Here is a 56,521-nt window from a genome sequence, read left to right as displayed (position 1 = left end):
CACGGCGGGCGCCTGGTATCCGGGGTCCATGGCCGGCGGGACGCTCAGCCGTACCAGCAGGGCGCCGAGCACGAAGATCACCCCGGTCACGATCATCCCAGGACGCCCCAGGTAGGGGCGGTCGCGGAGAGCGGGGAAGATCAGGTCGACCAGCAGGATCGGGATGGCGGCGCTGAACACCGCGTGGTAGGGGATCATGAGCTCGGCGTAGGCGCTGTTCAAGCCGAGGATCCGCGGCGCCCAGCCGGCCGCGCCGTACAGCGTGGGACTGCTGAGCGCCTGCAGTGCCAGGCCCTCCTCGACGACGCCGTAGGCGGCGCCGAGCAGCAGGACGCCGCGCCAGCCGGTCCCCGCCCGCCGTACCAGCTCGCGGATGAGGACGGTGCCCGCGCCGTAGAGAGGGATCCAGAGCGGCAGCAGCCAGATCTGGCGGATCGACGGGTTGCCGAGCGTGAACTCGGCCACGAGCGGGGTGATGACCGCGAGGATCAGCGCGGCCCAACGGGGATTCATGGTCCAACGGTGGCCGCCGGAGGCAGGCGCGCGCTGCTGACCGAAGTCCGGACCGTGGCAACCCAGGTGACAATCGGGAGATGCTTCCAGATGTACGGCCGGGCCCCCCGCGCACCCGCAGGGACCGAGCGGTGGCGGTGGGCGGCTTCGTCTGCGCGGTGGCCGGTGCCGCCGCGGTCGTGTGGGGTGACCGCGGCGCCTATCTGCTCGCGGACGTGGTGGGCGGCGCCCTGGCGTGCGTGCTGCTGTGGTGGTCGCGCAGGTGGCCTGCCTCGGTGGCGCTGGCCGTGGTGGCGCTGTCGGTGCCCGCGGCGGCGGCCTCGGTGGCGGCGGGCATCGCGACGCTGGTCGCCGCGCTCTACCGCAGGCCCGCCGTGGCGATGGCGGTCGGCGCGGCGGGGGTGGCGGCGACGCTGGCCAGGTTCTGGCTGCGCCCGCCCGGGGTGGCGCCCTATGCGGTGTGGGCGCTGGTCGCGGTGCTGTTCGGGTGCGCGCTGACCGGATGGGGAATGCTCGCGCGGGCCCGCCGCGAGCTGATGCTGTCGCTGCTCGAGCGAGCCCGCAGGGCGGAGGCGGAGCAGGAACTGGCCCGCCAGACGGAGCGGCTGGCGATCGCCCGCGAGATGCACGACGTGCTGGCGCACCGGCTGTCGCTGCTGGCGCTGCACGCGGGCGCGCTGGAGTTCAACGCGCAGGCCGACCCCGGCGAGGTGAACGAGGCCGCCAGGGTCGTCCGCTCGAACGCGCACCAGGCACTGCAGGAGCTGCGCGCCGTCGTCTCGGTGCTGCGCGAGACCCCGGACGACCTCGATGCCCTGATCGAGGAGTCGCGCGGGGCCGGCATGCGGATCGACTTCGACGGCGGCGGGCTCCGCCTGCCCGCCGCCACGGCCCGGGCCGCCTACCGCATCGTCCAGGAGGGCCTCACCAACGCCCGCAAGCACGCGCCCGGCCGTCCCGTAACGGTCCGGCTCGACGGTACGGCGGGCCAGGGCGTGACCGTCGAGGTACGCAATCCGCTGGACGGCACACGCGCCGACGGCGCCGGGTCCGGGCTGGCCGGGCTGAGGGAGCGAGCCGCGCTGGCGGGCGGCAAGGTGGAGCGGGCAGGGGCGTCCGACGGCGAGTTCCGGCTGATCGTCTGGCTACCATGGCCGCTGTGAGCCCCATTCGCGTGCTGATCGTGGACGACGACCCGCTGGTCAGATCCGGGCTGTCGCTGATGCTCAGGGGCGCGGACGACCTGCTGGTGGTCGGCGGCGTGGGCGACGGCGCGGACGTGCCGGCCGCGGTCGAGGCCCACGCGCCGGACGTGGTGCTCATGGACCTCCGGATGCCAGGACTGAACGGCATCGACGCCACCCGGCTGCTGCGCGGGCGCGCCGAGCCGCCGCACGTGCTCGTCCTGACCACCTTCGACGCCGACGAGCTGGTGTTCGGCGCGTTGCAGGCGGGCGCGAGCGGGTTCCTGCTGAAGGACACCCCGCCGGAGGGCATCGTGGAGGCCGTCCGGCGGGTCGTCTCGGGCGAGCCGGTCCTGTCGCCCTCGGTCACCCGTCGACTGATCGCCCACCTCGTGCCCGAGGAGCAGGCCCGGCGGCGGGCCGACGCCGAGCGGATGCTGGCCAGGCTCAGTGTCCGCGAGCGCGAGGTCGCCGTGGCGGTCGGCCAGGGCAAGGCGAACGCGGACATCGCCGCGGAGCTGCACATGAGCGTCGGCACCGTGAAGGGCTACATCTCCCGGATCCTCACCAAGACCGGCCTGGCGAACCGGGTCCAGCTGGCCCTGGTCGTGCACGGGATCAGCATGCGGGCGGGGTGACTCACCCGCTGTTGTCCGGGGTGCGGTCGCCCGCCGGGGGCCAGACGAACAGCTCGCCGAGGGCGTGCAGGAGGCGGGCGTCGCCGGTGGCGCGGGCGGTGCCGTCGGCGAGGGCCTCGGCGAGGGTGGTACGGCGGGCGGCGATGCCGACCAGGACGTCCTGGCCGGCTTCCACGACGACGTCCGGGCGCTGGGCCGGGCCGTGCACGGTGTCGATGCGGCCGTCGTCGACGTCGACGTGGAACAGCTCGTCGTCCACGCGGAACTCGTAGACGGCGCGCAGCCCGGCCGCCGCCTCGGGGACGAAGCAGGAGCGCATCCCCAGGACCGCCCAGCCCGGGTGGAACGACTCCTCCTCGTGCCGCTCCCCCATCGCCCACTTCGTGCCCCACCGGGCCAGGGCCATCACGGCGGGCTCCAGCTCGCGGCCCGCCTCGGTGAGCTCGTAGGCGGGGGTGCGCGCCGGGGGCGGGAGCGTGACGCGGCGGGCCAGGCCCTCGCGTTCGAGGTGCTTCAGCCGGGCTGACAGCAGGCCCGTGCCCAGGCCGCGCAGGCTCTTCTGCAGGTCGCCGAAGCGTTTGGGGCCGGTCAGCAGCTCGCGGACCAGCAGCAGCGTCCACCGCTCGCCGATGATGTCCAGGGTGCGGGCGGTGGCGCAGAACTGGTTGTACGATCGCTGGTCCACTTCACTACTGTAATGCGCGCACTTCCTGATCCCGAACCTTGAGCAGGACATCCGCGAGCAGCGCCGGATCGGTGATCATGACGTCGTGTGGGCCGACGATGGGCACCGGCCGGTAGCCGAGCGCTTGGACGAAGTCGGCGAACGGTATGCGCGATTCGATCCCGTAGACGCCCGTGCCAGGGATCCGGTCGACCGCGCCGGTCAGGCGGGTGGCGTCGGTGAAGGTCCGCAGCGGGTGCGGGCGCATCCGTTCCTCCACCCACCGCGCGTCGTCCGGGTCGGTGATGCCCACCTGTACGGCGGGCCAGGGCGGCAGTTCCCCGTCCACCGCGCTCGCCTGGAGGGCGTCGCGGAACCACGCGGGCGCCAGGGAGAACAGGCTCGCGCCGTCGGGCCCCGCCCACCCCTCCACGAGCACGAGGTGCGCGACCTGGCCGGGGCGGGTGTCGGCGGCCTGCCGTACCACCAGACCGCCGTAGCTGTGGCCGACGAGGACCACCGGCTCGTCCGCCGCGTCCAGCGCGGCCACCACCTCAGCCACGTGGTCGGCCAGCCCGACCTGGCTTCCGGACGACAGCTCGGGGACGAGCGTCCTGCCGAGCAGGGGGACGACGCGGTCCCAGGCCCAGGCTCCGTGCCAGGCGCCGTGGACGAGCATGAAGGCGGTCATCGGGTCTCCTCCTCGCGCAGCAGCGGCAGGACCCGTTCGGCGAACTCGACCAGCGCCTTGTCGTGGTCCTCGACGGCCAGGCGGACCACGAGGTGCCGGGCGCCGGCGGCGATGTAGCGGCCGAGCCAGAACGCCGCGCCTGCCGGGGTGCCCGCGTACATGGCCTGGATGGCGCCGACCGTCTCCAGCGAGGCGTCGTAGTAGCGCTCGATGCTGGTCCGCATCCGCTGCCGGGCGCGGTCGGGGCTGTCATCCAGGCACACGGTCGCGTACAGCGCGGGCGTGGCGGCCGCGCCGCCCGCGGTCCTGATCACCGCCAGCTCGTCGGCGTAGGTCTGCCAGGCGGGCGGGTACGGCAGCCAGCCGTCGGCGAGCCTGGCCACCCGCCGCAGCGCCGCCTCGCCGCCGCCGGCCAGCCAGACGGGCGGCCCCTCAGGCCGCACCGGCCGCGGCGCCACCTGCACGTCGTGGAAGGTGAAGTGCCGCCCTTCGAAGGACACCTCCTCCCCCGACCACAGCAGGCGCATCGCGGCGATCGTCTCCTCCAGCCGGCTCACCCGGGTCCTGTAGTCGACCCCGATCGCGTCGAACTGCGCCTGCGTGCGCGGGTTGGGGAACCCGGCGCCCAGGCCCGCGACCAGCCGGCCGCCGGAGAGCCTGTCCACCGTGGCGAGCTGGTGCGCGAGCGGGATCGGGTGGCGCAGCCCCGCGAGCAGCACGGCGGTCCCCAGCGTGATCCGTCCGGTCCTGGCCGCGATGGCGGCCAGGAGTGTCAGCACGTCGGCGCGCTGCCTGGTCACCGGGCTGTCGCCCGCCCACACGGAGTCGAAGCCGAGCTCCTCGGCCAGGCACGCGAGCTCCACCAGCGATCCGACGTCGTGGTCGCCGAGCGCGATCCGGTCGCGCGTGGGCAGCAGAAAACCGATCTCAGTCATGGCCCCAGACTAGGGCAGTACTTCCTGTTTTTGAAGTGTCACCTTCTAAATCAAGAAATTCGCTCTAGGGCGCCTGCTGGCGGTGGAGTTCGGAGTGCTTGTAGCTGTAGGTGAAGTAGATGACCAGGCCGATGAGGAACCAGATGATGAAGCGCAGCCACGTCACCGGGCTCAGGAAGGTGATCAGCCACAGCGAGAAGACGACGCCGATGGCCGGGGTGAACGGCATGCCTGGTGTGCGGAACGAGCGCGGCAGGTCGGGACGCCGGTAGCGCAGGACGATGACGGCGATGCAGACCACGACGAAGGCCAGCAGGATGCCGATGTTGGTCAGCTCCGCCGCTTCTCTGATCGGCAGGAACCCGGCGATGAGCGCGGAGACGGCGCCGACGATCCAGGTGATGCGGGTCGGCACCCGGCGCACCGGGTGGAGCTTGGCGAACCAGTGCGGCAGCAGCCCGTCACGGCTCATCGCGAACCACACGCGGGTGACGCCGAGCATGAAGGTGAACATGACGGTGAGGATGCCGACGATCGCGCCGACCGCGATGACGCCGGCCAGCTTGTCCAGCCCGACCGAGGCGAAGGCCGAGGAGAAGCCGCTCTCGGGATCGATGTCCTTGTAGTTCTGCATGCCGGTGAGCACCAGGCAGGCCAGCACGTACAGCACCATCGAGATGGCCAGCGAGTAGATGATCGCCTTGGGCATGTGGCGGCGGGAGTCCTTGGACTCCTCGGCGGCGGTGCTCATCGCGTCGTAGCCGAACACGGCGAAGAACACCGTGGCCGCGCCGGTGATGGCGCCGCTCACGCCGAACGGGAAGAACGGGACGTAGTTGGCCGGGTTGATGAAGAAGAACCCGACGATGATCACCACGAGCACCACCGCCACCTTCAGCGCGACGACGGTGGTCTCGAACCGCGCGGCGGTCTTGATGCCCTGGTTGAGCAGGAACGCGATGAGCAGGCACAGCAGCACCGCGAACAGGTCCACCTTGTGGCCCGGCCCGGTGCCCGGCGCGCCCAGCATCCAGGCGGGCAGGTGGATGCCCAGCTCGCCGACCAGGAAGCCGAAGTAGCCGGAGATGCCGATCGCCACGACCGCGACGATCGCCGTGTACTCCAGCAGCAGGTCCCAGCCGATGAACCAGCCGACGACCTCCCCCAGTACGGCATAGCCGTAGGTGTAGGCGGATCCGGCCTTCGGGATGAGCCCGGCGAACTCCGCGTAGGAGAACGCCGCGGCGGCGCTGGCCACGCCGGCGATGAGGAAGGAGATGACCACGGCGGGCCCGGCCGTCTCGTGGGCGACCGCGCCGGCCAGCGCGAAGATGCCGGCGCCGATGATGCCGCCGATGCCGATCGCGGTGAGCTGCCACAGGCCCAGCACCCGGGTCAGCTCTCCTTCATGTTCAGCGGCGATCTGTTCCACCGGCTTGCGCCGGAACACGCCCGAGCCGCCTCCGAACGAATGCTCCTCGCTGGCCATCCGTCTCGCCTCCCTGGTCACGACGCTGTGAGGGGATTGATTGCGAAGGTACCCATTTGGCAGCCATCCAGGCTTCGCGCACAGGCGGGCGGGGCTGGTGGGGTTGATGAGACGGAGGAACACTTTTGGGATGTGCGTGGCCTCCCGGGCGGTGGTGACCTGCGACACCGCCACGCCCACCGTCACGGGGACCGCCAACAGCGACTTCCTGCTGGGCACCGAGGGCGACGACGTGATCTTCGGCCTGGGCGGCAGTGACTACATCGACGGCCGGGGCGGCAACGATCTGCTGTGCGGCGGCACCGGCAATGACCACATCACCGGCGGCTTGGGCGACGACAGGCTCGAGGGAGGCACAGGCAGCGACTTCCTCGACGGTGGCGGCGGCACCAACACCAACGACGGCGGCGCGGGATGGGACTTCTGCATCAACCCGGTCGACGGCGTGAGCTGTCCCTGACGCTCATGAAAGGTCCCTCACGGCTCGTGGGGGACCTTCGCGTAGGGGCGGCGCGTCAGGGTGTCGTGGACCATGACGGTCAGGGTCACGATGTCGAAGACCGGCAGCCCGATCGCGGCCTGGATGGCGTGGGCGAACGGCACCAGGTCGGTGCACTCGATGAGCAGCGCCCCCATGTCCGGGTTGTCCTTGGCGAGCCGTTCCACCTGCCCGAGCACCTCGCGTTCCAGGCGGGGCGCGTCGAGGGTGTCGCGCCGTCCCTCGAGCATGACCTCGCGGAACTCCGGGCAGCCGGACATCCCGGTCACACAGACGGGCACGTGGTCGCCGCCGATCGCGGCCAGGTGCCGCGGGGTCAGCGCGGGCTCCTTGGCCACCAGCAGGCCGACCTTCTGGCAGGGCCGGAGCATCCGGTGGATCATCGGCAGCTGGATCAGGCTGGAGGCGAACACGGGGACGTTCACCGCGTCGGCCAGCCGCTCCTGGAAGAGCACGAGAAAGCCGCAGCCGCTGGTGATCGCGGCGGCGCCGCGGGCCTCCAGGTCCCTGGCCGCGGCGATGAACGGGTCGAGCAGCCGCGGATCGGCCTGGGTGACCACCCGCTCGGGCGTCGCCCCCTCGACCACCTGGTAGATCACCGGAAAGCCGAAGGTCGCTGGATTGCGGATGTGCCCGGGGATCTTGGTGAAGGTCGTCTCCAGGCACAGCACGCCGATCGGCTTCATCAGGGTCTCCTGCCGTACGAGAAGGGCGCCGGGTCGAGCTCCGGGGTGGCCCCGGTCAGCAACTGGGCGAGCAGCCTGCCCCCCACGGGCGCCAGGCCGAGCCCGATGTGCCCGTGCCCGCAGGCCAGCGCCACATTCCCGGAGGCTCTGCCGATGTACGGCAGGCTGTCGGGAGTGCAGGGACGCAGGCCGCTCCACGTCTGCACGGCAGGCGCGGGCGACAGGGCGGGCAGGTGGGCGCGCACGGTGCGCAGGATGCCCGCCACCCGGCGGGGCGAGATCGCGGTGGACATGCCGGACAGCTCCAGCGTCCCGCCGAGCCGCAGCCGGTCGCCGAGCGGCGTGACGGCGACCTTGCCCTCGCTCAGCAGCACCGGTCGCCGGGGCGCGTTGTCCGGGTTCTTCAGCGTGACGCTGTACCCCTTGGCCGGCTGGAGCATCAGCCGCAGCCCGAGCCGCCGGGCGATGGCGGCGGACCAGGCGCCCGCGGCGATGACGATCTCCTCCGCCCGCAGGTCGCCGCGGCTGGTCCGCACCCGCCTGACGTGCCGCCCGGCCGTTTCGAAGCCCAGGACCTCGGTGGACTCGAGCAGCTCGACCCCCATCCCGGCGAGCCTGTCGGCCAGTTCCCCGAGGAACTCGGGAACGCGCAGATAGGCGCCCTCCTCGTTGTAAAGCGCGCCGCTGATGTCGAACTCGACGCCGGGCTCGAGCTCGCTCAGCTCGCCGGGCGACAGCTCGCGCAGCGGCACGCCGTACTGGTTGAGCCGGGCCACCGTACTGCGGGCCTTGTCGAAGCCCTGTGGCGTCTTGAAGGCGATCACCATGCCGTCGGCGATGAGGGTGCCGGGGCCGCACAGGTCGCGCAGGATGGCCAGGCTGCGCTGCTTCATGTCGAGCAGGACGCGGGACGTCTCGGCGGCCGCCGAGGCGGTGCACAGGCGGCGGAAGCGCCACAGCCACGCGATCAGGGCGGGGTCGGGGCGCGGCTTGACGAAGAACGGGCTCTCGGGGTTCAGCAGCCAGCGCAGCCCCATGGCGGGCACGCCGGGCTCGGCCAGCGGGGCCGAACCCTGGGTGCCCACGAAACCGGTGTTGCCGTGCGAGCAGGACTGCGGGCCGCCGATCGGCCCCCGCTCGACCACGGTGACGGTGGCGCCGGCCGTACGCAGGAAGTAGGCGCAGAACAGGCCGGCGACACCGCCGCCGATGACCAGCACGTCGGGCATCTACAGGCTCACGACGAAGAAGTTGGTCGGCAGGTTGATCACGATCCGTTCGTAGATCTCCGCCATGAGCGTGATGCCGGGCTCGGCGAACGTGCCGGACGGGGGTTCGGCGAAGCGGATCACCGAGCGGCCGGCGTCGAACAGCAGCGCCCCGTGGCCGAAGTCGCCGACGATGGCCGTGCCCGGCTCGACCAGGCGGGTGCGGACGATGAAGACGCCGTTCCGCTCGACGTCGTCCATCAGGCGGCCCTCGCCCATGAAGGTGTAGTAGTCGACGGGGTTGATGATGAGGCCGTCGGCCGTGCCTCCCATCTGCTCCACCTCGTTGCACGCGGCCAGGATCGTCGAGACGAACGGACCCTTCGCGGTCATCCTGGCGATCCCCGGCAGGTTCAGCAGGCCGCCGGGGCCGCGGATGATCGTGTTGTTCTCGGCGGTGGCCAGGCGGACGATCAGCCGGTAGTTGATGAACTGCTCGAAGGTGTCGGTGTCCTGCCACAGGTCGGGCGGCACCTGCACCCAGGCGGTGGTAGGCAGCAGCTCGGGGATCGACGACTTGTGGAAGCGGCTGGCCGCCTCGCGGCGCACGTCGGCCTCGAACACCTCGGGGTCGCCGGGGTTCGGCGGGCTCTCGTGCCAGTAGAACGGCTGCGGGTCCCTGGACAGGTCCACGACCTTGAGCATGTTGCGCGCGGGGTAGCGCGGCTTGCGCCGGGAGCTGGTCAGCGAGTCGGTGATGGTCACATCGAACTCGAGCTCGGCCTCCAGGCCCTTGTCGGCGCAGGCCTCGGCGAACCTGCGCCCGGGCGACATCTCCTGCTTGCGCTGGGCCACGACCTCGGCCATGGTGCGCTTGATCTCCGGCTTCATGCCGTCCTCCGTTGGGGCTTGCGGGCGACGAAGACTCCCCAGCCGAACTCGCCCTGGTCGATGGCGACCTGGATCTCGCCGCACGACTCGGCGAAGGCGAGGATCCAGTCCTTGGCGGCCGGGTCCTGCGTGGTCTCCGCGCGCTCGCGGGCCATGGCGCCCAGCACGCGGTAGGTCTGCCTGATGTGGCTCTCCAGGTTGCGCGCCAGCAGGATCTCGAACCCGGCCCGCTCGAGCGCCGTCTGGTAGCCGACGAGCGAGTAGCCGCTGCTCCACTTCACGCGGTCGTAGACGTGCCGGCGCGCCCGCTCGCCTATCTCCTCGGCTGGCTGCAGGAAGTCGGAGAAGGCGAAGATCCCGCCCGGCCTGAGCACGCGCAGGACCTCGGCGTGGCTGCGCGGCTTGTCCGGCACCAGGAACAGCGCGTCCTGGCTGACCACATGGCTGAAGGTCCCCTCCGGGTACGGCATGGCCGTGGCCGAGCCGTGGCTGAACTCGATCCCGAGCCGCGGATCGGCCAGCGTCCTGGCGAACTTGATCCGCTCCAGGCTCAGGTCCAGCCCCTCCCCCTTGCACCCGTGCCGGGTGACCAGGTGGATCAGGAAGTTGCCGCAGCCGCATCCCACGTCAAGGACGTGCGAGGAGGCGTCGATGCCCGCCTCGGCCGCCATGATCTGCGAGGTGCGTTCGGCCGCCGCCCGGTAGTCCTGGTCGTCCTCGCCGGCGAAGTAGCCGGTGTGCAGGACGCCCTCGCTGTCCCAGAAACTCAGGTAGGTCTGGGTGGTCTGGTCGAAGAAGTCGCCGACGTCCTTTTCCGTGTACGTGCTCGACATCGCTCGCTCCCTTAGGTGTAGGTGTCCTTGCGCGCGCCGGTCAGGTGAGGCAGGTCGGGCCCGGCGATCGAGGCCCCGCCGTCGATCGCGTGCACCGCGCCCGTCACGAACGAGGCCCGCTCGCTCGCCAGGAAGGCGGCCACCGCGGCGATCTCCTCGGGTGTGGCCAGCCGGCCGATCGCGCTGTGGTGGCCCATCCGCGCGAGCTGCTCCTCGAGGTCGCCGCCGAGCCTGGCCGCGGCCCGCTCCATGGGCGGGGTGCGGGTGTGGCCGGGGGCGAGCACGTTGACGGTGATCCCGTCGTGGCCGACGTCCACGGCCAGCGCCTGCGCGAAGCGCACCAGCGCCGCCCTGGTCACGCCCGACAGCGCCAGCGGCGGGATCGGGACACTGGCCGTCTCGGAGGCGACGTAGAGCAGCCGCCCCCAGCCCGCGGCCCGCAGGTGCGGCAGTGCCGCCAGCGTCAGGTTGACCGCGGGCATCAGCACGGTGTCCACGGCCGCCTGGTAGTCCTCGACCTCGAACCCGGAGGCGGGCCCGATGGGCGGGCTGCCGCCGCTGACCAGCACGATGTGGAGCGCGCCGAGCTCGGCGGCGACCTCGTCGACCCAGCGGCGGGCGGCCTGCCGGTCGGTGACGTCCACACCGGTGGCGTGGACGCGGCCGCGTGCCACCCGCTCCAGCTCGTCCCTGGCCGCCTCCAGCCGTTCCTTGTCGCGCGCGCCGATCGCCACGTGCGCGCCCTCCTTGGCCAGCTCGGCGGCGGTGGCCAGGCCCAGGCCGCTGGAACCGCCGGCGACCAGGGCGACCTTGCCGTCAAGTCCGAGATCCATGGCTCTCCTTCTGCCGCGGGCCGCCCGCCAGGGTGCCGCCGTAGCGGTAGCCGTACCGGTGCAGGAGCGGGGTGGACAGCGTGACCGCGGCGAGCTTGGCGGGCAGCGAGAGCGTGCCCTTCCAGGCGTCGTCGCGGTCGCGGATGACGGTGGTGCCGGTGCGGAAGCGGTCGGGGTTGCCGGTGACGGTGTGGTTGGTGTGCAGCTCGACCGTGCGGTCGCGGATCGGGTTGGCGGCGGGGTCGGCGCCGCAGAGCCGTAGGAGCGTGTCGATCGTCGCCTCCGGGTCGGCGGTGAAGTCCTCGTGGCGCAGGAACAGCGACTGCCGCGGGAAGCGGCGGGTGATGGCGTGCGAGGCCAGGTTGAAGCCGTGCCAGTAGAGGGTGCTCATCCAGGACGACATGGCGTAGACGTACTGCTTGGGCTGCCGCCAGGAGTGCGCGACCGCGCGCGGGTCCCGCACAAGGTGCACGAAGTAGGGGGTGACGCCCTCCAGGTACGGCAGGAGCGCCGCCTCCCCGGGGATCTTGGTGGTGTCCACGATCACGCGGGCGCCGGTGCGCTCGGCGGCGGCGTGGTAGGTGCGGGTCATCAGGTCGGCGTGGGCCCTGATGTCCTCGCCGTCGAGGCCGCGGCCGAGCACGCGCCAGGTGTGCCGGGTGCGCACGCAGGCCCGCTGGCGGCGGATCACGGTGGCGGCGAAGTCGGACAGCGAGACGCCGTCCGGCTTGCCGAGCGGAAGGATCGGCGACCAGACGGGACATTCGGTGAGCGCCGTCCCGCAGCCGCACAGGTTGTTCACTCCCCTGCCGGTGCCGTTCTTCCACAGGAAGTGCAGCTCGCCGACATGGAAGAAGCCGGGGACCTCGTTCAGCACGTTGCCGATGATGGTGCTGCCGTTGCGGCACCAACCGGTGATGCAGAGGATCTTGATCTTGTCCACGCTCTCTCCCTCAGCTCGCCGCCGCCGGCTGCGCGGGCGACTGGGCGGCCGGCTGGCGGACGCACAGGGCCACGCCGACGGCCGCCACCGAGCAGGCCGCGCCGACCAGGAACACCGCCGGGTAGCCGAGGCCGCCGGCGACCAGGCCGATCAGCGGGCCCCAGACGGCCAGGCCCAGGTCCCAGAAGGACGTGTACGCGCCGATCGCGGCTCCCTGCTTGGCCTTGTCGGCCAGGTTCATGACCATCAGCGCGAGCGACGGGTGCAGCAGCGAGAAGCCCACGCCCATCACCACGCCGCCGGCGACGGCCACCGGCAGGTTGGGCGCCAGCGCGATGATCAGCAGGCCGGCGGCCTCGCCCGCGCCGCACCAGATCACCATCCGGCGCGGCCCGACCTTGTCCGGCAGGTGGCCGATGAACAGCCGGGTGCCGGCGTAGACCAGGCTGAAGGCGCTGAGCACGACCACGCCGGAGCCGATGCCGCGGGCCTGCAGGTGCAGCACCACGAACGCGGCCAGGCCCGCGTACCCGGCGGCCGCCAGGGCCAGGGCGGTGCCGGGCAGCAGCGCGGGACGCAGCAGCAGGCCGCCGCCGCTCGCCTGCTCCGGCCTCTCGGGGGCGGGCGCGAGGCTGACCAGGACGAATCCGATCAGTGCCAGGGCGACGCTGAACGCCCACACCGCCCCGTAGCCGTAGCGCTGCAGCGTGGCGCCCAGGAAGGTGCCGGCCGAGATGCCGCCCCACATGCTCACGCCGTACAGGCCGATGAGCTGGGCGCGCCGGTTGTGCGGCGCGAGCGAGACGGTCCACACGGCGCCCGCGGTGAACAGGGCGGCCTCGCCGACGCCGAGCAGCAGGCGGTCGGCGACCAAGCCCGCCACGCCGATCGGGGCGAAGTAGAGCGCGCCGCCCGCGGCCACGACCAGCGCGCCGAGCCGCATCACATTGCGGTGCCCGTGCCTGTCGGCCAGGTAACCGGCCACCGGCCTGACCAGCAGCGCCGTCAGGGCGGTCGCCATGACCACCAGGCCCACGGTGAAGTCCGCCGCGCCGTACCTCTCGGTGACGAAGCCGGGCAGCACCGGGATCGCGGCCGTGAGGCCCACGTAGCCGGTGAACAGCCCGCCGAAGACGCCGATGAGGGCGCGACGGTTCATGTGGCCGCCACCTTGCGGACCGCCTCGATGAGGTGGTCGCAGTCCTCCACCGACAGGCACGACGACAGCGGCACGTCCACGGCCTGCCGCAGGTAGCGGGTGGTGCGGGGCAGCAGCGCCTGGATGGAGGCCCGGTCCATGGCGCCGAACAGGAAGCGCCAGTTCCAGAAGACGCGGACGTTGGCGTCCTCGTCGGAGCCCAGGTTGCGGGCGTCGATGCCCTCGCCACACAGCGCCTTGGCGAACCACTGGGCATCGCCGTACGGCACGCGGAAGATGAACGCCTCGCCCAGGAACGCGCCCGGGGCGACCGGCCGGCGGATCGCGATCCGCGGCACGTCCTTCAGCGCCTCGGCGACATAGGTGTAGTTGTCGTGGAAGCACTTCAGCCGCAGCGGCAGCCGGTCCAGCTCGGCCCGCAGCAGCGCCGCGCGGATCTCGTCCATGCGGAAGCTGAGCAGCGGCAGGTCCAGGTCGGTGTCGATGGGCGGGACGCCGTCGGGGAAGTGGCGTTTCAGCCGCCCCTCGTAGGCGCCGGACAGGACGACGGCGCGGGCGAACAGCATGCTGTCGTCGGTGACCAGGAAGCCGCCCTCGCCGCAGTTGAGCGACTTGTCCGACTGGGTGCTGAAGCCGCCGGCCAGGCCGAACGTGCCGAGCTTGCGGCCGTTCAGCTCGGCGCCGAGCGCGGGCACCGCGTCCTCGAACAGCGGTACGCCCATCTCCTGCGCGAACGCGGTCAGCGCCGCCAGGTCGGCGGCGAACCCGCGCATGTGCACCACGAGGATCGCCTTGATCTCCGGGGTCCAGCGGCGGCGCAGGTCGTCGAGGTCCATGTGCAGGTTCTCGTCCACCTCGACCAGGTACGGCGTGCACCCGGCCAGCACGATGGCGCTCGGGGTGGCGACGAAGGTGAACCCGGGGCAGGCGATCAGGGAGCCCGACGGGATGCCGGCCGCCATGATGGCCAGCGCGATCGCGGTGGTGCCGCTGGAGACGGCCAGCGCGTGCCTGGAGCCGAAGTAGTCGCACAGCTCGGCCTCGAACCGGCCGCACTCGGTCTCCTGCTGGGGTCGGTAGTCGTAGCGGAAGTACAGGTGGCTGCGGATGGCGCGGAGCGCGGCCTCCTCGTCGTCCTGGTGGACGAAGACGGCGCCTTTGTCGTACGTCGGCCAGGGGGTGTGCCGGACCGGCTGCCCGCCGTTTATGGCAAGGCGCGCCGGAACCTCCCTCTCGCTGTTCACCGTCTGGCTCCTCGAAATTTTGGCTGGTGGAATTTCGCGTGCAGGTGAACGTGGCCGCCTTTTGTTGGGGTGGTGGCGGCTTTGTGCGAATGTTTCTGAGGGGGAGCGCGAGAATGCCGGACAGGCGGCTCTGAACTGCGGCTTGATAACACGGCTGCTCCCCAGGCCGTGCCCGGCAGGAAACATTGTGATCGTCCGGGAAAGACGAGTTACCCGAGGCGCCTGTTGCCGGTTGGACGCCTTTGATCGAGCTAGGTGCGAATTACCTTCTGGATATTCTCCGAGCGCTGTGATCATGTCAATCGTCAGAATTAATCTGATCACTTTGTGTGGTTTTGGCAAGATTTGTCATAGATATGAGGCATCCGCCCGGCATGTCGTAGCCGCACCGTTCTACGTTTGAGGCCCGATCCTGGGTGACTCGTCCGGTAAGTGAGATCTGACCGATACGGTGGCGTGATGGCGACCGTACGCGTGGAATCCCCGAACGTCGCTCGGCAGGTACGGCTGGCCTGGCTGGACGCCCTGCGCGGGCTCGGCGCGCTCGCCGTCGTGGGCGAGCACCTGCTGACGTGGGCAATGCCGTGGCTGCGGCCCACCTGGTTCAACATGGGCCTGTACGGCGTGCTGGTGTTCTTCCTGGTCAGCGGCTACATCATCCCTGTTTCGCTGGAGCGGCACGGCGACGTGCGGGCCTTCTGGGTCGGGCGGCTCTTCCGCCTCTACCCGCTGTACCTCGCGGTCATCGGCGTGGTGCTCGGGCTGTCGTGGTGGATTCCCGTGCGCGAGGAGGTGCCGCGGGACCCTTCGTCGGTGGCCTCGCACGCGACGATGCTGATGGACGTGGTCGGCAGCGGGGGCGTGGTGAACACCATGTGGACCCTGTCGTACGAGATGGTCTTCTACCTGCTCGTCACCGCGCTGTTCGTCACCGGCGTGCGCGTCGGACGCGGGATGCTCGCCGTCGGGTTCGGGCTCGTCGCGCTGGGTGCCGGGCTGGGGCTGGCGCGGACGCCGCTGTCGGGCGGCTGGGTGGCCTGGGCCTCCCTGGCGGTGTTCACCGTCGGCCTGGTCTGCGTGATCTCCGGCCGGTACCGCAAGGCCGCGGCCTGCGTGCTGGGCGTCATGGCGCTGGCACTGCTGCTGCTGACCAGCCGCGTCCCGTGGTTCGGCGCGGCCATGCTCGCCGTCATGTTCGCCGGTACGGCGATCCGGCGGTGGGAGAAGGACTCCGGGTCGCTCTGGCCGGTGGCGCTGTCGGGCCTGCTGGTGCTACTCACCCCCGTGTGGGCGATCAACGCTGGCTGGTGGTGGGTCCAGCCTGACGTGTGGACCGCCACGATCCTCCTGGTCGCCGCCACGTTCGCGGGCGGCATGGCGCTGCGCGGCCGCCGCGTGCCGTACGTCCTGACCTGGCTCGGCCTCATCAGCTACTCCCTGTACCTGATGCACCTCCCGATCCTGACGATCATCATCCAGCTGGCCGGGGACCTGCGCTGGTCCCCCATGCCCCTGCAGATCGGCATCAGCCTCCTCGGCCTCTGCATAGTCCTCCCCGTCAGCTGGCTCACCTACCGCTACATCGAACGCCCCGCCCAACACCTCGGCCGCACCCTCCTCCCCACCACGAAGTAACACACCCGACCGGTCATGACCTGTCCCCCGATCACGACCCCACTCCCGAACGCGCCCGCGCAATCAGGCCCCTGTTCCAGGCGCCAGGCCCGTCACAGCCTTCCCCTCCCGAGCACCAGACCCTGGTCGCGGCCTACACTTCCGTACCTGCGCCCTAGCGGGCCTTCCAGATCACGGTCCTTCTCCTGTGCGCCACGCGGTCGCGGCCTCTCCTCCTGGGTGGGTGCTGCTGGTCGGGGCTGGTGGGGAGGGCTTACAGGAGGTGTGTGGCGAGGTCCTGCCATTGGCGGAGGGGTGGCTCGTCCGGTGTCGTGGTGAGGATGTGGAGGCTGACGTGGTCGGCGCCGGCCTCGAGGTGCTCTTCGACCCGATGGGCGACGTCCTCGGGGCCGCCGGTAGCCACCAGCGCTTCGACCAGGTGGTCGTCGAGGGACTCGGGGTCGTCGAATCCCAGGCCGCGTAGGAGCGTCAGGCGGTTGGGCAGGGCGGCGGCCGCATGGGCGCGGGCCAGCTCGGCGGCGCGCGAACGGGACGGGTCGAGGACGGCGAGCTGGGTGACGGCGAGCATCGCCTCCGGCCCGAGCAGGCTCCTGGCGTGGCGGGTGTGCGCGACCGGCATGCCGAGCGGGTGGGCGCCCCAGGCCCGTTCGGCGGCGAGCCGGAGCATCCTCGGGCCCAGCGCGGCCAGGACCCGGGGCGGTGCGGGGACCGACGGCCCGAAGGGGGCGGCGTCCATCGCGTCCAGGTAGGCGCGCATGGTCGCCACCGGCGGGCCGAAACGGTGGCCGCGCACGTCGGTGACCAGCATGGGATGACTCACTCCGAGACCGAGCAGGAACCGCCCGGGGAACGCCTCCGCCAGAGTGCGTTGCGCGGCAGCGGCCGTGACGGCGTCACGCGCGTAGATACTCGCGGTACCGGTGGCGATGACGACCCGCTGAGTGGCCGACAACACCATGGCCGCCTGCGCCATGGCCTCACGCCCGGCGGTCTCCGAGAGCCACAGGGCCGAATACCCGAGATCCTCGACGACCGCCGCAACCCGGCGCACCACAGGAGCGGAATACCGATCCATCTCCCCCGCCCAGACACCGACCCGCCCAACCTCCACCCCACTCATCGCCCCTCCCCTACGCCGCCCCGCGACACACCACGCAGCCCCGTCACCCAGCCCAACTCCAACCCGCTCATCGCCCCACCTCTACGCCGCCCCGCGACATACCACGCGGGCCCATCACCCAGTCAGGCTCCAGGCCGCTCATGGCCCCTCCTCCGCACTGCCCAGCGACACACCGCACGAGCGCGTTACCCGCCCGGGCCAGCTCCGGCCCGCTCATCACCCCGCCTCCACGCCGCCCCTGCGACACGCTGCGCAGGTGCGTCACCCGGCCGAGGTTCAGCGCATTCATCGGCTCTGCTCCGGGCTGTCCTGGGACGGGCCGGGCCGCTCGTCGTCACTATCCGGCCGACTCATCGGCCCTGCTCCGCGCTGTCGTGTGACATGCGGGGGTGCGTCGTCATTACGACGCGGGCGCCGTACGGGCTCCCGTGGCGCGGTCGCCGGGCGGGTGGGCGCGCCCGGCGCGGTGGTCTTCACGATGGGTCTCCAGACGGTAGGTATGCGGCGGCTGCCCCAATTAAGTGGGGTACCCCTCCGGTTCTGGGTGAGTACGATATGGAGGGCCACCCCGTTTTTGCAAGCCCACCGGAGATCGCATGCCGCAGGACAGCCGTACGGCGAGGCCGATGCGGGCGGACGCGCGCCGCAACTACGACCGCATCCTGGCCGCCGCCGCCGAGGCCGTCGCCGAGCACGGGGCCGAGGCGTCGCTGGAGGAGATCGCGCGGCGCGCGGGTGTCGGCTCGGCCACGCTGCACCGGCACTTCCCCGCCCGGCAGCGCCTGCTCGAGGCGGTCTTCCGAGGCAAGGTCGAGGCGTTGTGCGCCGCCGCGGACGACCTGGCCGCCGACCCCGATCCCGGGCATGCGCTGGTGACCTGGCTGCGCGCCGTCGCCGAGCACGCCGTGTCCAACCGGGGGTTGGCCGCGTCCCTGATGCGAGGTGGACAGGACAGCGATCCCACCCTGGGGGCCACCTGCCACACCATGATCGTGGACGCGGGAGAGTCCCTGCTGACCCGCGCCAAGCAGGCGAAAGCCGTACGACCCGACATCTCGATCAGAGACCTGCTCACGCTCGCCAACGCCATCTCACTGGCCGTCGAGCAGGAACCCGACGGCGCGGCCCAGGCCGACCGGCTACTCACCCTGGCCCTCACCGGAGTACGCCCCGGCAACGCGACGTAGCCCGACCGCGAGCTGAGCGCGGTCGTCGGCTTCGACGAGCGTGAACACCGGCCCTGGGAGATCTTCACGCTGCTCTCCCGATGAAACCGTCGAGCAGGGCGCGGGCGTGGGCGAAGGCCGTGTCCAGGGTCCGTTCCCGCGCGGGATCCCAGGAGCGGGTGGTGGCCACCATGTCGGCGGGGTCGGGGCCGCCCAGGCAGTGGGGCGCCAGGGCGGCGAAGAAGGCGGCGGATCCAGCAGGGTCTCGGAGGTGTGGACACCGGGGGCCGAGTCCGGGAGAAGGCCCAGGGCGACGGCCATGGGAATGCCGGTCACCTCGCCCATGGTGGTGCCGCAACGATCGGCCACCGGCACGCGGGTTCGCCCTCTCCCCCTGACCGGGCTGCCGTGGAAGCGGGCGGAGGGGAGACTTGGGGGATGGCGGATGACTTACCGGCGCAGTTGCGGCGGCTGGGCGTCGGTGCGAGCGAGGCGGCGGTCTACGCGCACATGCTGAAGGTCCAACCGGCCACCGCGGCGGAGCTGGCGTCCGCGCTGGGCTGGAGGCGCGAGGATCTGGAGGCCGCGGTCGGCGAGCTGACCAGGCTGGGCCTGGTCAGCGGCGCGATGGCAGGCGACGGTGTGCTCAAACCGGCCGAGCCGTCGATCGCGCTGGAATGCCTGGCGCACGCGCGCTCGGCCGAGCTGCTCCAGGCCAGGATCGCGGCCACGAACGCCTACGGCGGCTACCGCAGGACCGTGCACCCGCAGCCCACCGAGGACCTGGTGGAGGTGCTGACCGGCGCGGACATCGTGGAGCGCATCCACCAGGTCGAGGGCTCAGTGGAGTCGGAGGTGCTGCGTTTCGACTCCCCGCCCTACCACACCGACGGGCAGCCGAACGAGGAGGAGGTCCGCAGCCTGGCGGGCGGCGTGGTCTACCGCGTGGTGTACTCCAGGTCGGCGGTGCAGAACGCCGACTACTACGCCTGCAACATCAAGCCGTGCATCGCCGCGGGCGAGCAGGCGCGGGTGCTGCCGACGGTGCCGGTGAAGCTGACCGTGTTCGATCGGCGGGTCGCGTTCGTGTCGATGTCGTTCGTGGAGGCGGAGATCAACGACTCGATGCTCGTGGTCTACCCGTCGAGCCTGCTGTCCGCGCTGATCGGGCTGTTCGAGACGTCCTGGCGGGCGGCGTTCCCGATGCATCTGGGCACGCGGGAGCCGCCCGCCGTGAGCCCGCTGCGCCGCCAGATCCTGGAGCTGCTGGCCACCGGCCTGACCGACGACAGCATCGCGCAGTTGCTCGGCATCAGCCGGCGCACGCTCTCGCGCCACCTGGAGCAGCTCAGCTACAGCGCGGGCGCGGTCACCCGCTTCCAGCTGGCGCTGCACGCCTCACGAGAGGGCTGGATCTGACGCGCGCAACGACGCCGGCGAGGCGGCCCCGGCCAGCAGCAGCGCCGGCCGGCCCGAGCCGTCGGCCGGTACCTGCCACACGTCCGACTCCTCCCGCCCGCGCGGCAGCGCGTAGGCGACGGTCCGATCGTCCAGCCAGGCCGCCTGGTCGTCGACGCTGCGCGTCTCGGCCAGCGGGGTCTCGCGCATGGTGGCCAGATCCAGTACGGCAAGCCGCCAGCCGCGGCGGGGATCGCCCGCCACGGCCGACTTGAACGCCACCCGGGTGCCGTCCGGCGACAGCGACGGGCACTCCACGTTGTCGCGCAGCGCCTCGACGCTGCCCGTCGCCAGGTCGCCGCGCACCAGGTAGCGGTGCCCGGCGGTCGACATGGTGGCGTAGAAGCGCCGGTCGTCGGCGGCGAAGGTGACGCCCCAGAAGTTCACGTCGGCCGCCCGGTAGGGCCGTGCGCCGACGCTGACCTTCCAGTCCTCGAGGGTGGGCACGAGGCGCCGGGTGCGGGTGTCGAGCAGGCCGACCCTGGTGGAGAAGCGCCCGCCGTTGTAGGAGTCGCCGGCCACGAACACCGTCCAGGCCACCCACCGCCCGCTCGGCGACACGCGCGCCCGGTTGGGGACGCCGACGAGCGGGATCGTCCGCAGCTCGCGCAGGTGCGCGTCGAGCACGGCGAGCTGGTAGGTGGGCAGGTCGCCGTCGGGACGCAGGCACAGCCCGGTCCCGCCGGCGGCGTAGAACCTCGTACAGGTCAGCGCACCGACCCGGGGAGGCGCACCCGCGGCCGCGGACAGGACGCGGCCGCGGGTGGCCCGGTCGGTGCTGACGGCGACGACACCCGGCCCCGGTTCGAGGCTGATCGCCGCCGCACCGGTGACCGCCCGGTGCGAGTGCTGCCGGGCGGCGCGTACGGCCCAGCCGCCGACCCCGGTGAGCAGGCAGAGCGCGGCCACGGCCGGCCAGGCCCGCCGTACCGTGGTCATCGGGGCCTGCGCAGGACGGTGAGGGTGACCAGGATCGCGCCGCCGGTCAGGGCGGCGGCCAGCCAGGTGGCCGGGCGCGGGCCGAGCGCGCTCCAGGCCAGCCCGAACCCGACGGAGGAGACCAGGTAGGCCAGCGCCTGCGCGCTCTGCACCAGCGCCAGCCCGGTGGCGCGCAGCGCGGCGGGCAGCACCGGCCCGGCCAGCGCCATGAGCACCCCGTCGGTCGCGGCGTAGAACCCGCCGTAGCCGCCCAGCGCCACCACGACCGCGACGGGCCCGCCGAGCAGCCCGCCGAGCACGAGGTAGACCGCCAGCAGCGCGCCGTACCCGCCGAGCAGCACGGGCAGGCGGCCACGGCGGTCGGCGAGCGCCCCGAGCGGCGTCGCGAGCAGCAGGTAGACCAGGTTGGTGCCGACGGCCATGAGCGGGAACCAGCCGGTGGCGATGCCGTTGGCCCTGGTCAGCAGCAGGTAGACGAAGCCGTCGCCGACCGTGGCCAGGCCGAGCACCGCGGCGGCCCCCACCAGCCGCCGCACGGCCGGATCGCGCAGCAGCCCGAGGGCGCCGGCGAGGGACACCCGCGCCGTGGCGGGGACGGGGTCACGGTGATCGCGCACGGCGGCCGAGAGGATCACCAGCCCGGCGGCGGCCACGCAGAAGCTGACGGTGAACAGCGCGTCGAACCCGTCGGCGCTCGCCCCGCCCGCGAGTCCGAGCACGGCGAGCGCGACGAGTGGCCCGGCGAACGCGCCGAGGCTGTCCATCGTGCGGTGGACGCCGAAGGCGCGGCCGAGCAGCGGCTCCGGCGTGGACAGGGTGATCAGCGCGTCGCGCGGCGCGGTGCGCAGCCCCTTCCCCGCCCGGTCGGCGACCAGGATCGCGGCGATCGCCGGCACGGCGCCGCCGGCGGCGAGCAGGCCGAGCTTGGCCAGCGCGGAGATGCCGTAGCCCGCGGCGGCGACCGCCTTGCGGCCGCGCATGCGGTCGGCCAGGTAGCCGCCGGCCACCCGCAGCAGCGCGGTCGCGCCGGTGTAGAGGCCGTCGAGCACGCCGTACACGGCCGGGCCGAACTGCAGGGTGAGCACGAAGTAGACGGGCAGGACGGCGGTGACCATCTCGGCGGAGACGTCGGTGGCGAGGCTGACCGCGCCCAGGGCGAAGACGTTGGCGGCCAGCCCGCGCCCGGTCAACCGCCCCGGGCGCAGGCCGATGGTGGACAGGTACACGGCTAGCCCGCGGTGACCGTCAGGTCGTCGAGCTGGGCCTCGACGAGGCTGGCCGTACCGTTGTCGGCTGCCTCCACGCGCAGTCTGATGGTCTTGCCGGCGTAGGCGGACAGGTCGACACTGGCCTGCTGCCAGGCGCCCGACTGCTCGGCCCCCGACCCCGCCTTGTCGAACAGGGTCGATCCGCCGGCCACGCTGACGCGCAGGTGGTCGTCGGAGCCCGCGTTGGCGCCCGCCGCGAAACTGTAGGTGAACGACAGCGTGGCTCCCGCGGGCACCCTGATCTCCGGCGAGTCGATCGTGGTCGCGCCGCCGTCCACGTCGTCGGCGCCTTGCGAGCTGCCCGCCGCCGCGCCCGTGACCAGGCAGTTGGTGGAGCAGGTCAGTTGCATCGGCTGGTTGGAGTCCGAGACGGTCTGCTCGGCCTTGCCCCGCTCCCACGCGCCGGTGGAGGCGTTGCCGCTCACGGTCCAGCCCTTGTCGGACTCGAAGTCGTCGGCGAACACCGTCGTGCCCGTCGCCGAGACCCGCCACGAGAACGTGGCCGAGGCGGTGGCGCCGGAGGCGTCCTTGGCGGTCGCCGTGACGGAGGAGGTGCCCGCCGTCGTCGGCGTGCCGGAGATCACGCCGGAGCCGCTGATCGACAGGCCGGCCGGGAGCCCGGTGGCCGACCAGGTGTAGGGGGTCGTGCCGCCGGTGGCGCTCAGCTGGAGTGACACGGCCTTGCCCGTGGCGCCGCTCTGGTCGCCCGGCGGGGCGACGGCGAACGCCGATCCCGTCGTCCACACGTCGGTGATGGGCGACTTGTTCTTGGCGTTGCCGAGGGCGGGCAGGCCGTACATCTCCTCGATCGTGCGCAGCACGGTGTAGTGGTTGATCTGCCCGCTGGATTCGTAGCCCGCCTTGACGTGGGCGCCGACGAACGTGGTGAAGATCTTGTTGACCGAGGTGAAGTTGTCCTCGTCGAAGGTCTGGATGAGCAGGCTGTTGTGGCTCTTGGCCCACTGCGCGTAGGCGTCCAGGTTGTTCTTCAGCCAGGTGTCGCCGGTCTTGGTGGAGCAGTCGTGCATGTCGTCGCACATGTCGGGGATGACGAACGAGACCGTGGGCAGCTTGCCGAAGTCGGTGGGGAACTGGCTGTAGGGGACGTGGTAGCCGGAGCCCTTCACGGTGGGGAAGTCCACCCAGGGAGCGTGCTTGCGCACGTACCTGCCGCTGGAGCAGGTGGTGGAGCCGGCGCTCGGCAGGCCCTCGGAGTAGGCCTTGAAGGTCAGGCCGGCGTCCAGGAGCTGCTGCCCCAGGTTGGCGGCGGAGAAGTCCTTCGGGCAGGAGTCGTTGGTGACGCCCTGCTGCGAGCCGGAGAACAGGGCGAGGTAGTTGGGCTGGCTGGGGTGGGTGACGCCGTAGGAGTCGGTGAACAGGGCGCCCTGCGAGGCCAGCTGGTTCAGGTACGGCGCGTTCGAGCTGCCCTTGACGGTGGAGTAGTTGGTGTTCTCGAAGATCACCACGACCACGTGGTCGTAGCGGGGTATCGCGGGAGCCGTGACGGTGGCGCTGGGGGGCGCGATGAGGAGCGCGCCCGCTGCGGCGGCGAGGGCCAGGCGCATGGGGATCAACCTCCTGTCGGGATGTACAGCAGCCGGTTGGGAGTGCCCGATCCCGGGTTGGCGATCTTGCCGGTGGTGGCGGACGCGACCAGGGCGTCCTGCACCTGGGCCGGGCTCGCGCCGGGGTGTGCGGCCAGGTACAGGGCCGCCGCGCCGGTCACGTGCGGGGCCGCCATGGAGGTGCCGCCGATCGTCCTCGTCGCGGTGTCGGTGCTGTTCCAGGCCGAGGTGATGCCGACCCCTGGCGCGAACAGGTCGGTGCAGGACCCGTAGTTGGAATCCGAGGCCCGCCGGTCGCGGGAGTCGGCGTTGTCGACGACGACCGCCTCGCCGATCCGTCCCGGCGAGTTACGGCAGGCGTCGGTGTTGTCGTTGCCCGAGGAGACCACGTAGGTGACGCCGGAGGAGATGGACTTCCTGATGGCGGTGTCCTCGGTGTTGCTCGCGGCGCCGTTGAGGCTCATGTTGACCACGGCGGGCTTGGCCGCGTGCGCGGTGACCCAGTCGATGCCGGCGATCACCTGCGAGGCCGTGCCGTGCCCCTTGCAGTTGAGCACTCTGACGGCGACCAGCTCGACCTGCTTGGCGATGCCGTAGTCGGCCCCCCCGATGGTGCCGGCCACGTGCGTGCCGTGCCCCGCGCAGTCCTGGCCGTCGCGCCCGTCGCCGATCTCATCGGCTCCGATGGAGGCGCGCCCGCCGAACTGGGTGTGCGTGGGCCTGATGCCGGTGTCGAGCGTGTACACGGTCACGCCCGCGCCGGTCGAGGGGTAGGTGTAGGAGTGGTCGAGCGGCAGAGCGCGCTGGTCGACGCGGTCCAGGCCCCAGGAGGGCGGGTCCTGCTGGGTCTCGCTGGCGGTGACGACGCTGTCCTGTTCGACGTACTCGACGCGGGGGTCGGCGGCGAGTTCGGCCGCCTGCGCCGCCGACATGTGCGCGGCGTAGCCTCTGACAGCGCTGGTGTAGACGTGGTCGACGCGGCCGCCGTGCCTGGCCGCGAGGTCGGCGGGGCTGCCGTCCTTCAGCGTGACGATGTAGCTGCCGGGGACCGGGTAGGCGGCCGCGATCACCGGGCCGTTCGGCGATGGTGGTGTGGGGGCGAGGGCGAGCGCCGCGAGGGCGGCGCATAACAGGTGCGGCATGGCGAGCTCCTGACATCGGGGTTGACAGGCCCGACCTAAACGCAAGATCTCCGCCTGTGGTGTCACAACCACGCCAGTGGCGCGTCTGCGCCATTTCCCTCAGCTGGGGGTGATCGGAAGGTAGAGCGCGCCGCCGCGGCGGGTGAACTCCTGCGACTTCTCCGCCATTCCGGCGGCGAGGGCCTCGGCGTCGGTCAGGCCGTGCTCCTCGGCGTACCTGCGCAGGTCGTGGCTGATCCGCATCGAGCAGAACTTCGGGCCGCACATCGAGCAGAAGTGAGCCGTCTTGGCGGGTGCCGCGGGCAGGGTCTCGTCGTGGAAGGCGCGGGCCGTGTCGGGGTCGAGCGCCAGGTTGAACTGGTCCTCCCAGCGGAAGTCGAAGCGCGCGTCGGACAGCGCGTCGTCCCACGCCTGCGCCAGCGGGTGCCCCTTGGCCAGGTCGGCGGCGTGCGCGGCGATCTTGTAGGTGATCACGCCGGTCTTGACGTCGTCCTTGCCTGGCAGGCCCAGGTGTTCCTTGGGAGTGACGTAGCAGAGCATGGCCGTGCCGTACCAGCCGATCATGGCGGCGCCGATGCCCGAGGTGATGTGGTCGTAGCCGGGCGCGATGTCGGTCACGAGCGGGCCGAGGGTGTAGAAGGGGGCGTCGTCGCAGAGCTCGCGCTGCAGGTCGACGTTTTCCTTGATCTTGTGCATGGGCACGTGGCCGGGGCCCTCGATCATGACCTGCACGTCGTGGGCGTGCGCGAGCTTGGTGAGCTCGCCGAGGGTGCGCAGCTCGGCGAACTGGGCCTCGTCGTTGGCGTCGGCGATCGAGCCGGGGCGCAGCCCGTCGCCCAGGGAGAAGGCCACGTCGTAGCAGGCCAGCAGCTCGCACATCTCCTCGAAGTGCTCATGCAGGAAGCTCTCCCTGTGGTGCGCCAGGCACCAGGCGGCCATGATCGAGCCGCCGCGCGAGACGATGCCCGTCTTGCGGCCGGCGGTGAGCGGCACGTGGGCCAGCCGAACCCCGGCGTGCACGGTGACGTAGTCGACGCCCTGCTCGCACTGCTCGACGAGGGTGTCGCGGTAGACCTCCCACGACAGCTCCTCAGGGCGCCCGCCGACCTTCTCCAGCGCCTGGTAGATCGGGACGGTGCCGATCGGCACGGGCGAGTTGCGGATGATCCATTCCCGGGTGGTGTGGATGTCGCGGCCGGTGGACAGGTCCATGACGGTGTCGGCGCCCCACCGGGTGGCCCAGGTCATCTTCTCCACCTCCTCCTGGATGGAGGAGGTGACGGCGGAGTTGCCGATGTTGGCGTTGATCTTCACGAGGAAGTTCCTGCCGATGATCATCGGTTCTGACTCGGGGTGGTTGACGTTGGCCGGGATGATGGCCCTGCCCGCCGCCACCTCGGCGCGAACGAACTCCGGCGTGACGCCCTCGCGGACCGCGACGAACTCCATCTCCTTGGTGATCTGGCCGCGCCTGGCGTAGGCGAGCTGGGTCACCGGCGCCCCGGTGGCGCGCAGCGGGTGGCGCCGCTCGCCCTGGAGCCCGGGCGGCACGGGCCTGCCGCCGTACCGCGCGACGTCGTTCCTGCCGAGGATCCATTCCTCGCGCAGCGGCGCCAGGCCCCGCGTGACGTCGACCCGCACGTGCGGGTCGGTGTAAGGACCTGAGGTGTCGTACAGCGTGACGTTCGTGCCGTCGGACAGGTGCACCAGCCGCATGGGCACCCGGAGCTCACCTGAGTAGATCTTGGAAAAGCACGCGCCGCTCATCGCGCAAACTCCCTTCGCCGGCATTACCCGGAGCAGGTTCTGGCGGTCGGCGGCTGATGGGTAGCCGTCCTCTCAGCCCGGTCACACCGGGCTCCCGCGTTGGTCGGCGCCCACCGTAACCCGGAACCCCGGGGTCCGCGCAAGGGGTATGCCGTCCGGCAGATTTCAGCGGAGCCGAAGCGCGACAGGTTGGACCCATGAGAATCCTCAGCACGCTGCTGGCACTCGTCCTGGCCGCGACTCCGCTGCGGGCCGCGCCTGTCCCCCAGGGGCTGACGTGGTCCGCGTGCGCGGGCGGGATGGAGTGTGCCGCGCTCACGGTGCCCATCGACTGGAACAGGCCTCACGGCGGGCAGACCCGGGTGGACCTGGCCAGGTTCCCCGCTCGCGACCCCGCGCACAAGCTCGGGTCTCTGGTGGTCAACACCGGAGGGGGAGCCACCATCCAGGTGGTGCGCACCAATCCCGCGACCGTGTCGGAGCTGACCAGGTGGTTCGACGTGGTGCTGATCGACCCGAGGGGAATGGGCGACCAGGGCAGTCCCGCCTTCATCGAGTGCGCGCTGGCCCCACCCGGGCTGACCGGGCTGATCCTGCACCCGGACGAGCGGAGCTGGCAGGAGCACGCGAGCAGGCGGGCTGCCGCCGATCGCTCGTGCCGCCAGGCCATGGGGCCCGCCTACGCCGGCCTCACCGCCTGGCAGGTCGCCCACGACCTGGAGGCCCTGCGCGTCGCCCTCGGCGAGCCGAAGCTCCGCTATCTGGGCAACTCCTACGGCACCGTGTACGGCCAGGCCTACCTGGAGCTGTTCCCCGGCAAGGTCGGCAGGATGGTGCTCGACGGGGTCGCCGACCACACGCGCCCGTCGCTGGAACGCTGGCTCCTGGACAACGCCCTCACTGAGGAGCGGCAACTGGCCCATTTCAACGACTGGCTGCCCGGCCACGACGCCATCCGGATGTTCGACGACCTGCTCGCCCGCACCCGGCGGGCGCCCCTGCCCGCGGGCGGCAGGACGGTGAACGAGCGGGAGTTCCTGGTCGCGGTGCGGGAGGCGCTCGCGCCACCGCGCTGGCCCGCCCTGGCCGCGGCGCTGCGCCAGGCGAACGACGGCGACGCCTCGAAGCTGGCCGCGCTGCTGCCGCAGGACCCACAGCCCCCCGGCTACGCGACAGAGTCGCTGCTGTGCCACGACTTCATGCCGCGGGTGCCCGGCTACCGGGAGTTCCGGGCGATCGAGTCCCGCCTGCGGACGGCGGCGCCGCGGATCGGCCGGATCCAGGGCCGCTACCAGCTGGCCCGCTGTATCGGCTTGGGCGACGACGGGCCCGCCTACCCGCCGCATCCGCTGCGGGCACGCGGCGTCCCGCCCGTGCTGATCTCCATCGGCGACAACGACGACAACACCCCGAACCTCGCCGCCGAGCACCTGGCCGCCCAGCTCCCCAACGCCAGCGTGATCAGGCACGGCGACGGTCACGCCGCCTACGTCATGCAGGGCGTGGCCGGGCTCGGCGAGACCTGCCTGCGCGGGTACGTCCACGCCTACCTGCGCACGGGGGCGCTGCCTCCGGCTCAGGCGCGCTGCCCGGGCGATCTGGTGGCTAGGATCCCCCGAGGGTGACATCGACGATGATCACAGCTTGGCGGGCGCTGCCCGCGCTCGTGCGGGACGCCCCGCCGGCCATGGTGACGGCGCTGGTGGTCATCGGGGTGCCGCTGCTCAGCGGCGCCGTGTTCACGCCCCTGTGGGGCGTCCTGGTCTGCGCGGTGTGCGCGCCGCTGATCCTGCGCCGCCGGCTGCCGGTGACGGCCGCGCTGGCCTCAGGCGCGGTCGTCCTGATCGCGACCGCGATCGGCCTGCCGCAGGTCGGCGCCTGGGTCGCGGTGGCCTCGTTCGGGTCGGCCGCCTACTACCACAACCGGTGGCGGCCGCTCCCGGCGATCGCCGCGACCTGCTGGCTGATCGCGCTCCAGTTCGTCATGGGCGGCGGCCTTTCCTCGTTGCCGGTCTCCCTGGCCGCCGGGCTCTGCCCCGTCGCGCTCGGCCACGCCCTGCGTCTCCAGCACGACAGGTCACGGCAGCTGGCGCTGGTCGAGCGGGCCGAGGAGCGCGCCAGGATCGCCCGCGACGTCCACGACGTGGTGGGCCATCACCTGGCCGCGATCAGGCTGCAGGCCGTCGGCGCGCGCAGGGCCTCCCCCGCCGACGCCGCGCACGCGCTCGACGCCATCGCCGAGGTCTCCGCCACCGCGCTGGGCGAGACCAGGCGCCTGCTCGGCCTGCTGCGCGACGACGCCTGCGCCGCCGCCGACCTCGACTCGCTCGCCGTACGGCTGTCGCGCCACGGCCTGCGCGTACGGCTGGACGGCGCGGACCTGGTCGACCGGGCGCCGCTGCCGGTGCGGCTCGGCGTGTACCGCATCGTGCAGGAGTCGCTGACCAACGTCATGCGCCACGCCGGGGCGTCGCAGGCCGTGGTCAGGATCGGCCGGAGCGCCCGCGGGGTGGTCGTCGTCGTGGAGGACGAGGGGCGGGCGGGCGGCGGTGCCGTACAGGAGGGGGCCGTACAGGAGGGGCAGGGAGTGCGCGGGATGCGCGAGCGGGCCGCGGAGCTCGGCGGCACCCTGACCGCCGGTCCGCGCCTGCCGCGCGGCTGGCGCGTCACCGCGGACCTGCCCGTGGACCCGGCCGGGAGAGGAGCCCGCGCATGGGCATCCGCGTGATCGTCGCCGATGACCAGCCGGCGGCCCGCGAGGGGCTGCGGCTGCTGCTGTCGTCCGAGCCCGGCATCGAGGTCGTGGCGACGGCCCGCGACGGGTTCGAGGTGGTCGAGCTGGCCAGGCGGCACCGGCCCGGCGTCGTGCTCACCGATCTGCGGATGCCGCGCATGGACGGGCTCGGCGCGATCCGTGAGCTCACCGCTCTCGATCCCGCGCCCGCGGTCGTGGCGCTGACGACGTTCGACATCGACGAGTACCTGTTCGGGGCGTTGCAGGCAGGCGCGGTCGGGTTCCTGCTGAAGGAGAGCGACCCCGGGCTGATCCTGGAGGCGGTGCAGGTCGCCCACGACGGGCAGGGTCTGGTGGACCCGCAGGTGACGCCGCGGCTGCTGCGCCGCTTCGCGGCGACTTCGCCGCGCCCGACCGGCAGAGGCCTGGCTTTCCTGACGCCGCGCGAGACCGACGTGCTGCGCCGGCTCGCCACCGGCGACAGCAACGCCGAGATCGCCGGGACGCTGGGCATCGCCCCCGGCACCGTCAAGGTCCACGTCGAGCGGATCCTGGCCAAGCTCGGCCTGCGCACCCGCGTCCAGGCGGCGCTCTACGCCCACCGCCACGGCCTGATCCCCTGGTCCGACCTGCCCTGAGGAGCTAGGACGGGGAGGTGCTGACGCGGCAGGCCAGGTGGAGGGCTAGGCGGGTGTCGGCGTCGGCGAGGTCGACGCCGAGCAGGCTTTCGATCCTGGCGACCCGCCGGGCGATGGTGTTGCGGTGGACGCCGAGCACGGCCGCGGCCTCGATCAGGGAGGACTCCGCGTCCAGGTAGACCGTGAGCGTCTCGACCAGCTCAGGCGAGAGGGTGGCCAGCAGCGATCTGGCGGCGGGGACGAAGGTGTCGGTGCGGGTCCAGGCGAGCAGGAGCTGGGCCAGGCCGAGCCGGTCCACGTGCAGGAACCTGCCCGTCTCCGCCCTGGCCCCGGCCAGGCGGGCCGCGTCGCGCGCCTCCGACAGGGTGCGGGCGATGCCGCCGGGTCCCGGATGCGGCCTGGCCATGCCGACGAGCAGGTCCAGGTCGGCCAGGCGGCGCTGCGCCTGCCGTACCCCGGCGGCGAGCCGGTCGACGACGTCGGTGCCCGGCTCGGCCGTGGTGGTCACCCACGCCACCCAGCCGCCGTCCTCGGCCACCACGACCGCCTCGATGCCCTCCGCGGCAAGCGCGGAGACGATGTCGCTGGTGGAGGTCACCACGTCGACGGGACGGCTGGCGCCGAAGCGGATGCCGGTGTGCCAGCCGTCCAGCGCCCAGCCGGCCTCGGCCGCGCGCCTGCGCAGCGACGGGCCCGCGTCGTCGCCCGACTGGAGCAGCTCGCCGAGCAGGCCGGAGCGGCGGCGGGCGTCCCGCTCCAGCTCGACCCTGCGCAGCGCGAGCGAGCGTTGCGCCGCTCCCGCGGCCACGGCCAGGACCTCCTCGTCGCCCGCCGTACCGGGGCTGACCAGCCAGAGCTCGGCGCTGCGCCCGTCGGGGGCGAGCACGGGCACGGCCACGCCGCCGCCCGCGAGCCGCTGGCGCACCTGCAGCGCGACCCTGACCTGCGCCGACACCGCGGGGCCGAGCAGGACGGCGCCGTCCCTGGCCAGCACGGTGACCTCGGCGTGCAGCACCTCACTGGCCCTGTCGCGCAGCTCGGCCAGGGTGAGCCCGCCCGCGTCCAGCACGTGGTGCGCGGCCAGCACGCGCCTGGCCACGTCCACTTCGGGCGCGGCGAGCAGGACGGCCAGCCGTACCGCCGTCTCCAGCGGATCGCCCAGGCAGCCGAGCACGGGCGTGCGCAGCCGCTCGGCCAGCAGCAGCGTGCCGCGCAGCAGCGGGTCGGCGCCCGGCACGACGAGCGCGGCCGCGCCCGCCTCGGCCGCGCGGTTGAGGTCGGCGTCAAGCCGCCACCCGGTCCGCTCCCCGTCGATCCGTACGGCCAGCGCCCCAGCGAAGGGCGCGGTCACGGACACGCCTGTGACCTGGCGCCCGTTGTCGGCGGGGCCGGCGAGCACCACGAGGTCGGCCCGGTCGAGCAGGTCGGCGACGTTCATGCGGGACCCTCCATCAGGCGGGGTGGCACGTCGATGCCGAAGGCGGCGGGCGAGACCTGGGCCAGCTTGTCCGCGCGGCGCCAGAAGGCGGGGCAGGGCAGTTGCAGCACCTCGACGCGCGGTCCGCGGACCACCTCGTCGCAGCCGAGCGGGCGACCGGTCCTGGCCTCGAGCAGGCAGATCACGTCGGGGGTCGTCGCGACGGGGATGCCGTCGGAGAAGACGGCCTGGAACTCGTTCTCCATCTCCACCCGCAGCACCGGGCCGCCGTCGCCGAGCACGCTGACCACGCCGCGGCCGCCCGGCTGCCTGATCACCTCCACGACGCGCCCGGTGCCGAGCGACCGCCCGCCGAGCGCGGGCGCGCGCGGCGCCCGCTCCGGCAGCGCGAGCATGGTCCTGCCCAGCTCGAGCGCGCGGGCCAGGCCGCCGACGACGGCCAGCTCAGGCAGGTCGGCCACGCGGATCGGCCAGTGCGCGAACGCCGCCCAGCCGCCCGCCGCCTGCACCGCGCCGTGCATGAGCTTCTCCCCGGCCTCCGGGTCGTAACCGTCCATGATCGTGGTACGGCCGGCCGAGTCGACCAGCGCGTACGGCCCCGCCTGAACGCCCTTGCGAGAGGTGGAGGCCTGCCCGAGCCGGGGGAAGGCCCGCCCCATCAGGTCGGCGTCGACCACGGGCAGCCCGCAGGTGAGCACCGCGATGCCGTTGCTGCCGCCGGCCTCGATCGACATGATCGCGCCCACCCGGCTGCCGCTCCACCGGGCGACGGCCGCCACGGCCGCCTCCATCTCCCGGCCGGTGGGCGGCTTCTCCTCCAGCATCCCGGTCGCCCCGGCCAGCCCGACCGGGACGAGCAGCGCGTCGGGCGGCAGCTCGGCGGCGGCCACGAGCTCGACAGGCCCCCGGCGCAGCCTGGCCCGCAGCAGCCGCATCACGGTCACCGTGGGGCCGCCACCACCGGAGCCGAGCAGGACGCAGCCGCGTTCGAGCGCGGGCAGGTCCTGCTCCCGGATCTGGGTCATCCTTGACGATAAGTCACATCTCAGGCGAGGGGCACCGGGTCCAGGTCGTAGCCGAAGTACCTGGGTCCGGCCAGCGCCAGCCCTTCCGGGGTGCGCCAGCGCGGGTCGCACGGCGCGGCCAAGACGGTGACGCGCTGGCCGTAGCGCAGGCCCTCGGTCGTGATCGGGTCGCCGGTCTGGGTGTCGAGCACGCAGATGAGGTCGGGCGTGCTGGCCACGGGGGTGCCGTCCAGCTCGGCGAGCAGGTGCTCGTTCTGGAACGACAACCGCAGCTCGCCGTTGCCCGACAGCCGGGCGACGCCGCGGGCGAAGCCGCCGACGGTGCGCCGCTCCACGTCCAGCACCTTGCCGGCGAACAGGACCCGGCCGCCGAGCCTGGCCGCCACCGCCTGCGGGGCGTCGCCGGTGGCGCGGTGCTCGGCGACCAGCTCGCCGAGCTCGGCGCTGAGCGAGAGCGTGGCGGGGACCATCGCCTGGCGGGCCGTGGCGCCGTCCATGGCGTACAGGACGGTGGTGGCCGAGCCGCCCATCTCCACGGTCGCCGCCCTGGCCAGGCGTTCGGTCCAGTGGTTGCTGACGGTGTCGATGACCGACCGGTTGCCCTTGTCGTCGGCCATGGCCATCGGCGAGGCGGCCACGCCGTACATGGCGGGGATGAACATCTGCAGCTCGGGGAAGGCGCGGCCCATGCCGTCGGCGTCGATGAGCGGCAGCCCGAGCCGGGCGGCCGCGGCCACCGGGATGAGCGAGTTGACGCCGCCGACCTCGGCGCAGGCGATGTGGGTGGGGCGGCGGCCGAGGTAGCCGCAGATGGCCTCGACCGCGGCCGAGATCTCCTCGATCGCGGGCGGCTTCTCCACCATCACGGTGGGCGCGCCCATGCCGGCCACCGGCAGCACCATCGCCTCGTCCGGCACCTCCTCCAGCGGCACCAGCTCGACGGGCCCGTGCTCGCGCAGCGCGGCGCGGGCCATGAGCCGGCCGATGTACGGGTCGCCGCCTCCCCCGGTGCCCAGGACGGCCGCGCCCCGGGCGATGGCGGCCAGGTGCTCGAGTCCGATCTCACGCATGCAGCTCTCCTACGGCCTTGACCTTGATGCGGGTGGCGTCGCCGGGCAGGTAGGGCAGCGGGATCTCGTCGAACTCGACGATGCGCACGCTGCCCGGCCGGGCGCCGCCCGCCACTGCCCGGTCCACCGCCTCCTGCTTGGCCTGGTCCACCACCGCCTCGCGGCGGCCGGGCGCGACCGTGTAGATGCGGTCCACCTCGCCGCCGACCTGGGCGATGGCCGCGCCGATGGCGTTGGCGACCGCGTAGTTGCCCGGCCGGTGCACCTCGCCGCAGCCCGGCAGGGCATCGGGCAGCAGGATCGACCCGCCGCCCACGCCGACCACGGGCATCGGTTCCGGGCTGGTCCGCATGCGCTCCACGGCCTCGGCGACGTCGTCGGCGATCCGCTTCAGCACCCCGGCGACCATCTCCCTGTCCAGGTGCGCCACCAGCGCGGGGTCGCCGAGCTCGGCCAGCCCGGCGGCGACCGCGATGTCGGTGGCGGTGAGCGTCGACCCGCCGAACACCAGCGCCCGGCTGGTCAGCTCGTAGCCCACCGAGTCGGGCCCGACCCGGTGCCCTTCGCGGATCCGGCTGCCGCCGCCGATGCCGATGGACAGCACGTCCGGCATGCGGAAGTTCGTCCTGATCCCGGCGACGGTGACCTCGGTGGTCGCCTCGCGGGGGAACGCGCCGTTGAGCACGCCGATGTCGCTGGTGGTGCCGCCGATGTCGACGACCGCGCAGGTCTCGAGCCCGGACAGTACGGCGGCGCCGCGCATGGAGTTCGTCGGCCCGGAGGCGAAGGTGGCCACCGGGTAGCGCCTGGCGAACTCCAGGTCCATCAGCGTGCCGTCGTTCTGGCTGAGGTACAGCGGCGCGGTGATGCCCAGCCCCGCCATGGCCTGGGCCAGGCCGTCCACGATCTCGTCCGCCAGCTCGCGCAGCGCGGCGTTGACGATGGTGGCGTTCTCCCGCTCGAGCAGCCCGATCCTGCCGATCTCGTACGACAGCGAGATCGGCACGCCGGGCAGCTCCTCGGCCAGGATCTCCGCGGCCCGCTCCTCGAACTCCTGGTTGACGGGCGAGAAGATGGACGAGATCGCCACGGAGCGGATGCCGCGGGCGCGGATGTCCTCCGCGGTACGGCGCAGCTCGTCGGGATCCAGCTCGGAGATGACCCGGCCGTCGAACTCGTGGCCGCCGTGGCACAGGTAGCCGCGCCCGGACACCGCCTCGACCAGGCGGTCGGGCCAGTCCACGAAGGGTGGCAGGGACGTGGTCGCGGGCAGGCCGAGCCGTACCGATGCGGTGGGCGCCAGCCGGTCGGCCTCCACCAGCGCGTTGATGAAGTGCGTCGTGCCGATCATCACGGCGCGCACGTCGCCATGGACGTTCAGCCCTTCGATGGCGCTGACGATGCCGCTGGTGACGTCCTTGCTGGTGGCGCGCTTGACCGCGGAGACCACCCGGTCGCCGTCCATCAGGACGGCGTCGGTGTTGGTGCCGCCGACGTCGATGCCGATCCTCACGCGGCGACCTCCTCGGCGACCTCGGTCCTGCTGACGCCGACGGGGCGCAGCAGGCCGCGCCGGCCGCAGGCGACGTACAGCACGAACGCGGTGACCAGCGAGTTGACGCTGCCCAGGCCCGCGGTGACGAAGTGGCCGACCAGCGTGGCGACCAGCCAGATCACCAGGGTGACGGGCACCCACGTGGGCGCGCTCGGCGGCGCGGCGCCGGTGTCGCGGCCCTCGGCCAGCTCGCCCCGCCAGCGGCGGACGACGAAGTACTCGGCGATCATGATGCCGGCGATGGGCGGGAAGACCACGCCGAGCAGGATGAGGAAGCTGGTGAACAGGTCGAGGATGCCGAGCGCGCCGAGCAGGGTGCCCGCCACGCCGACGACCGCGGTGATCACGGCCCGGTTGGGGCGGCGGCCGGTGATCACGCCGATGAAGGTGACCAGGCCGAGGCCGGAGGAGTACAGGTTCCAGTCGTTGATCTTCAGCGTGCCCGCGATGATCACCAGGGTGCCGACCAGGCCGACGGAGGAGGTGACGATCGCGATGACGTCGGAGCTGCCGACGGCGTGCGCGAGCAGCACCCCGGCCAGGCCGATGACGTACTCGCCGAGGGTGACGCCGAGGACCGTCTGCTTGACCACGTCGGCGGCGCTGCGGTTGAACCTGGTCATGTCGGAGGTGATGACCGCGCCGACCATCAGGCTGCCGGCGACCAGCGCGATGCCCTGCAGCAGGGTCATGGGCGGCCCGGGCGGCGCCTGGCTCATCAGGGTGCCGACGGAGTGCTTGCTCAGCTCGCTGACGATCGACCAGGCGACCAGCGCCAGGAACAGCGGGACCGTCAGGTAGGCGGTCCAGGCCATCGAGTGGAACCCGGCGATCACGATCGCGGTCACGGCCAGGCCGAAGGCGATCGCCCACGCCCACTCGGGCGGGCCACCGATGAGGGCGTGCAGGCCGCGGGCGGACACGCCCGACTGGATGCCGAACCAGCCGATCAGGCTGACGCCGATGGCCAGGCCGATCACCGCGGACCCGCCGCGGCCGAAGCCGGTCCAGCGGGCCAGCATCGAGGTGGACAGGCCTTCGCGCATACCGATGATCCCTACCAGGATCATGGCCGCTTCCAGGATCACCGCGCCGAGAGTCAGCGCCCAGAAGGACTGCCAGAAGGTCATGCTGAAGCCGAGGGTGGCGCCGAGCATGAACTGGGTCAGCGCGGAGACCTGGCCGAAGCGCTGCACCGCCACCGACAACCAGGGGTATCGTGCGCGCTCGGGCACGCGGTTGAGCGAGTAGTCGTCGGCCACCGTTGACCTCCCAGGGGGTTAGCTTGAGAGAACGGTAGGAAAGCGACTAACTACTGCAAAGGTGCGCATCGCACACTATGTGGTGATCTTTGGTGCCTTTCGCACAAGGACTGGATGCTCAGGCAGGCAGCAGGCCCAGCTGGTCGAGCAGGTCGGCCTCGTCCCAGTACAGGCGGAAGGCGGTGATCCGATCGCCCCGCAGCTCGGCGAACATCGCGCCGCGCATGTCCAGGCTCCTGCCCGACGGCGGCACGACCACATCCTCGCCCAGGTTCAGCTCCCCCGTGTGACGGGCGGTCAGCCGCCACTCGGCCACGACCGTGCCGTCGGGCAGTTCCATCGGGGAGGCCTCCACCCGCACGTCGGACAGGCCGGTGGCGCGGTCACCCGCGTCGGCCAGCAGTTCCTCGCGCGAGGTGATCTCCCTGCCCGCCGACCAGCCACGGCAGTCGGGCGCGTAGAGCGCCTCGATCCGCTCCATGTCACCGGCGGCGGTGGCGAGCAGCGCGTCAAGCACGGTCTCGGTCGGACTCATCTACTCAGCCTCCGATCACGCGGGACTTCATGGCGGCGAACTCCTCGTCGGTGAGCGCGCCCGACTGGTGCAGCCGCGCGAGCCGTTCCAGCTCGGCCAGCGGGTCGGCGGGCGGCTGCGGCGGTGGCTGCTGGTAGGCCTGTGGTGGCGGTGGCTGCTGGTAGGCCTGTGGTGGCGGCTGCTGTGTGGCCTGGTAGGCCGCTTCCGCCTGCTCGTTGTACTGATCCTGCGTGGCCCTGTTCTTGCCGGCTTTGTAGGCGACGGCCGCGGTCGCCGCCCCGGCCGCGGCTCTCAGCAGTGGCCTGCGGGGACGGAGAAAGACACCCATAAGGCAGCCATCCCCCGTTTTTCGTCTGGCCAGAGTCAAGCTCTCGGCTTGTTTGCGCCGTGCCCGCGCGGGCGCCCGCGGAAGCGAGCGCCCGCGACAGGACGTGACCTACGCCGTGGCGATCTCGTAGACGGCGAAGTTGCCCCACTTGAGGTTGGCGTTGCGGACCACCAGGCGGAGCTTGCGCGTGGTGACCCGCTGGGGCAGCGTGATCGTGCGGTTCTCGACGGTCGCGGTGTTGGCCGACCAGGTCAGTTTCTGCCCGGCCACCTGGGTCGCCCAGGCCGAGCCGTTCCAGGTCTGCACGTCGAGTTCGGTGATGGCCTGGCCGGTGGCCCAGGCGGTGTGGATGGTGACCGAGCCGATGCTCCTGTCCTGGCCGTAGTCGACGTCGATGGTGCCGGGGAAGGTGACGCCGCCGGCGAGGCTGCTCCACGAGGTGTTGACGTCGCCGTCGACCATGCGGAAGGGATGCAGGACGCCGAGGGTGGCGTAGGAGGTGGTCGCCACCGTCACCGGACCCGGGTACTGGTGGAAGCCGCGGTCGGGCTGGGTGGCGGGGACGGTGCCGCCGAAGTAGTCCGCGACGCCGGGCGCCAGGCTCACGCCCCTGCCCCTGGCGGGCGAGTCGGCCTGGAGCTTGTAGTCCTCGGCGGCGGTGGAGCCGGGGTTGACCAGCTTCGGGTCGGACCTCAGCGCGTTGGTGTCGGAGGGCGCGGGGCCGCCGTAGTAGAGGTTGGCGTCGTAGAGCGTGCCGTTCTGCGCGTCGTAGCCGGCGGTGGTCTTGTTGACGACGACGTTGTTGCGGATCTTGATGCCGGACGCGTTGTTGTAGATGTGCACGATCTTGCCGAGCGGGTAGCTGCCGGCGCCGTTGTAGGGCGGCTTCACCACGACCACGCGGCCCCCGGCGTACAGCGTGTTGTTGTAGATCTCGGTGCCCGACGTCTCGGTGGACAGGCTGAACAGCTCGTAGCCGTCGTCCCTGCTCAGGTTGTAGCGGACGGTGTTGGTCCTGGTGGGGGCGCTGGTGAAGGAGACGGTGATGAAGAAGCCGCCGTCGTTCTCGTGGCTGTAGTTGTACTGCACCACGCTGCGGTTGTTGTCGGCGTCGGAGTCGAAGCCGTGCCCGTCGGTGCCGGGACCGTTGAAGCCGGTGCGCGAGACCTCGTTGTGCTGGACGACGATGTCGTCGTTGCCCTGCCACCAGATCCCGACGTTGCCGCCGTTGTTGACCAGCCGGCCGCTGGCCGCCTTGTCGACCCGGTTGTTCTCGATCAGGGCGCCCTTGGTGTGCATGGGCGTGATGCCGCCCGCGGTCACGTCGTGGACGTAGTTGCCGCGGATCGCCACGCGGGTGCTCGGCGTCCAGGTGGCGACCTCGGAGTCCGGGATGCCGGTCTCGGCGGGATACAGGCTGGTCATCCCGTTACGCCGTGACCAGGTGGACCAGGTGATGATCCCGTAGGAGCGGATATTGGCCACTTCGTTGTTCTCGATGACCAGGTTGTCGTAGGAGGTGGGGACGCTGTTGCCCCTGATGGACACCAGCAGCCCGGCCGAGCTGACGTAGCTCCCGCCGGGGCCGTCCACGTCGTGGATGTACAGGTTGCGCAGCGTGACGCCGGCCAGCACGCCGGCGTCCTTGGCGTACAGGTTGACGCCGGTGCGCGGGGTGGTGCCGTTGCTCCAGTTCGTCACCTCGAGCCCGTCGACGGTCAGGTCGTGCACGTTGCTCACCTTGACCGCGGCGTCGACCGTGCCCTCTCCCGCGATGATCGGCTTGGCGCCGGTCCCGTAGGCGCCCACAAACGCGGGGCTGCCCGCCGTACCGGCTCCCCGGACGGTCAGCTGGCCGCTCCAGCGCTGCCCGGCCCTGAACAGCAGCCGGTCACCTGGGCCGAGCGTCAGCTGACTTGCCTTCGCCAGCGACTGCCAGGCCGAGGCCGAACTGGTGCCGGAGTTGGCGTCGCTGCCCGCCACGGCGTCGACGTAGTAGGTGGTCCCCGCCGCCGCGTGAGCCGGTACGGCAGGCAGTAAGGCCAGCAGGCACAGGGATAGCAGGAGTTTGCGCATCAAGATGCTCCTATTTCGAGATTCCGGCGGTCATTCCGTCGACGATGCGGCGGCCGAGCCAGAGGTAGAGCACGATCATGGGGTAGACGAGGATGACGATCCCGGCGAACAGGCCGCCCCAGTCGGAGCTGTACTGCATGGAGCTGTAGAGGTTGAGCAGCGCGGCGGGCAGCGTGCGCTCCCCGGGCTGCGGTGCGATCAGCAGGACGAGCAGCGTCTCGTTCCACAGGCCGATGACGTTGAGCACGAGCACGGTGACCACGCCCGGCCTGGCGACCGGCAGCACGATCCGCACGAAGGACCGCAGCGGGCCGGCGCCGTCCATCTCGGCGGCCTCCTCGATCTCGTGCGGCAGTGAGCGCATGTATCCGGTCAGCACGAAGACCGAGAACGGCAGCGACAGGGCCACCTGGAAGATCAGCAGCGTGATGCGGTTGTCCCACCAGCCGGTGACCCAGTCCTCCATGAACGTGTACAGCGACAGCTTGATCACCACGATGGGGATCACCACGGTCTGCAGCGGGATGCTCAGTCCCATCGCGAAGTAGCCCGTCAGCGGACCGGCGAGCCGCCGGCTCGAGCGCGCGAGCACGTACGCGGCCGGGGCCGACAGCGCCACGATGAGCAGCGAGCCGAGCAGCGTGAGCACCGCGCTGTTCAGCGCGGCCGAGGAGAACCCGGCGGCCTGCCAGGCCGCGCCGTAGTTCTCCCAGTGCGGATCATCGGGCAGCGAGAACGGGCTGAGCCAGACCTGGCCGGACTCCTTGAGCGACTGCAGCCCGATCCAGGCGACGAGGGCGAGGTTGAAGGCCACCCAGGCCCACAGCGCGATCGCGGTCGCGCGCGGCAGCAGGACGTCGCCGAGCAGGCGCCTCATGCCAGCTCCACCCGCTCGCGGCGGGTGATGCGCCGGGTCAGCGCGACGAGCACGGCCGTCACCAGGAGCACGACGACTCCCATCGCGGCGGCCCTGCCCAGGTCAGGCACCCCTGAGCCGCTGATCGAGTAGTACTGCTGCACGGCCACGGTCCTGGCCTGCAGGGGCGGGCTGGCCGGGGTGCCCGCCGTGGTGAAGGCGAGCACGATCTCGAAGATCTTCAGGCTGTTGACCACCCACAGCACCGCGGAGACGGCGAAGACGTCCCAGGTCAGCGGCAGTGTGATGTGCCGGAACTGCTCCCATCTGGTGGCTCCGATCAGATGGGCGTCCTCGTAGATGTAGGCGGGGATGCCGTCGGCCGCCGACATCATCAGCGCCACGTAGAAGCCGGTGCTCGACCAGACCAGCCCGCCCACGATGCAGCGGAAGACCAGGTCGGGCCCGAGCCAGGGCTGCGGATCGAGGCCGATCCAGCCGAGCACGGTGTTGACGGCGCCGCCGGGGTTGAGCAGGAAGCCGATGGCGGCGCCCACCGCGATCACCGAGATGATCATCGGCAGGAAGATCACCGAGCGGATGAAGGCCCGGCCCTTGAGCTGCCTGAGCACCACCATCGACAGGAACGTGAAACCGAACACGAGCCCGCCGCCGACGACGCCCAGCACGAAGGTGTTGACGAACGACTGGCGGAAGACGTCGTCGCGCAGCAGCGCGAGATAGTTGCCCAGGCCGCGCCAGCTCATCTCCGAGCCGGGGCCCGCCCACCTGGTGAGGCTGACCCAGAGCCCGAACAGCGACGGCCCCACGAACAGCAGCGTGTAGGCGAGCAGCGCCGGGAGCAGGAAGGGCCAGAAGGCGCGCCGGATGTTGGCTCCCATGGCTCAGTTGGTGTTGGCCAGGTGCTCGGCGGTCTTGCGCTTGCCGTCCTTGACGAACGTCGCCGCGTCGATCTTGCCGGAGATCAGCTGGTCGTCCAGCGGCAGGAACAGGTCGTTCCACCAGCTCTTGTCGGCCGCCGCGTCGTCGTAGGTCCTGTGCGTGGCGGTGGCCTCGTTGACCGCCTTCTGCACGCCCAGCAGGTGCTCGGGCGCCGGCACGTCGGCCCGCGAGGGGATGTTGAGCGCGGACGTCGAGATCTGCTGGATGTACGGCTTGCGCAACGCGAACGCCAGGAACTTCTTGGCCGTGGCCACGTTCCTGCTCTTGGCGTTGACGGCCCAGCCGAGGGTGCCGACCTCGACGGAGTTCTGGCCGCCCGCCGGGAGCTGGAAGGAGGCGACCTTGGCGCCCGCGGCGAGCTTGTCGTGGGTCTCGCCGGCCAGCCAGGTGCCGTTGATGTTCAGGTCGTAGGTGCCCTGCGCCCAGGCGTCCTGGGCGGCGGGGAACTTGGTGGCCATGAAGTCCTTCTGGAAGTAGCCGCCCTTGGCCAGCTGCTCGACCTTCTTGGCGGCGTCGAGGATCTCGGGCTTGTCCCAGGCGGCGGGGTCCTTCGACAGCGCTTTGAGGCTGCCCGCCCCGTTGGCCCGCACCAGCAGGCTGTAGAACCAGTAGACGTTGTAGAAGTTGATCGTGCCGTCCTGGCCGATCGGGGCGCGGCCCTCCTTCTTGGCCTTGTCCAGGTAGGCGATGAAGTCGTCCCAGGTCTTGGGGTCGAGGCCGGGGTGCTTGGCCGCGTCGTACCAAACCGCGGTGGAGATGACCGTGTGCGGGACGAAGGCCAGGCCCTTGTCGGTGGAGGAGGCCTGCCGTACGGCCTGGGGCAGGACGTCCTGGACCTTCTTGCCCTCGCCGGGGATCTCGGCGGTCAGCACGTCGTCGAGCGGGGTGACCACGTTCTGCGCGGCGAACGCGGCGATGTTGTCCGTGGCGGTGTCGAACAGGTCGGGGCCCTGGCCCGAGGCCATCTCCGTGGCCAGGTTGTCGACGCCCTTGCGGCCGGCGAACTTCACGTCGACCTTGGTGCCGGTCTCCTTGGCGAAGTCGTCGAAGATCGTCTTGATGATCTTCCCCTGGGGTTCGTCGGCGCCCCAGGCGGAGACGTAGACCAGGGACTGCTTGCCTGGCTCGGCGCTGTTCTTCTTGCCGCAGGCGGACACGCCCAGGGCCAGGGCGCCGAGCGCCACGACGGCGGTGAGCTTACGCATGGATGGCGGGGCCTTTCTGAAGGGGGGTGACGGTTCCTGTGTGCCGGGCGCGTTCGGCCGTCCAGACCACCCGGTGCGTGGCGAGGCTCTCGGTTCCGCTGGTCAGGACCAGCGCCGGGTCGCCCTGGGCGACCGCGGCCACGAAGGCGTCCAGCATGGCGGCGTCTCCGCCGCCGTGGCCGGTCGCCGCCGAGGCGTCCTGACCGGCCGTGGTGAGGATCTCGGTGATCTCGTCGGTGACGAAGTCGTGCACCGTCAGCCGCACGCCGTCCCCCTCGATGGAGCCGCGCGTGCCGAAGACGCGCGTCTTGCGGTGCTCCAGAGCGGCGAAGGCGGTGACGGTGCAGGTGGCGGAGGTGCCGTCGGCGAACTCCATGGTCACGACCTGGGTGTCGACCACGTCGTTGTCGCAGGCGTAGACGCACCTGCCGTACGGGCCGTCGCGCAGCGCGGCGAGCACGCCCGCCTCGGTGTGGTCGGCGGTGACCGCCGACAGCGGCCAGTACTCCTTGTCGGGGTCGCCGAGACAGCCCAGGTAGAGCCGCCTGGCCGAGTAGGGGCAGTCGGGCTCGATCGGGCAGTCCAGGCACCGCTTGGCCGCGCCCGCCGGTGCGCTCTCGGCGCGGAAGTGGACGAGGTTGCCGAAGGAGGAGATCCGCTCGGGCAGCGCGCCCTTGATGTGCACGATCCAGTCCAGGTCGTGGCACGCTTTGGCCAGCAGCATCGAGGCCGACTCGGCCTCGACGCTCCAGTTCCCCCGGACGAAGGAATGCGCCTGGTGCCACCAGCCGACCTGCTCGAGATGCTGGATGTTCATGATCTGGCCGATCCGGCCGCCGTCGATGAGCTCCTTGAGCGCCCGGGTGTAGGGCGTGTACCGCATCACGTGGCAGACGGCGAGGATCACGCCGTTCCTGCCGGCGGCCTCGGCGATCGCCGCGGCCTCCTCCTCCGTGGGAGCCATCGGCTTCTCCAGCAGGATGTGGTAGCCGAGCTCCGCGGCGCGTACGGCGGGCCCCAGGTGCATCCGGTCCTGGGTCGCCACGATCACCGCGTCGGCCAGCCTCGGTACGGCGAGCAGTTTCTGCCAGCTAGCGAAGGTGTGCTCGGGCGGGATGCCGTGCTCGGCCGCCAGCCTCTCCCGTCGTCCCGGGTCCGGCTCGGCCACGGCGACGACCCTGGCCCGGCCGGTGGCCAGGGCGTGCTGGGCGTAGCCGATACCGCGCAGACCCGCCCCGATGACGGCGAGTGTGACCATGAACGTCCTTTCGGTCTTGCGACTTACTAATGAAGCCTGTTTTTATTTGTCTGGAAGTTGAGCTGTCAAGGGGGCATAAGTGACGATTCGCGGCAGCGACACCTCGCGGGTGCGCCGGATCAACCTGGCCGCGACGATCCGCGCGCTGCGCGGCCATGGCCCCGTCGGCCTCACTGACCTGGCCAAACGCACGGCGCTTTCCCGCCCCACGGTGGAGAGCCTGGTGGAGGAGCTGCTCGCGGCGGGCTGGATCAGGGAACTGCCACCGGAGAGCGGCCAGATGGGCCGCCCGGCCAGGCTGGTGACCTTCAACGCCATCGGCGGCTACGTGGTCGGCGTGGACGTCGGCTCCTACATCATCCGGGCGACGCTTTCCGACCTGGAGGGCGAGGTGGTCGCGCAGCACGCGGAGCGCGTCGATCCAGCCTCGGGCCGCGCGGCGCGCCTGGCCGCGGCGCGGGCGGCGGCCGCGGGCGCGCTGAAGTCCGCGGACGTGCGGGCCGAGCAGGTCGCCGCGCTCTGCGTGGGCACCACCGGCGTGGTGACGGCCGAAGGCGTGGTCAAGCTGTCCGTCGGGCTGCCCGAATGGACCGGCGTGGACCTGGCGGGCGAGATGCGCGGCGACTTCGCCTGCCCGATCCTGGTCGAGAACGACTGCAACCTGGCCGCGCTCGCCGAGGGCTGGATCGGCCAGGCGCAAGGGGTGACCGACCTGGTCTTCGTCCTGTCAGGCGTGCGGACGGGCGCGGGCCTGCTCATCGACGGCCGCCTGCACAGGGGCGGGCGCGGCGGCGCGGGCGAGATCGGCGCCCTGCCGCTGCTCGGCTGGCACCGCGCGCCCTCGCACCTGACCGGCTTTCCCGGCCTGCCCGAGGGCACCGCGCCGGAGGACGCCGCCGCCTTCGTCTTCGGCCGTGCCCGCGCGGGCGACCCTGCCGCCCACCAGGCGGTCGACGGCTTCGCCAAGGAGCTGTCCGAAGGGGTCGCGGCGCTGGTGCTGACCGTCGATCCCGACCTGGTCGTGCTGGGCGGCGGCATCTCGCGTTCCGGCGACGTGCTGCTCGAGCCGCTGCGCAGGCACCTCGACCCGTACTGCCTGGAACCGCCCGCGCTGTCCGTCTCCACCCTGGGCGACCAGGCGGTCGTCCTGGGAGCGGTACGGCATGCCCTCAACCAGGTCGACGCTAGGCTCTACGACATCGACTCCCCCCTCCCGAGGCCCACCGCATGATCGTGAAATTTCACGAGGACGGCGCACCTGCCCTCTTCGTCCACCCCGAGCTGCCCGAGCACCCCTTCCTCCTGCAGGAAGGCTCCGATCGCTGGCACACCGCGGCACACCGCTGGGGCGCCGGGTTCGCCATCACCTCCCGCGGCTCGGGCCGGTGGCGCGGCCCCGGCCGGGTCACCGACTCATTGAGGCTGGAGGTCACCAGGTCCGCCGGCGAGCGCCTGCTGGAGACCTACACCTGGACCAACGACTCCGACAGCCCGCTGACCGTCGGCTCGCTGGCGATCTCCCTGCCGATCAGGGACGTCTACGACTCGGCGGCCGACTCCCTCGCCAGGGCCTGCCACGCGCACGTGTGGACCGGCGGCGCCTGGTCGTGGGTGCTCGCGCAGCCGATGTCGGGCGTGGGGCCCGTGCTCGGCACGGTCGTCAGGCGTGGGTCGCTGTGGGCGTACTCGATCGAGTCGCGCGGCAGCGACACCAGCTCCAACGTGCGCGGGCACCTGATGCTGCACGTCACCGACCACGCCCGCAACCCGTCGGCGTTCGGCGGGCAGCTCCCGCTGGTCCTGGAGCCCGGCGAGAGCTACGTCCTGGAGCTGGAGACCGGCTTCCACGCGTCCGTGCCGGAGTTCCTCGAGGCCACCAGGCCGCCCGTCACGGTGGGCAGCCTGGTGGCCGAGGTGGGCACGCCGCTGCTCGTCGGCTCGCAGGAGATCGTCTCGGACACTCATGGCGTGCGGCAGGTGGAGATCCCGGGCGGTAGCCGTACCGCCGTGCTCTTCCACCAGCCGCGACGCGAGCTGGTCGAGCGCAGGATCGGCAGGATCCTGGCCGACCACCGGCCGCTGGAGCGCGCCGAGCCCGACCGGCACGCCTTCCTCCCCTACGACAACGCGACCGGCCTCACCCAGACCACGAACGGCTGGGGCGACTGGACCGACGGCGCCGAGCGGCTGGCCATGCCCACGCTGCTCCAGGAGGCCCGGCTGCGCGGCTGGGGCCCACAGGAGGAGATCGACGCGGCGCTGCGCGGCTGGGCGCGCTTCGCCCGCCACCGCCTGGTCTCCCCCGACGGCACCGTCCACCGCGGCAGCGACTACCCCGAACGCGTCCCCCGGCTCTACAACTTCCCGTGGATGGCGCACTTCTTCGCCGACCAGTACCGGCTGTACGGCGAGACCGCCGACCTGGAGCTGGCCGCGAGGATCCTCGAGCGCGCCTACGAGCTCGGAGCCGAGAACCACCTGCTGATCGGCCTGCCGGAAGCCGTCAAGCTGGTCGCGTCGCTGAACGGCGACACCGCTCTGACCGAGGCGCTCCAGCGGCACGCCCTGCACTTCGCCGCCCTCGGCACGGAGCTGCCCAGCCACGAGGTCAACTACGAGCAGTCCATGGTGGCGCCGCTCGTCACGCTCCTCGCCGCGGCGGACGCCACACCGGAGACGGAGGCCGCGCTGGAGCGCGCGGTGCGCTGGATGCGCGCCTTCGGCGGGCCCCAGCCGCACGTGCGGCTGCGCGACATCGGCATCCGCCACTGGGACGGCTTCTGGTTCGGCCGCCACCGCCACTACGGTGACGTCTTCCCGCACTACTGGAGCGTGCTCACGGCGGTCGCACTCACCCAGATCGGCGACGCCCAGACGGCGGAGGCGATCTTCCGCGCCAACCTCGCCAACTTCTTCCCCGACGGCACGGCCACCTGCGCCTTCCTCATGCCGAGCTGCGTCGAGGGAGAGCCCGGTCACCGGCCCGACCCGCTGGCCAACGACCAGGACTGGGCCCTCACCCTCTGGCTCAGGCACTCCCCGTGAGGGTCACCTTGGCGTCCCGTCATTGCAGGTGACCGTGTAGTCGACCTTGACCAGCTTCTTCACCGGTGAGAGGAGCTCGACCGCCCGCCAGCCCTTGCCTGAGGCGTTGAACTGCTGCGGCAGCGCAATCGTGGCCGGCTTGGTCGTGCCGGTGGGGAAGTCGAGCTTCACGACGTCACTGCGGGCGCCGTTGTCGTAGGCCCACCGGTACTCCACGTCCAGCGGAGCGCGGTTGACCTTGATCTCACCCGTGAACGTCACGTTCACGGGGCAGGGCCCCTCGTAGTTCGGGCGGTCCACGGCGACCGTCGCCTCGACCGGCGACTCCTCCGTGCAGGTCACCGTGTACGGTGCCCGGCCCGAGTCGTGGCCGCCCGGCTCCAGGATGCGGATCGCCCGCCAGCCGGACGTGCTCGCCGACACCGACGAGGTCACCGTACGGCTGCGCGCGTCCTGGGCCCCGAACTCGGCGACCTGCGGCGCGCTCTCCCCCGCGGCGCTGTCGATCCACTGGTAGACCACCCGGGCAGGCACCCGGGACACCTGCAGCAGCCCTGTGAAGCCGACCGTGGCCGGGCAGGAGCCGCTGTAACCGGCCGGGTCGGCCGACACCGAGGCGGCGGCCTCCAGCGGCCGGCCCGGCAGGCCCTGCGGCAGCGGGTGGTAGGCGTCGTACACGATGGGAGCGCCCTCGCACTGGACGCTGAAGCGGGCCTTGGCCGACAACCCCGCGCGCCCGAGCACCTGCACGGCCTGCCAGCCGGAGACGCTGCTCTCGAACGTCTGCCGATCCCTGACCACGACCTTCCTGGCGCCGCTCACCTTGATCTTCTTGATCGCGCCCTTGGAGCCGTCGCTGCGCACCCACCGGTAGCGCGTCACGCCGTGGCCCTTGACCACCAGCACGGCCGAGAACCCGACGGTCGTCGGGCAGGCGCCGCTCTGCGTGCCAGGCCCGGCCTTCACCCCGGCCACCACGACCTTCACCGGCCCCGCCGCCTCGGCGGGCCCCGTCCAGGCCAACCCGGCGACCAACGCCGCCACCACCAGCAACAGTGCTCTTCTCATATCCCTTTGCTCCCCATGGTTCCTTGGACCTCGGGCAGCCTGGCGCACCAGGCTTGGAGATCACTTGGAACCGACAGGAACCGCGGCCCTGACGGCTCTCGTGGTCAGGGGGCGGTCAGGGCCACGGCCGCCAGGGCCGAGGCGGTCAGGCCGCCCGCTGTCACCAGGGCGGCGGCGACCAGTGGCAGGCGTCCGATCCACTGCCGCAGCCGCGGCGATCTCGCCACGCTCGCCAGCGCGTTCCTGCCTCGCAGTACGGCGATGCCGACCCCTGCCAGGGTGCCCGCCATCCCCACGCCGAAGGCCGCCACCATGGCCAGGGCGAACCCGGCCCGGCCGGTGAGCAGGCCGGTGAGCAGCAGCAGGAAGGCCGAGGGCGAGGGAAGCAGCCCACCCGAGGCGCCCATCGTCACGATGCCCCGCCACGTCAGCAAAGACTCCGCGTCCCCATGCCCGTGCCCATGTCCATGACCGTGCCCGTGACCATGTCCATGGCCGTGACCGTGGCTTGGCCGGGGGCGGAGGTGGCGGCGGAGGAGGCCGATGCCGACTCCCAGGACGACCAGCGCCCCGCCGAGCTGCAACCACCGCGTCACCGCTCCCAGGGAGGGCGCGCTGTCCATGGCGAGCCACCAGCCGACCGCCAGCACGGCCACCGACACGGTGTGCATGACCGCGACGACCACCCCGAGCAGCACCGCGTCACGGGTCCTGCCGTTGCCGCCGACCAGGTACCCGGCCGTCAGCGTCTTGCCGTGCCCGGGCGCGCAGGCGTGGACCGCGCCGGCCACCAGGGCGACCAGCAGCGCGAGCGGCAGCACCACGTCGCTGTCCACCAGGGAGGACAGCTCGGCCGTCCACGCCGCGGCGAACCCGATCGGCGGGCCCGGGGTGCTCGCCGTACCGTCGAAGCGCAGCACGTGCGTGGGAGCCGTCGCGGTGTGGAGCGCGCCCCCGCCGCCCGGCGTGGTGGACACCGTCCGATAGGCCGGGTCCACGTCGGTGAGGGTGGTGATGGTGAGCGTGATGGCGCGGACGGCGGCCGGGCAACGGAAGCGGAGGACCGCGCCGGAGGCGGCGAGTTCCCGCACCGCCTCCGGCCGGCACGCCGTCCCGTCCTGCGACACCGCGATGTGCTCACGCAGGTAGTCGCCGACCGGCCGGCCGCGCTGAGCGAGCCGGGCCAGGTCGTCGGCGGCGGCCGACCAGGTCACCTCGACCGTGTCGCCGCTCGCGGTCACCTTCGCCGCGAGCGGCGGGCCGAAGGGGTGTGCCCACCCCGGGCCCGCCGCTCCCAGCAGGATCAGTGCCGCCAGGCCCGCGGCCGCGAGCAGGCGAACCAGACCCCGTGTCATGATCCTGATCACTGACCGCGGATCCTCGTGGTCTCGAGCGCGTGGATCGAGCCGTCGTCGGTCAGCGCGTAGACCATGTTCCCGCTCACCGACAGCGCCGACGCCACGCCCGCGCCCAGGTTGTACTCGGCCAGCCTGCGGCCGCTCGCCCGGTCGAGCGCCACCACGCGCCCGTCCCAGGTCGTGGCGTAGACCACGGTCTCGGTCGCCAGCGTGTGCATCGCCGGAGAGCCGGGACCCGCCGCCGTGCATCCGGCCGCGACCCGCCACTTGTCGTCCATCGGGCTCTCACCCGGCAGGTAACCGAGCGGCGTCTCCCAGACCGGCTTGTCGGGGGTCGCCGAGGCGGTGTCGTAGGCCCTGACCACGCCGTCGACGCTGGCCACGTAGGCCATCGCGCCCCTGGTCGCCGGGCTGGTCACCGGAGGCGGCCCGGGTTCGCAGGTGCTGGTCGTACCGAGCTTGGCCTGCCAGAGCACCTTCGCGCCCGCCTGCAGATCGTGACCGCGCACGCCCGAGGAGGTCGCCGTCACCAGCCCTGTGTCGGTGAAGGCGGGCGAGGACTGCGTGAACAGGTCACCGCCGGTGTCCACCGAGGACTGCTGCTTGCAGGTGGTCAGGTCCATCGCGATCAGCGTCTGGCTGGATCCCGATTGCAGGTAGGCGGTGGTGGCGCCAGGACGGCGTACGGCGACGCTGTGGAACTCGCCCCAGCCGGTGGGCGCGCCGAATCCGCCGGGCAGCTTGGCGCCGGTCTTGGCGTCGCGGCACAGCACGGTGTTCCACGCCTGATAGACCGCCACGGAGCGGTCAGGCAGGTCGAAGACGCTCACCGGTCCGCCCGCCCGGCCGTAGCGGCGCACGGTCTTGCCGGTGACGTGCTCGTCGTCGATCGTCTCCCACGCCACCTTGCCGGTGCCCGCGTCGAGGGCGTAAACACGTCCGACGCCGGTGGTGAGGTAGACCTTGCCGTCGTGCACGGTCGGGAAGGACTCGGCGTCACCGTCCAGGTAGGTCCGCCACACCTCCGCGCCGGTCAGCCCGTCGTAGGCGAGCATCATGCTGTACGGCGAGTCGAAGGCCTGCGAGGCGACGATCACCTTGCCGTCCCACACGGCCGCGCCGTTGAGGTGGAACTGCTCACCCGTGCTGGCCGCCCAGCGCAGGTCGAGCTTGGCGCCCGGGTCGTCCTTGGACGACGAGCGTGACTCCTCGTCGCCGCCCTGCCTGGTCCAGTCCTGGCCCAGCTTGGGCTGGTCGAGGCGGCCGTCGGCGACCACCTCGAAGGTCGTCTTGACCGCCGGCCATGCCTTGCCCGCGGTGTCGACCGCGACCATCTCCGCCGTGTACGTGCCCGGGTGCAGGCCGGAGATCCGGGAGCTGACCCTGGTCCACGAGACGTGCGCCGTGGGGCACTGCTCCGCCGTACCGCCGGGCGGGGTGTAGCAGTTGACCTGGCCGGTGGGCTTGGACTCGCGGCCGAACTCCAGCTTGCGATCCTGCCAGACCACCTTGCCGTTCTTGAAGCGGACGGTCAGCTCGGCCGTGGCCGGGGTGCGGCCGTCGTCCTCGGCGTACAGCTCGACGGGGACTCCGGCCTTCGCGCCGTGGACGCTGCCCTCGGCGGGGCTGACCAGCGCGACGTCGTCGTCGACCTCGAACTGGCGGTGGGTGCCCGCGATGTAGCCGGTGTCCTCGTTCTCCTTGGTGTTGGGGTCGTCGGTGATGCCGCTGAAGTCGAGGATCTTGTAGTCGGGCCTGGCGGAGTCGATGCCGTACACGCCCATGTTGTTGACCTCGACCGACCTGGCGAACGCGCCGCGCCGGTACTCGGCCTGCTGGTTGTGGCCGGCCGCGAAGATCCGCACGTCGTACTTGGCCAGCTCGTCGACGGTCGGCTGCATGCCGGCGCCGGGACCCCACTGGGTGAACAGCGACCGGTGCGCGAAGACGAGCACCTGCTTGCCGACCGCGTGCCTGCGCAGGTCCTCACGCAGCCACGCCAGCTGCGGGGCCAGGCCGCTGGAGTCGTAGTTGTCCTCCAGGACCACGACGTGACGCCCGTCGCGGTCGAAGCTGTACCACTCGGGGCCCATGTTCCTGCGCCAGTACTCCAGGCTGCCGCCGTAGCCGACGGAGGTCGCGGTGCCGCCGATGTCGTGGTTGCCGATGACCGGGTAGTACGGATGACCGAGCTTGCCCTTGCGCAGGCCCTCACGCAGGATGTCGTAGCCACCCTGGCGGCGCGGCTCGGCCGCGTAGTCGCTCACGGTCAGGTCGCCGGTGGTCATGGTCAGCGTGGCGCCGTGCACCTCGGACATGGCCTCGACCTGGCCCTGCCAGCGCGGCAGCGTGTTCTTGGCCGCGGCGTCGGTGGTGTTGCTCACCTCGACGTCGGAGACCATCAGCCACTTCTCCTTGGGGTTGGCGGCGTTGGCGTCGGGGACCAGCGCGAAGTCCAGCCCCTTCAGCGGCCCAGGCCCGCCTGGCACCTCACGGAAGAAGGCCGGCACGTAGTCGTCACGCAGCACCGGCGTGTAGCCGTTCGGCGAGACGACGCTGACCAGGTCGGTCTCCCTGCGCTTGCGGTCGACGATGATCGAGTAGCCGCCGTCGGCGCCGGTGGTCGCCCACGCCACGCCATCGGTGACGGACACGCCCTGCATGCCCTTCTCCCCGGCGTCCTTGACGCCGTCGCGGTCCTGGTCGGCGAAGACCGTCCCTTCGACGGTCACCTTGTCGGCGGCGCCGCCGGTGAGGGTGAACGTGACGGGCTGGGTCAGCGAGTCATAGCCGTCGTCGGCCAGGAAGTACGCCTTCCAGGTCCCCTCACCGAGGGCGCCGCTGTTCAGCGTGACGGTGCCCGCGGCTTGCGGCGCGTACACCCAGGTCTTCGACGCGACGTCGCCGGGCTTGTCGTCCGGGCCGTACAGGCCCACCCAGTTGCGGGCGCCCGGCTTGTCGGTGGTGTAGCGGAAGGTGAGCGGGTCGCCCAGCTTCGGGTTGACGGTGGTGAGCTCGAGCGTGCTGCCGACCGCGGCCGCGCTGCTCTGCGGGTTGTCCGTGGCGGCCTTGCTCGGCTCCGAGCTCGGGCTGTCCACGGCTGAGGTGCTCGGCTCAGGGCTCGAGCTGTTCACCGCCGCGGTGCTCAAGCTGTCTACCGCCGCGGTGCTCGGGTCGGGGCTCGGGTTGTCGACGGCGGCCTGTGCGGCGCTCGGGGCGAGCACCGCGATCGCGACCCCCGCCGCCACGACACCCAGCCATCCGGTACGGCGGCGCAGCCAGAGCACCGCGGTGACGGCCAGGACGGCGCCGAGCAGGATCACCACCAGGGACAGCGGCGGCCACGGCGAGGCCGGCGCGTGCGAACCGGTGGCGTCGACGACAGGGAGCGCGTCCGTCACGTTCGACGTGACGCCGTCGAACTCGGCGACGATCTGCGACAGCCCGCCCGCGCGCAGCAGGGCGCCCAGATCCAGGCTGTCCACCGTGCACGACCAAGCCAGTTCGATGACCACGCCGCCAGGGATGCCGCCGCTGTCGCCTGACACCCCGTGCGCGCTGACCGGGCAGCCGCCTCCGAGCAGCTCACCCGCCCAGGCGCCGGCGCGCTCAGGGCTGACGACATCGCGGTGCACAACCAAGCGACCGCTTGTTACGCCGAAGGTGCTGCTGACGACCAGCTCGGCATGGGTACGGGTCAAGTGGGCGGACGCAGGACCAGCGGAGATGCCGAGCGTGGCAGCCAGAGCCGCGACGAACACCCCGAGGACCTGCATGGTACGTAACATGTGACGAGTTGCAGTGAGCACGCGACAAAACTAGACAAGTTGCCACACCCCGGCCGAGACCCCACCGGCGATGTTCATCCCATTCGTCCCAAGAGTTCACCCACACCCCAATTCCCCCCACACCGCACACGGCTCTCCTCACCTCCCGCCCCACCAAGGCCATGCGCAGTTCACCATCCGCGCACGGCTCCCCCTCGACACCGCCCCGCCAAGGACACGACCTCCTTCACGCCCACCTCGCAAGGGCATGGCTCTCTCCACCTCTCGCCTTGCCAAGGGCAGGCCCCCTCGCAACCCGGCTCGCCAAGGGCAAAGCCCCCTCGACCCTCACCTGGCCAAGGGCGTGGCTCACCCCCGCCCTGCCAAGGCGTGGCTCACCCCCCGGCCTGCCAGGGCATGACGCTTTCACCATGCGACCTCGCCAAGGGCATGGCGGCGGAGCCGAGGTAGCGGCCCCGGCGGGGAGCTGGGTGGGGCTAGTGGGGGTTGCGGGGTGGGTAGGCGCGCAGGAACGCGGTGGCGCCGGCGTGGGCGTAGTTCTCCAGCTCGCCGTCCGTGACGACGTCGGGGCGGCCGCTGAACATCGTGCGGTTGCTCGGGATCCACAGCAGCAGGCCGGCGAAGTGCTGCGCCGCCGTCATGGGGTCAGGCACCTGGAGCTTCCCCGCTTCGGCCAGGCCGCGGAAGTGCTCGGCGAGCGTGGTGAGGACGCGATGGAAGCCACCCTCCCAGTAGGCGGTCGCCACGTCGGGGAACCGGGGCGCCTCGGCGATGACCAGCCTGCGGATGCGCTGGACCTGAGGATCCATGACCACCCGGATGAAGCGCAGCGCCAGCGTCTCGATCCAGTCCTCGACGTCCTCGATCGCACCCGGCTCCGGCAGGTCCAGGAACGGGGTGTCCACCTGGTTGCCGATCTCCAGGACGATCTCCCTGAACAGACTGGCCTTGTCCGTGAAGTGCTTGTACAGCGTCTGCTTGGACACAGCGGCCGCGGACACCACCTGGTCCAGGTTCGTACCGACGAACCCGTTCTCACTGAACACCGCCGTCGCGGCGTCCAGGATCACCTGGCGCTTGCCTCCGGCCTGATCACTCGCTGCCATCCGCACTCCTCCGTGCCCTCAGCGTTCCCTGTTCGGCGTGAACCCGACCCTCACCGGTCCCTGCTCAGCACAGCCCCAGCCCTCAGCCGACCCTGCACAGCCCAGACCCGACCCTCAGCCGTTCCCGCACAGCGCGGGCCCGACTCTCAGCGGACCCTGCACAGGGCAGGCCCAACCGTCACCGGCCTCTACCCAGCACAAGCCCAACCCTCAGCCGTTCCCGCACAGCCCAGACCCGACCCTCGGCCGTCCCTGCACAGGGCAGGCCCAACCGTCACCGGCCTCTACCCAGCACAGGCCCGACCCTCAGCCGTCCCTGCTCAACACAGGTCCGACCCTCAGCCGTTCCCGCACAGCGCAGGCCCGCCCCACAGCCGTCCCTGCTCAACACAGGCCCGCCCCACAGCGGATCCTGCACAGCGCGGGACCGCCCCATAGCGGGCCCTGCTCGGCGCGAGGCCGGCGGGGGGTGCCTGCCGTACAGGGTAGACGGTACCGGACCGTACTGGTACTGTACCGAACCGTACCGTACGGTACCGGACCGTACTTGTAGTGAAGGAGCATAGAAATGAGCAGCAGCGTCATCTCTACCGACGGCGCCCGTATCGCGTTCTCGGTGACTGGCACCGGCCCGGCGCTCGTGATCGTCGACGGGGCCATGGGCTACCGTCAGTTCAACCCCACCGAGCAGGTCATCGCGCAGGCGCTGGCCGATCGGTACACCGTGTACACCTACGACCGCCGTGGCCGCGGCGAGAGCGGCGATGCCGCCAGCTACAGCGTGCAGGCCGAGATCGACGACATCGCCGCCCTGATCGAGCACGCGGGCGGGCAGGCCGCCCTGCTGGGGTTCTCCTCCGGCGCCGTCCTGGTACTGGAGGCGGCGCTGGCCGGACTCCCCGTCACCGGGCTCGCTCTCTACGAGCCGCCCTTCGTCGTCACCGACGACCGGCGCCCGATCGGCCCCGACTACCGGGAGCGGCTCCAGCAGGCCGTGGCCGAGGGCCGCCCAGGGGACGCGGTGGCGCAGTTCCTCACCGAGGCCGCCTACATGCCCGCCGAGTTCGTCGAGCCCATGCGCGCCGAGCCGTACTGGGCCGGCATGGAGCAGCTCGCGCCGACCCTCGCCTACGACGCCGCCATCATGGGCCGGACTATGTCAGGCGACCCGGCCGAGCTGCGGCGCTACGCCCCGGTCACCACTCCCACGCTGGTGCTGTACGGCGGCGCCAGCACCCCCTGGCTCGCGGCCGGAGCCACCACGATCGCCGGAATCCTGCCGAACGCCGACCTCAAGTCCCTCCCGGACCAGACCCACGACGTCTCCCCCGAGGTACTCGTCCCGGCCCTGTCGGACTGGCTGCCGACTCTGAAGGCATGACCGCCCCGCGCCGTGCCGGGGCCCTCGCTTTCCCCGAGGTACTCGCCCCGGCCCTGTAGGGCTGACTGCCGACCCTGAAGGCATGACCGCCCGCGCCGTGCCGGCTGACTGCCGACGCTGAAAGGATGACCGACTGCGCTACGCCGGGCTCTCCCTTCCCCGAGGTACTCGCCCGACCCTGTCGAGCTCGCTGCCGGCCCTGAGGCGTGACTGACCGCGCCCTGGGTCCCTCCCCGACGAGCCGACCTTCCGACTTCCGGTCACGCCAGGCCGGTACCCGCAGCGAAGCACCGGCTGGTACCCGCGGCAAAGCACAGGAAGGTACGTGACGCGCGAAGGCGGGCGATCAATCAGCGCCCTGCAGGATCCCCGACACTGCCGGGCCGCGACGCAGGCGGGCTCCTATGGCGGTTGACCGGTCGGGCCCTAATGACGGTTGACGCGGCGGACTCTCTTGAGGGCTGATCAGGTAGGCCTGCCACTGCCTCGCGACCTGCGGGGAGCAGGGGGGTTCTGGACCGGTGGAGGGCCATCCGCGATCCTGGGCACGTCCTACACGAGGGAGACCGACCATGAACGCACAGGTGGACGTGCTGACCGCAGGCTACGCCGAAGACCGGGTCGCGAGCACGGTGACGCTGATCAGGGACCAGGACGCGGTGATCGTGGTGGATCCCGGCATGGTGGCCGGGCGGCACCTGATCCTGGACCCGCTGCGCGACCTCGGCGTCGCCGTCGAGGAGGTCACCGACGTGGTCTTCAGCCATCACCACCCCGACCACACGCTCAACGCGGCGCTGTTCCCCCGCGCCAGGTTCCACGACCACTGGGCGATCTACCAGGACGACCGGTGGGACAGCCGGGAGGCGGAGGGATTCGCCCTGTCGCCGTCGGTCCGCCTGATGGCCACGCCCGGCCACACCCTGCAGGACATCTCGACCGTGGCCGACACCGACGAGGGCGCGGTGGTGCTGACCCACCTGTGGTGGAACGCCGAAGGCCCCGACCCCGACCCGCTCGCTGAGGACCTCGAGCAGTGGCGCGCGGGCAGGCGCCGGGTCCTCGACCTCCATCCCGTCCTGATCATCCCGGGACACGGGGCCGCGTTTAACCCTACATATGTCGAGTAATCAGTGTTACGGTCCGAGTATGGCTAGGACGCGACACTCATCCCATCGCGTGACACAGGTCCTGGCGGTGCTGGCCGCGGCGCCCGAGGAGTGGCGTCACGGCTTCGACCTGATGCGCGAGTCCGGGATCTCCTCCGGGACGCTCTACCCGCTGCTCGCCCGCCTCCACGAGGACGGCTTCCTCGAGGCCCGCTGGGAGTTGCCCGGCGACGGCGGGCGCCCGCGGCACGCC

General features: G+C 71.7%; 49 protein-coding genes and 1 riboswitch (1 of these 50 cut by a window edge). Of the genes, 14 read left to right on the top strand and 35 right to left on the bottom strand.

Features of this window, described 5'->3' with window-relative positions; translation table 11 throughout:
* Positions 1-513: the 5' portion of an AF_0692 family protein gene (locus KIK09_RS28715; RefSeq protein ID WP_214322508.1), read on the bottom strand. It extends 453 nt beyond the left edge of the window; only the first 513 of its 966 coding nucleotides appear in the window; its start codon is at positions 511-513; its stop codon lies beyond the left edge, outside the window.
* An 80-nt stretch (positions 514-593) separates the two neighbouring features.
* On the opposite strand from KIK09_RS28715, the gene KIK09_RS28710 reads away from it, so the two are divergent.
* The gene (locus KIK09_RS28710) at positions 594-1,676 is read left to right on the top strand and encodes a sensor histidine kinase (RefSeq protein WP_214322507.1); all 1,083 of its coding nucleotides are present in this window, start codon (positions 594-596) and stop codon (positions 1,674-1,676) included.
* Positions 1,664-2,335, top strand: coding sequence for a response regulator (locus tag KIK09_RS28705; RefSeq protein WP_214322506.1), 672 nt, complete (start codon positions 1,664-1,666; stop codon positions 2,333-2,335). Before KIK09_RS28710 ends, KIK09_RS28705 begins: the two co-directional genes overlap by 13 nt.
* A 1-nt stretch (position 2,336) precedes the next feature.
* Here KIK09_RS28705 and KIK09_RS28700 read toward each other — a convergent pair whose 3' ends face one another.
* From KIK09_RS28700 to KIK09_RS28685, 4 genes are all read right to left on the bottom strand, one after another.
* The gene (locus KIK09_RS28700) at positions 2,337-3,020 is read right to left on the bottom strand and encodes a winged helix-turn-helix transcriptional regulator (protein ID WP_214322505.1); all 684 of its coding nucleotides are present in this window, start codon (positions 3,018-3,020) and stop codon (positions 2,337-2,339) included.
* Between the two features lie 4 nt (positions 3,021-3,024).
* Complete coding sequence (locus KIK09_RS28695) at positions 3,025-3,690, bottom strand: alpha/beta fold hydrolase (protein WP_214322504.1); 666 nt, start codon at positions 3,688-3,690, stop codon at positions 3,025-3,027.
* A complete protein-coding gene (locus KIK09_RS28690; RefSeq protein WP_214322503.1) occupies positions 3,687-4,625 on the bottom strand; it encodes an LLM class flavin-dependent oxidoreductase in 939 nt (312 codons plus the stop codon). Before KIK09_RS28690 ends, KIK09_RS28695 begins: the two co-directional genes overlap by 4 nt.
* Positions 4,626-4,689: 64 nt before the next feature.
* The gene (locus KIK09_RS28685) at positions 4,690-6,114 is read right to left on the bottom strand and encodes an amino acid permease (RefSeq protein ID WP_214322502.1); all 1,425 of its coding nucleotides are present in this window, start codon (positions 6,112-6,114) and stop codon (positions 4,690-4,692) included.
* 130 nt (positions 6,115-6,244) lie between these two features.
* Between KIK09_RS28685 and KIK09_RS28680 the strand changes: the two genes are divergently transcribed.
* A complete protein-coding gene (locus KIK09_RS28680; protein ID WP_214322501.1) occupies positions 6,245-6,574 on the top strand; it encodes a calcium-binding protein in 330 nt (109 codons plus the stop codon).
* Between the two features lie 17 nt (positions 6,575-6,591).
* Here the strand turns inward: KIK09_RS28680 and KIK09_RS28675 are convergent, their stop codons facing one another.
* Genes KIK09_RS28675 through KIK09_RS28640 form a run of 8 tightly spaced genes read right to left on the bottom strand, consistent with a single transcriptional unit; the run spans position 6,592 to position 14,410 of the window.
* Entirely contained in the window at positions 6,592-7,299 is a 708-nt protein-coding gene (locus KIK09_RS28675) for an aspartate/glutamate racemase family protein (protein ID WP_214322500.1), read from the bottom strand.
* Positions 7,299-8,528 (bottom strand): NAD(P)/FAD-dependent oxidoreductase, encoded by a 1,230-nt coding sequence (locus KIK09_RS28670; RefSeq protein WP_214322499.1) that lies wholly within the window; start codon positions 8,526-8,528, stop codon positions 7,299-7,301. The genes KIK09_RS28675 and KIK09_RS28670 overlap by 1 nt, the downstream gene beginning before the upstream one ends.
* Positions 8,529-9,398, bottom strand: a complete 870-nt coding sequence (locus KIK09_RS28665) for a family 3 encapsulin nanocompartment shell protein (protein ID WP_214322498.1) — start codon at positions 9,396-9,398, stop codon at positions 8,529-8,531. It lies immediately after the preceding gene.
* Positions 9,395-10,231 carry a class I SAM-dependent methyltransferase gene (locus KIK09_RS28660; RefSeq protein ID WP_214322497.1) on the bottom strand — a complete coding sequence of 279 codons (837 nt, stop codon included), beginning with the start codon at positions 10,229-10,231 and terminating at the stop codon, positions 9,395-9,397. Before KIK09_RS28660 ends, KIK09_RS28665 begins: the two co-directional genes overlap by 4 nt.
* An 11-nt stretch (positions 10,232-10,242) precedes the next feature.
* The gene (locus KIK09_RS28655) at positions 10,243-11,064 is read right to left on the bottom strand and encodes an SDR family NAD(P)-dependent oxidoreductase (RefSeq protein WP_214322496.1); all 822 of its coding nucleotides are present in this window, start codon (positions 11,062-11,064) and stop codon (positions 10,243-10,245) included.
* Complete coding sequence (locus tag KIK09_RS58030) at positions 11,048-12,007, bottom strand: sulfotransferase (RefSeq protein ID WP_214322495.1); 960 nt, start codon at positions 12,005-12,007, stop codon at positions 11,048-11,050. The genes KIK09_RS28655 and KIK09_RS58030 overlap by 17 nt, the downstream gene beginning before the upstream one ends.
* A 10-nt stretch (positions 12,008-12,017) precedes the next feature.
* Positions 12,018-13,166 (bottom strand): MFS transporter, encoded by a 1,149-nt coding sequence (locus KIK09_RS28645; RefSeq protein WP_214322494.1) that lies wholly within the window; start codon positions 13,164-13,166, stop codon positions 12,018-12,020.
* Entirely contained in the window at positions 13,163-14,410 is a 1,248-nt protein-coding gene (locus KIK09_RS28640; RefSeq protein WP_308164336.1) for a DegT/DnrJ/EryC1/StrS family aminotransferase, read from the bottom strand. Before KIK09_RS28640 ends, KIK09_RS28645 begins: the two co-directional genes overlap by 4 nt.
* A 459-nt stretch (positions 14,411-14,869) precedes the next feature.
* Between KIK09_RS28640 and KIK09_RS28635 the strand changes: the two genes are divergently transcribed.
* On the top strand, positions 14,870-16,045 hold the full coding sequence (locus KIK09_RS28635; RefSeq protein ID WP_214322493.1) for an acyltransferase family protein: 1,176 nt from the start codon (positions 14,870-14,872) through the stop codon (positions 16,043-16,045).
* Positions 16,046-16,298: 253 nt separating this feature from the next.
* Here the strand turns inward: KIK09_RS28635 and KIK09_RS28630 are convergent, their stop codons facing one another.
* On the bottom strand, positions 16,299-17,165 hold the full coding sequence (locus KIK09_RS28630; protein ID WP_214322492.1) for a TIGR03620 family F420-dependent LLM class oxidoreductase: 867 nt from the start codon (positions 17,163-17,165) through the stop codon (positions 16,299-16,301).
* Between the two features lie 596 nt (positions 17,166-17,761).
* On the opposite strand from KIK09_RS28630, the gene KIK09_RS28625 reads away from it, so the two are divergent.
* Together KIK09_RS28625 and KIK09_RS28620 are read left to right on the top strand one after the other, a co-directional pair.
* Positions 17,762-18,352 (top strand): TetR/AcrR family transcriptional regulator, encoded by a 591-nt coding sequence (locus KIK09_RS28625; RefSeq protein WP_250573952.1) that lies wholly within the window; start codon positions 17,762-17,764, stop codon positions 18,350-18,352.
* A 417-nt stretch (positions 18,353-18,769) separates the two neighbouring features.
* On the top strand, positions 18,770-19,750 hold the full coding sequence (locus KIK09_RS28620; RefSeq protein ID WP_214322491.1) for a helix-turn-helix domain-containing protein: 981 nt from the start codon (positions 18,770-18,772) through the stop codon (positions 19,748-19,750).
* On the opposite strand, the gene KIK09_RS28615 is transcribed toward KIK09_RS28620, so the two are convergent.
* The 5 genes from KIK09_RS28615 to thiC form a co-directional block, all read right to left on the bottom strand.
* Entirely contained in the window at positions 19,730-20,728 is a 999-nt protein-coding gene (locus KIK09_RS28615; RefSeq protein WP_214322490.1) for a PD40 domain-containing protein, read from the bottom strand. The genes KIK09_RS28620 and KIK09_RS28615 overlap by 21 nt on opposite strands.
* Positions 20,725-21,954 (bottom strand): MFS transporter, encoded by a 1,230-nt coding sequence (locus KIK09_RS28610; RefSeq protein ID WP_214322489.1) that lies wholly within the window; start codon positions 21,952-21,954, stop codon positions 20,725-20,727. Before KIK09_RS28610 ends, KIK09_RS28615 begins: the two co-directional genes overlap by 4 nt.
* Positions 21,955-21,956: 2 nt before the next feature.
* Positions 21,957-23,561 (bottom strand): alkaline phosphatase family protein, encoded by a 1,605-nt coding sequence (locus tag KIK09_RS28605; protein WP_214322488.1) that lies wholly within the window; start codon positions 23,559-23,561, stop codon positions 21,957-21,959.
* Between the two features lie 5 nt (positions 23,562-23,566).
* Positions 23,567-24,703: a S8 family peptidase gene (locus KIK09_RS28600; RefSeq protein ID WP_214322487.1), complete on the bottom strand. Its 1,137-nt coding sequence runs from the start codon at positions 24,701-24,703 to the stop codon at positions 23,567-23,569.
* A 99-nt stretch (positions 24,704-24,802) separates the two neighbouring features.
* The gene (thiC, locus tag KIK09_RS28595) at positions 24,803-26,470 is read right to left on the bottom strand and encodes a phosphomethylpyrimidine synthase ThiC (RefSeq protein ID WP_250573951.1); all 1,668 of its coding nucleotides are present in this window, start codon (positions 26,468-26,470) and stop codon (positions 24,803-24,805) included.
* Positions 26,463-26,578, bottom strand: a riboswitch (TPP riboswitch). Its footprint overlaps the gene before it by 8 nt.
* 89 nt (positions 26,579-26,667) lie before the next feature.
* Here thiC and KIK09_RS28590 point away from each other — a divergent pair.
* From KIK09_RS28590 to KIK09_RS28580, 3 genes are read left to right on the top strand one after another with little or no spacing between them, the layout of a single operon-like run.
* Complete coding sequence (locus KIK09_RS28590; protein WP_214322485.1) at positions 26,668-28,095, top strand: alpha/beta hydrolase; 1,428 nt, start codon at positions 26,668-26,670, stop codon at positions 28,093-28,095.
* A gap of 8 nt (positions 28,096-28,103) precedes the next feature.
* The gene (locus tag KIK09_RS28585) at positions 28,104-29,198 is read left to right on the top strand and encodes a sensor histidine kinase (RefSeq protein ID WP_214322484.1); all 1,095 of its coding nucleotides are present in this window, start codon (positions 28,104-28,106) and stop codon (positions 29,196-29,198) included.
* On the top strand, positions 29,183-29,842 hold the full coding sequence (locus KIK09_RS28580; protein WP_214322483.1) for a response regulator: 660 nt from the start codon (positions 29,183-29,185) through the stop codon (positions 29,840-29,842). Before KIK09_RS28585 ends, KIK09_RS28580 begins: the two co-directional genes overlap by 16 nt.
* A 4-nt stretch (positions 29,843-29,846) precedes the next feature.
* Here KIK09_RS28580 and KIK09_RS28575 read toward each other — a convergent pair whose 3' ends face one another.
* The 12 genes from KIK09_RS28575 to KIK09_RS28520 all read right to left on the bottom strand — a co-directional run bounded on the left by KIK09_RS28575 (position 29,847) and on the right by KIK09_RS28520 (position 43,413).
* Entirely contained in the window at positions 29,847-31,280 is a 1,434-nt protein-coding gene (locus KIK09_RS28575; RefSeq protein WP_214322482.1) for a PucR family transcriptional regulator, read from the bottom strand.
* Complete coding sequence (locus KIK09_RS28570) at positions 31,277-32,305, bottom strand: S-methyl thiohydantoin desulfurase family protein (protein ID WP_214322481.1); 1,029 nt, start codon at positions 32,303-32,305, stop codon at positions 31,277-31,279. Before KIK09_RS28570 ends, KIK09_RS28575 begins: the two co-directional genes overlap by 4 nt.
* Before the next feature lie 20 nt (positions 32,306-32,325).
* Positions 32,326-33,375, bottom strand: a complete 1,050-nt coding sequence (locus tag KIK09_RS28565) for an S-methyl thiohydantoin desulfurase family protein (protein WP_214322480.1) — start codon at positions 33,373-33,375, stop codon at positions 32,326-32,328.
* The gene (locus KIK09_RS28560) at positions 33,368-34,888 is read right to left on the bottom strand and encodes a hydantoinase/oxoprolinase N-terminal domain-containing protein (RefSeq protein ID WP_214322479.1); all 1,521 of its coding nucleotides are present in this window, start codon (positions 34,886-34,888) and stop codon (positions 33,368-33,370) included. The genes KIK09_RS28565 and KIK09_RS28560 overlap by 8 nt, the downstream gene beginning before the upstream one ends.
* The gene (locus tag KIK09_RS28555; protein WP_214322478.1) at positions 34,885-36,192 is read right to left on the bottom strand and encodes a purine-cytosine permease family protein; all 1,308 of its coding nucleotides are present in this window, start codon (positions 36,190-36,192) and stop codon (positions 34,885-34,887) included. Before KIK09_RS28555 ends, KIK09_RS28560 begins: the two co-directional genes overlap by 4 nt.
* A gap of 118 nt (positions 36,193-36,310) precedes the next feature.
* On the bottom strand, positions 36,311-36,727 hold the full coding sequence (locus tag KIK09_RS28550; protein ID WP_214322477.1) for an ester cyclase: 417 nt from the start codon (positions 36,725-36,727) through the stop codon (positions 36,311-36,313).
* 4 nt (positions 36,728-36,731) lie between these two features.
* On the bottom strand, positions 36,732-37,055 hold the full coding sequence (locus tag KIK09_RS28545; protein ID WP_214322476.1) for an SHOCT domain-containing protein: 324 nt from the start codon (positions 37,053-37,055) through the stop codon (positions 36,732-36,734).
* A 108-nt stretch (positions 37,056-37,163) separates the two neighbouring features.
* Positions 37,164-39,131, bottom strand: a complete 1,968-nt coding sequence (locus tag KIK09_RS28540; RefSeq protein WP_214322475.1) for a discoidin domain-containing protein — start codon at positions 39,129-39,131, stop codon at positions 37,164-37,166.
* A gap of 10 nt (positions 39,132-39,141) precedes the next feature.
* A complete protein-coding gene (locus KIK09_RS28535) occupies positions 39,142-40,008 on the bottom strand; it encodes a carbohydrate ABC transporter permease (RefSeq protein WP_214322474.1) in 867 nt (288 codons plus the stop codon).
* Entirely contained in the window at positions 40,005-40,889 is an 885-nt protein-coding gene (locus tag KIK09_RS28530) for a carbohydrate ABC transporter permease (RefSeq protein ID WP_214322473.1), read from the bottom strand. Before KIK09_RS28530 ends, KIK09_RS28535 begins: the two co-directional genes overlap by 4 nt.
* Positions 40,890-40,892: 3 nt before the next feature.
* The gene (locus KIK09_RS28525) at positions 40,893-42,155 is read right to left on the bottom strand and encodes an ABC transporter substrate-binding protein (protein WP_214322472.1); all 1,263 of its coding nucleotides are present in this window, start codon (positions 42,153-42,155) and stop codon (positions 40,893-40,895) included.
* A complete protein-coding gene (locus KIK09_RS28520; RefSeq protein WP_214322471.1) occupies positions 42,148-43,413 on the bottom strand; it encodes a Gfo/Idh/MocA family protein in 1,266 nt (421 codons plus the stop codon). The genes KIK09_RS28525 and KIK09_RS28520 overlap by 8 nt, the downstream gene beginning before the upstream one ends.
* A 79-nt stretch (positions 43,414-43,492) precedes the next feature.
* Between KIK09_RS28520 and KIK09_RS28515 the strand changes: the two genes are divergently transcribed.
* Both KIK09_RS28515 and KIK09_RS28510 read left to right on the top strand, forming a co-directional pair.
* Positions 43,493-44,644, top strand: coding sequence for an ROK family transcriptional regulator (locus tag KIK09_RS28515; RefSeq protein ID WP_214322470.1), 1,152 nt, complete (start codon positions 43,493-43,495; stop codon positions 44,642-44,644).
* Between the two features lie 2 nt (positions 44,645-44,646).
* Positions 44,647-46,458 carry a hypothetical protein gene (locus KIK09_RS28510; RefSeq protein WP_214322469.1) on the top strand — a complete coding sequence of 604 codons (1,812 nt, stop codon included), beginning with the start codon at positions 44,647-44,649 and terminating at the stop codon, positions 46,456-46,458.
* A 3-nt stretch (positions 46,459-46,461) separates the two neighbouring features.
* Here the strand turns inward: KIK09_RS28510 and KIK09_RS28505 are convergent, their stop codons facing one another.
* From KIK09_RS28505 to KIK09_RS28490, 4 genes are all read right to left on the bottom strand, one after another.
* Positions 46,462-47,526 (bottom strand): hypothetical protein, encoded by a 1,065-nt coding sequence (locus KIK09_RS28505; RefSeq protein ID WP_214322468.1) that lies wholly within the window; start codon positions 47,524-47,526, stop codon positions 46,462-46,464.
* Between the two features lie 104 nt (positions 47,527-47,630).
* Positions 47,631-48,881 carry a hypothetical protein gene (locus tag KIK09_RS28500; protein WP_214322467.1) on the bottom strand — a complete coding sequence of 417 codons (1,251 nt, stop codon included), beginning with the start codon at positions 48,879-48,881 and terminating at the stop codon, positions 47,631-47,633.
* Between the two features lie 8 nt (positions 48,882-48,889).
* Entirely contained in the window at positions 48,890-52,660 is a 3,771-nt protein-coding gene (locus KIK09_RS28495; RefSeq protein ID WP_214322466.1) for an outer membrane protein assembly factor BamB family protein, read from the bottom strand.
* A gap of 488 nt (positions 52,661-53,148) precedes the next feature.
* The gene (locus tag KIK09_RS28490; RefSeq protein ID WP_214322465.1) at positions 53,149-53,778 is read right to left on the bottom strand and encodes a TetR/AcrR family transcriptional regulator; all 630 of its coding nucleotides are present in this window, start codon (positions 53,776-53,778) and stop codon (positions 53,149-53,151) included.
* A 568-nt stretch (positions 53,779-54,346) separates the two neighbouring features.
* Here KIK09_RS28490 and KIK09_RS28485 point away from each other — a divergent pair.
* From KIK09_RS28485 to KIK09_RS28475, 3 genes are all read left to right on the top strand, one after another.
* A complete protein-coding gene (locus KIK09_RS28485; protein ID WP_214322464.1) occupies positions 54,347-55,159 on the top strand; it encodes an alpha/beta fold hydrolase in 813 nt (270 codons plus the stop codon).
* 572 nt (positions 55,160-55,731) lie between these two features.
* Positions 55,732-56,289: an MBL fold metallo-hydrolase gene (locus tag KIK09_RS28480; protein WP_214322463.1), complete on the top strand. Its 558-nt coding sequence runs from the start codon at positions 55,732-55,734 to the stop codon at positions 56,287-56,289.
* Positions 56,290-56,338: 49 nt separating this feature from the next.
* The coding region (locus KIK09_RS28475; RefSeq protein ID WP_214322462.1) for a PadR family transcriptional regulator at positions 56,339-56,521 on the top strand (183 nt) is incomplete at its 3' end.

Source organism: Nonomuraea sediminis, assembly GCF_018531495.1.
GTDB classification, from domain to species: domain Bacteria; phylum Actinomycetota; class Actinomycetes; order Streptosporangiales; family Streptosporangiaceae; genus Nonomuraea; species Nonomuraea sediminis.
This window is presented reverse-complemented; position numbering and strand designations above follow the sequence as displayed.

What these genes read in the sequence shown, in the direction of transcription:
- KIK09_RS28710 (WP_214322507.1), top strand. Translation starts at nt 594, where the DNA reads ATGCTTCCAGATGTACGGCCGGGCCCCCCGCGCACCCGCAGGGACCGA.
- KIK09_RS28705 (WP_214322506.1), top strand. Translation starts at nt 1,664, where the DNA reads ATGGCCGCTGTGAGCCCCATTCGCGTGCTGATCGTGGACGACGACCCG.
- KIK09_RS28695 (WP_214322504.1), bottom strand. Translation starts at nt 3,690, where the DNA reads ATGACCGCCTTCATGCTCGTCCACGGCGCCTGGCACGGAGCCTGGGCC.
- KIK09_RS28690 (WP_214322503.1), bottom strand. Translation starts at nt 4,625, where the DNA reads ATGACTGAGATCGGTTTTCTGCTGCCCACGCGCGACCGGATCGCGCTC.
- KIK09_RS28685 (WP_214322502.1), bottom strand. Translation starts at nt 6,114, where the DNA reads ATGGCCAGCGAGGAGCATTCGTTCGGAGGCGGCTCGGGCGTGTTCCGG.
- KIK09_RS28680 (WP_214322501.1), top strand. Translation starts at nt 6,245, where the DNA reads ATGTGCGTGGCCTCCCGGGCGGTGGTGACCTGCGACACCGCCACGCCC.
- KIK09_RS28675 (WP_214322500.1), bottom strand. Translation starts at nt 7,299, where the DNA reads ATGAAGCCGATCGGCGTGCTGTGCCTGGAGACGACCTTCACCAAGATC.
- KIK09_RS28670 (WP_214322499.1), bottom strand. Translation starts at nt 8,528, where the DNA reads ATGCCCGACGTGCTGGTCATCGGCGGCGGTGTCGCCGGCCTGTTCTGC.
- KIK09_RS28665 (WP_214322498.1), bottom strand. Translation starts at nt 9,398, where the DNA reads ATGAAGCCGGAGATCAAGCGCACCATGGCCGAGGTCGTGGCCCAGCGC.
- KIK09_RS28660 (WP_214322497.1), bottom strand. Translation starts at nt 10,231, where the DNA reads ATGTCGAGCACGTACACGGAAAAGGACGTCGGCGACTTCTTCGACCAG.
- KIK09_RS28655 (WP_214322496.1), bottom strand. Translation starts at nt 11,064, where the DNA reads ATGGATCTCGGACTTGACGGCAAGGTCGCCCTGGTCGCCGGCGGTTCC.
- KIK09_RS28645 (WP_214322494.1), bottom strand. Translation starts at nt 13,166, where the DNA reads ATGAACCGTCGCGCCCTCATCGGCGTCTTCGGCGGGCTGTTCACCGGC.
- KIK09_RS28635 (WP_214322493.1), top strand. Translation starts at nt 14,870, where the DNA reads ATGGCGACCGTACGCGTGGAATCCCCGAACGTCGCTCGGCAGGTACGG.
- KIK09_RS28630 (WP_214322492.1), bottom strand. Translation starts at nt 17,165, where the DNA reads ATGAGTGGGGTGGAGGTTGGGCGGGTCGGTGTCTGGGCGGGGGAGATG.
- KIK09_RS28625 (WP_250573952.1), top strand. Translation starts at nt 17,762, where the DNA reads ATGCCGCAGGACAGCCGTACGGCGAGGCCGATGCGGGCGGACGCGCGC.
- KIK09_RS28620 (WP_214322491.1), top strand. Translation starts at nt 18,770, where the DNA reads ATGGCGGATGACTTACCGGCGCAGTTGCGGCGGCTGGGCGTCGGTGCG.
- KIK09_RS28615 (WP_214322490.1), bottom strand. Translation starts at nt 20,728, where the DNA reads ATGACCACGGTACGGCGGGCCTGGCCGGCCGTGGCCGCGCTCTGCCTG.
- KIK09_RS28605 (WP_214322488.1), bottom strand. Translation starts at nt 23,561, where the DNA reads ATGCGCCTGGCCCTCGCCGCCGCAGCGGGCGCGCTCCTCATCGCGCCC.
- KIK09_RS28600 (WP_214322487.1), bottom strand. Translation starts at nt 24,703, where the DNA reads ATGCCGCACCTGTTATGCGCCGCCCTCGCGGCGCTCGCCCTCGCCCCC.
- thiC (WP_250573951.1), bottom strand. Translation starts at nt 26,470, where the DNA reads ATGAGCGGCGCGTGCTTTTCCAAGATCTACTCAGGTGAGCTCCGGGTG.
- KIK09_RS28590 (WP_214322485.1), top strand. Translation starts at nt 26,668, where the DNA reads ATGAGAATCCTCAGCACGCTGCTGGCACTCGTCCTGGCCGCGACTCCG.
- KIK09_RS28585 (WP_214322484.1), top strand. Translation starts at nt 28,104, where the DNA reads ATGATCACAGCTTGGCGGGCGCTGCCCGCGCTCGTGCGGGACGCCCCG.
- KIK09_RS28580 (WP_214322483.1), top strand. Translation starts at nt 29,183, where the DNA reads ATGGGCATCCGCGTGATCGTCGCCGATGACCAGCCGGCGGCCCGCGAG.
- KIK09_RS28575 (WP_214322482.1), bottom strand. Translation starts at nt 31,280, where the DNA reads ATGAACGTCGCCGACCTGCTCGACCGGGCCGACCTCGTGGTGCTCGCC.
- KIK09_RS28570 (WP_214322481.1), bottom strand. Translation starts at nt 32,305, where the DNA reads ATGACCCAGATCCGGGAGCAGGACCTGCCCGCGCTCGAACGCGGCTGC.
- KIK09_RS28565 (WP_214322480.1), bottom strand. Translation starts at nt 33,375, where the DNA reads ATGCGTGAGATCGGACTCGAGCACCTGGCCGCCATCGCCCGGGGCGCG.
- KIK09_RS28550 (WP_214322477.1), bottom strand. Translation starts at nt 36,727, where the DNA reads ATGAGTCCGACCGAGACCGTGCTTGACGCGCTGCTCGCCACCGCCGCC.
- KIK09_RS28545 (WP_214322476.1), bottom strand. Translation starts at nt 37,055, where the DNA reads ATGGGTGTCTTTCTCCGTCCCCGCAGGCCACTGCTGAGAGCCGCGGCC.
- KIK09_RS28540 (WP_214322475.1), bottom strand. Translation starts at nt 39,131, where the DNA reads ATGCGCAAACTCCTGCTATCCCTGTGCCTGCTGGCCTTACTGCCTGCC.
- KIK09_RS28535 (WP_214322474.1), bottom strand. Translation starts at nt 40,008, where the DNA reads ATGAGGCGCCTGCTCGGCGACGTCCTGCTGCCGCGCGCGACCGCGATC.
- KIK09_RS28530 (WP_214322473.1), bottom strand. Translation starts at nt 40,889, where the DNA reads ATGGGAGCCAACATCCGGCGCGCCTTCTGGCCCTTCCTGCTCCCGGCG.
- KIK09_RS28525 (WP_214322472.1), bottom strand. Translation starts at nt 42,155, where the DNA reads ATGCGTAAGCTCACCGCCGTCGTGGCGCTCGGCGCCCTGGCCCTGGGC.
- KIK09_RS28520 (WP_214322471.1), bottom strand. Translation starts at nt 43,413, where the DNA reads ATGGTCACACTCGCCGTCATCGGGGCGGGTCTGCGCGGTATCGGCTAC.
- KIK09_RS28505 (WP_214322468.1), bottom strand. Translation starts at nt 47,526, where the DNA reads ATGAGAAGAGCACTGTTGCTGGTGGTGGCGGCGTTGGTCGCCGGGTTG.
- KIK09_RS28500 (WP_214322467.1), bottom strand. Translation starts at nt 48,881, where the DNA reads ATGACACGGGGTCTGGTTCGCCTGCTCGCGGCCGCGGGCCTGGCGGCA.
- KIK09_RS28495 (WP_214322466.1), bottom strand. Translation starts at nt 52,660, where the DNA reads ATGCAGGTCCTCGGGGTGTTCGTCGCGGCTCTGGCTGCCACGCTCGGC.
- KIK09_RS28490 (WP_214322465.1), bottom strand. Translation starts at nt 53,778, where the DNA reads ATGGCAGCGAGTGATCAGGCCGGAGGCAAGCGCCAGGTGATCCTGGAC.
- KIK09_RS28485 (WP_214322464.1), top strand. Translation starts at nt 54,347, where the DNA reads ATGAGCAGCAGCGTCATCTCTACCGACGGCGCCCGTATCGCGTTCTCG.
- KIK09_RS28480 (WP_214322463.1), top strand. Translation starts at nt 55,732, where the DNA reads ATGAACGCACAGGTGGACGTGCTGACCGCAGGCTACGCCGAAGACCGG.